49 protein-coding genes, 3 pseudogenes, 1 riboswitch and 1 other annotated feature (1 of these 54 running past the window's edge) are annotated in these 57,533 nt (G+C 62.0%); of the genes and pseudogenes, 23 read left to right on the top strand and 29 right to left on the bottom strand.

The features are described 5' to 3' along the window. The 4 genes from DFO68_RS11520 to ltrA all read left to right on the top strand — a co-directional run. Window positions 1-1,697 carry the 3' portion of a type I restriction enzyme subunit R domain-containing protein gene (locus DFO68_RS11520; RefSeq protein WP_243726498.1) on the top strand. 292 nt of this gene lie to the left of the window's left edge, so the window shows 1,697 of its 1,989 coding nt (coding positions 293-1,989); its start codon lies off the left edge, out of view; it ends in the stop codon at window positions 1,695-1,697. After that, window positions 1,694-2,086 (top strand): YgjP-like metallopeptidase domain-containing protein, encoded by a 393-nt coding sequence (locus DFO68_RS11515; protein ID WP_243726497.1) that lies wholly within the window; start codon window positions 1,694-1,696, stop codon window positions 2,084-2,086. Before DFO68_RS11520 ends, DFO68_RS11515 begins: the two co-directional genes overlap by 4 nt. A 63-nt stretch (window positions 2,087-2,149) precedes the next feature. Continuing rightward, window positions 2,150-3,403, top strand: coding sequence for an IS256 family transposase (locus DFO68_RS11510; protein WP_133483793.1), 1,254 nt, complete (start codon window positions 2,150-2,152; stop codon window positions 3,401-3,403). 609 nt (window positions 3,404-4,012) lie between these two features. After that, the gene (ltrA, locus tag DFO68_RS11505; protein ID WP_031218315.1) at window positions 4,013-5,320 is read left to right on the top strand and encodes a group II intron reverse transcriptase/maturase; all 1,308 of its coding nucleotides are present in this window, start codon (window positions 4,013-4,015) and stop codon (window positions 5,318-5,320) included. Window positions 5,321-5,583: 263 nt separating this feature from the next. On the opposite strand, the gene DFO68_RS11500 is transcribed toward ltrA, so the two are convergent. The 7 genes from DFO68_RS11500 to DFO68_RS11470 form a co-directional block, all read right to left on the bottom strand. Further along, entirely contained in the window at window positions 5,584-6,162 is a 579-nt protein-coding gene (locus DFO68_RS11500) for an SCO family protein (RefSeq protein ID WP_133483792.1), read from the bottom strand. Between the two features lie 10 nt (window positions 6,163-6,172). Then, a complete protein-coding gene (locus DFO68_RS11495) occupies window positions 6,173-6,637 on the bottom strand; it encodes a copper chaperone PCu(A)C (protein WP_023007123.1) in 465 nt (154 codons plus the stop codon). Continuing rightward, the gene (locus tag DFO68_RS11490) at window positions 6,615-7,499 is read right to left on the bottom strand and encodes a cytochrome c oxidase assembly protein (protein WP_229359159.1); all 885 of its coding nucleotides are present in this window, start codon (window positions 7,497-7,499) and stop codon (window positions 6,615-6,617) included. Before DFO68_RS11490 ends, DFO68_RS11495 begins: the two co-directional genes overlap by 23 nt. 147 nt (window positions 7,500-7,646) lie before the next feature. After that, window positions 7,647-8,720, bottom strand: a complete 1,074-nt coding sequence (locus DFO68_RS11485; RefSeq protein WP_133483797.1) for a L,D-transpeptidase family protein — start codon at window positions 8,718-8,720, stop codon at window positions 7,647-7,649. 29 nt (window positions 8,721-8,749) lie between these two features. Then, window positions 8,750-10,252: an apolipoprotein N-acyltransferase gene (lnt, locus tag DFO68_RS11480; RefSeq protein ID WP_243726496.1), complete on the bottom strand. Its 1,503-nt coding sequence runs from the start codon at window positions 10,250-10,252 to the stop codon at window positions 8,750-8,752. Between the two features lie 4 nt (window positions 10,253-10,256). Next, window positions 10,257-10,739, bottom strand: coding sequence for a signal peptidase II (gene lspA / locus DFO68_RS11475; protein ID WP_023007119.1), 483 nt, complete (start codon window positions 10,737-10,739; stop codon window positions 10,257-10,259). A 17-nt stretch (window positions 10,740-10,756) separates the two neighbouring features. Continuing rightward, window positions 10,757-12,952, bottom strand: coding sequence for a heavy metal translocating P-type ATPase (locus tag DFO68_RS11470; RefSeq protein ID WP_043525355.1), 2,196 nt, complete (start codon window positions 12,950-12,952; stop codon window positions 10,757-10,759). 84 nt (window positions 12,953-13,036) lie between these two features. Between DFO68_RS11470 and DFO68_RS11465 the strand changes: the two genes are divergently transcribed. Continuing rightward, a complete protein-coding gene (locus tag DFO68_RS11465; protein WP_023007117.1) occupies window positions 13,037-13,495 on the top strand; it encodes a MerR family transcriptional regulator in 459 nt (152 codons plus the stop codon). A 21-nt stretch (window positions 13,496-13,516) separates the two neighbouring features. Here the strand turns inward: DFO68_RS11465 and DFO68_RS11460 are convergent, their stop codons facing one another. The 4 genes from DFO68_RS11460 to DFO68_RS11445 form a co-directional block, all read right to left on the bottom strand. Continuing rightward, the gene (locus DFO68_RS11460; protein ID WP_133483791.1) at window positions 13,517-14,299 is read right to left on the bottom strand and encodes a ZIP family metal transporter; all 783 of its coding nucleotides are present in this window, start codon (window positions 14,297-14,299) and stop codon (window positions 13,517-13,519) included. Between the two features lie 107 nt (window positions 14,300-14,406). Then, a complete protein-coding gene (locus tag DFO68_RS11455; protein WP_166637559.1) occupies window positions 14,407-15,522 on the bottom strand; it encodes a M23 family metallopeptidase in 1,116 nt (371 codons plus the stop codon). Window positions 15,523-15,662: 140 nt separating this feature from the next. Further along, window positions 15,663-16,340 carry a DsbA family protein gene (locus DFO68_RS11450; RefSeq protein WP_133483789.1) on the bottom strand — a complete coding sequence of 226 codons (678 nt, stop codon included), beginning with the start codon at window positions 16,338-16,340 and terminating at the stop codon, window positions 15,663-15,665. A 101-nt stretch (window positions 16,341-16,441) separates the two neighbouring features. After that, window positions 16,442-17,356 carry a cation diffusion facilitator family transporter gene (locus DFO68_RS11445; RefSeq protein WP_133483788.1) on the bottom strand — a complete coding sequence of 305 codons (915 nt, stop codon included), beginning with the start codon at window positions 17,354-17,356 and terminating at the stop codon, window positions 16,442-16,444. A gap of 152 nt (window positions 17,357-17,508) precedes the next feature. Between DFO68_RS11445 and DFO68_RS11440 the strand changes: the two genes are divergently transcribed. From DFO68_RS11440 to DFO68_RS11430, 3 genes are all read left to right on the top strand, one after another. After that, entirely contained in the window at window positions 17,509-18,945 is a 1,437-nt protein-coding gene (locus tag DFO68_RS11440) for a DegQ family serine endoprotease (protein ID WP_432206839.1), read from the top strand. 949 nt (window positions 18,946-19,894) lie between these two features. Beyond that, window positions 19,895-20,821, top strand: a complete 927-nt coding sequence (locus DFO68_RS11435; protein ID WP_208107412.1) for a multicopper oxidase domain-containing protein — start codon at window positions 19,895-19,897, stop codon at window positions 20,819-20,821. Then, entirely contained in the window at window positions 20,821-21,978 is a 1,158-nt protein-coding gene (locus DFO68_RS11430; protein WP_133483786.1) for a ZIP family metal transporter, read from the top strand. Before DFO68_RS11435 ends, DFO68_RS11430 begins: the two co-directional genes overlap by 1 nt. A 509-nt stretch (window positions 21,979-22,487) precedes the next feature. On the opposite strand, the gene DFO68_RS11425 is transcribed toward DFO68_RS11430, so the two are convergent. The 7 genes and pseudogenes from DFO68_RS11425 to merT all read right to left on the bottom strand — a co-directional run bounded on the left by DFO68_RS11425 (window position 22,488) and on the right by merT (window position 26,719). Continuing rightward, window positions 22,488-23,048, bottom strand: a complete 561-nt coding sequence (locus tag DFO68_RS11425; RefSeq protein WP_133483785.1) for a manganese efflux pump MntP — start codon at window positions 23,046-23,048, stop codon at window positions 22,488-22,490. Between the two features lie 4 nt (window positions 23,049-23,052). Then, a riboswitch (yybP-ykoY riboswitch) is annotated at window positions 23,053-23,216 on the bottom strand. A 112-nt stretch (window positions 23,217-23,328) separates the two neighbouring features. Next, the gene (locus DFO68_RS15515; RefSeq protein ID WP_166637557.1) at window positions 23,329-23,526 is read right to left on the bottom strand and encodes a hypothetical protein; all 198 of its coding nucleotides are present in this window, start codon (window positions 23,524-23,526) and stop codon (window positions 23,329-23,331) included. A gap of 164 nt (window positions 23,527-23,690) precedes the next feature. Beyond that, a pseudogene (locus tag DFO68_RS11415) lies at window positions 23,691-24,063 on the bottom strand (transposase); the annotation flags it as partial. Next, window positions 23,721-23,837: a sequence feature (AL1L pseudoknot), on the bottom strand. (Overlaps the previous pseudogene by 117 nt.) A 117-nt stretch (window positions 24,064-24,180) precedes the next feature. Beyond that, entirely contained in the window at window positions 24,181-25,830 is a 1,650-nt protein-coding gene (gene merA, locus DFO68_RS11410) for a mercury(II) reductase (protein ID WP_081712102.1), read from the bottom strand. After that, a complete protein-coding gene (gene merF, locus DFO68_RS11405; RefSeq protein WP_023007332.1) occupies window positions 25,823-26,032 on the bottom strand; it encodes a mercury resistance system transport protein MerF in 210 nt (69 codons plus the stop codon). Before merF ends, merA begins: the two co-directional genes overlap by 8 nt. A 44-nt stretch (window positions 26,033-26,076) precedes the next feature. After that, window positions 26,077-26,355 (bottom strand): mercury resistance system periplasmic binding protein MerP, encoded by a 279-nt coding sequence (merP, locus tag DFO68_RS11400; protein ID WP_023007333.1) that lies wholly within the window; start codon window positions 26,353-26,355, stop codon window positions 26,077-26,079. A 13-nt stretch (window positions 26,356-26,368) separates the two neighbouring features. Then, the gene (merT, locus tag DFO68_RS11395; RefSeq protein ID WP_023007334.1) at window positions 26,369-26,719 is read right to left on the bottom strand and encodes a mercuric ion transporter MerT; all 351 of its coding nucleotides are present in this window, start codon (window positions 26,717-26,719) and stop codon (window positions 26,369-26,371) included. A gap of 106 nt (window positions 26,720-26,825) precedes the next feature. On the opposite strand from merT, the gene merR reads away from it, so the two are divergent. Beyond that, window positions 26,826-27,245, top strand: a complete 420-nt coding sequence (merR, locus tag DFO68_RS11390; RefSeq protein WP_432206838.1) for an Hg(II)-responsive transcriptional regulator — start codon at window positions 26,826-26,828, stop codon at window positions 27,243-27,245. Here merR and DFO68_RS11385 read toward each other — a convergent pair. The 4 genes from DFO68_RS11385 to DFO68_RS11370 form a co-directional block, all read right to left on the bottom strand. Next, entirely contained in the window at window positions 27,214-27,846 is a 633-nt protein-coding gene (locus tag DFO68_RS11385; protein ID WP_229359162.1) for a class I SAM-dependent methyltransferase, read from the bottom strand. The genes merR and DFO68_RS11385 overlap by 32 nt on opposite strands. A 55-nt stretch (window positions 27,847-27,901) precedes the next feature. Next, window positions 27,902-29,554, bottom strand: a complete 1,653-nt coding sequence (locus tag DFO68_RS11380; RefSeq protein ID WP_023007337.1) for a multicopper oxidase family protein — start codon at window positions 29,552-29,554, stop codon at window positions 27,902-27,904. A gap of 38 nt (window positions 29,555-29,592) precedes the next feature. Next, window positions 29,593-31,992 (bottom strand): heavy metal translocating P-type ATPase, encoded by a 2,400-nt coding sequence (locus tag DFO68_RS11375; protein WP_133483784.1) that lies wholly within the window; start codon window positions 31,990-31,992, stop codon window positions 29,593-29,595. Between the two features lie 100 nt (window positions 31,993-32,092). Further along, complete coding sequence (locus DFO68_RS11370) at window positions 32,093-32,815, bottom strand: cytochrome c biogenesis CcdA family protein (protein WP_133483783.1); 723 nt, start codon at window positions 32,813-32,815, stop codon at window positions 32,093-32,095. A 250-nt stretch (window positions 32,816-33,065) separates the two neighbouring features. Between DFO68_RS11370 and DFO68_RS11365 the strand changes: the two genes are divergently transcribed. The 5 genes and pseudogenes from DFO68_RS11365 to DFO68_RS16005 all read left to right on the top strand — a co-directional run. Continuing rightward, complete coding sequence (locus tag DFO68_RS11365; RefSeq protein ID WP_023007340.1) at window positions 33,066-33,698, top strand: peroxiredoxin; 633 nt, start codon at window positions 33,066-33,068, stop codon at window positions 33,696-33,698. An 82-nt stretch (window positions 33,699-33,780) separates the two neighbouring features. Then, window positions 33,781-34,188: a heavy metal-responsive transcriptional regulator gene (locus tag DFO68_RS11360; RefSeq protein WP_087720525.1), complete on the top strand. Its 408-nt coding sequence runs from the start codon at window positions 33,781-33,783 to the stop codon at window positions 34,186-34,188. Between the two features lie 88 nt (window positions 34,189-34,276). Continuing rightward, window positions 34,277-36,766, top strand: a complete 2,490-nt coding sequence (locus DFO68_RS11355) for a heavy metal translocating P-type ATPase (RefSeq protein ID WP_133483782.1) — start codon at window positions 34,277-34,279, stop codon at window positions 36,764-36,766. Window positions 36,767-36,792: 26 nt separating this feature from the next. After that, complete coding sequence (locus DFO68_RS15510) at window positions 36,793-36,933, top strand: hypothetical protein (RefSeq protein WP_166637558.1); 141 nt, start codon at window positions 36,793-36,795, stop codon at window positions 36,931-36,933. Continuing rightward, window positions 36,933-37,154: pseudogene (locus DFO68_RS16005) on the top strand (transposase); the annotation flags it as partial. The gene DFO68_RS15510 and the pseudogene DFO68_RS16005, both read left to right, overlap by 1 nt. Before the next feature lie 224 nt (window positions 37,155-37,378). Here DFO68_RS16005 and DFO68_RS11340 read toward each other — a convergent pair. Genes DFO68_RS11340 through DFO68_RS11330 form a run of 3 tightly spaced genes read right to left on the bottom strand, consistent with a single transcriptional unit; the run spans window position 37,379 to window position 41,801 of the window. Then, complete coding sequence (locus tag DFO68_RS11340) at window positions 37,379-37,909, bottom strand: hypothetical protein (RefSeq protein WP_133483781.1); 531 nt, start codon at window positions 37,907-37,909, stop codon at window positions 37,379-37,381. Next, window positions 37,909-39,903, bottom strand: a complete 1,995-nt coding sequence (locus DFO68_RS11335) for a hypothetical protein (RefSeq protein ID WP_133483780.1) — start codon at window positions 39,901-39,903, stop codon at window positions 37,909-37,911. Before DFO68_RS11335 ends, DFO68_RS11340 begins: the two co-directional genes overlap by 1 nt. After that, window positions 39,900-41,801 carry a hypothetical protein gene (locus DFO68_RS11330; RefSeq protein WP_133483779.1) on the bottom strand — a complete coding sequence of 634 codons (1,902 nt, stop codon included), beginning with the start codon at window positions 41,799-41,801 and terminating at the stop codon, window positions 39,900-39,902. Before DFO68_RS11330 ends, DFO68_RS11335 begins: the two co-directional genes overlap by 4 nt. Before the next feature lie 372 nt (window positions 41,802-42,173). On the opposite strand from DFO68_RS11330, the pseudogene DFO68_RS11325 reads away from it, so the two are divergent. From DFO68_RS11325 to DFO68_RS11315, 3 genes and pseudogenes are all read left to right on the top strand, one after another. Continuing rightward, window positions 42,174-43,064 (top strand): annotated as a pseudogene (locus DFO68_RS11325) (helix-hairpin-helix domain-containing protein); the annotation flags it as partial. Then, complete coding sequence (locus tag DFO68_RS11320) at window positions 43,061-43,330, top strand: YheU family protein (protein WP_133483777.1); 270 nt, start codon at window positions 43,061-43,063, stop codon at window positions 43,328-43,330. The pseudogene DFO68_RS11325 and the gene DFO68_RS11320, both read left to right, overlap by 4 nt. Window positions 43,331-43,529: 199 nt before the next feature. Then, a complete protein-coding gene (locus DFO68_RS11315) occupies window positions 43,530-45,434 on the top strand; it encodes a PhoX family protein (protein WP_133483776.1) in 1,905 nt (634 codons plus the stop codon). A 138-nt stretch (window positions 45,435-45,572) separates the two neighbouring features. On the opposite strand, the gene mnmC is transcribed toward DFO68_RS11315, so the two are convergent. Next, on the bottom strand, window positions 45,573-47,609 hold the full coding sequence (gene mnmC, locus DFO68_RS11310) for a bifunctional tRNA (5-methylaminomethyl-2-thiouridine)(34)-methyltransferase MnmD/FAD-dependent 5-carboxymethylaminomethyl-2-thiouridine(34) oxidoreductase MnmC (RefSeq protein WP_432206840.1): 2,037 nt from the start codon (window positions 47,607-47,609) through the stop codon (window positions 45,573-45,575). Next, entirely contained in the window at window positions 47,606-47,905 is a 300-nt protein-coding gene (locus DFO68_RS11305) for a YciI family protein (protein ID WP_133483774.1), read from the bottom strand. The genes mnmC and DFO68_RS11305 overlap by 4 nt, the downstream gene beginning before the upstream one ends. A 120-nt stretch (window positions 47,906-48,025) precedes the next feature. Here DFO68_RS11305 and DFO68_RS11300 point away from each other — a divergent pair, with 120 nt between their 5' ends. Together DFO68_RS11300 and DFO68_RS11295 are read left to right on the top strand one after the other, a co-directional pair. After that, a complete protein-coding gene (locus tag DFO68_RS11300; RefSeq protein WP_133483773.1) occupies window positions 48,026-48,934 on the top strand; it encodes a PHP domain-containing protein in 909 nt (302 codons plus the stop codon). Between the two features lie 64 nt (window positions 48,935-48,998). Continuing rightward, on the top strand, window positions 48,999-49,622 hold the full coding sequence (locus DFO68_RS11295) for an L-threonylcarbamoyladenylate synthase (RefSeq protein ID WP_133483772.1): 624 nt from the start codon (window positions 48,999-49,001) through the stop codon (window positions 49,620-49,622). A gap of 18 nt (window positions 49,623-49,640) precedes the next feature. Here the strand turns inward: DFO68_RS11295 and DFO68_RS11290 are convergent, their stop codons facing one another. Further along, window positions 49,641-50,576 (bottom strand): ion transporter, encoded by a 936-nt coding sequence (locus DFO68_RS11290; protein WP_133483771.1) that lies wholly within the window; start codon window positions 50,574-50,576, stop codon window positions 49,641-49,643. Window positions 50,577-50,620: 44 nt separating this feature from the next. Beyond that, complete coding sequence (locus tag DFO68_RS11285; protein ID WP_133483770.1) at window positions 50,621-51,505, bottom strand: CYTH domain-containing protein; 885 nt, start codon at window positions 51,503-51,505, stop codon at window positions 50,621-50,623. Window positions 51,506-51,772: 267 nt separating this feature from the next. On the opposite strand from DFO68_RS11285, the gene argA reads away from it, so the two are divergent. The 4 genes from argA (at window position 51,773) to glrR (ending at window position 57,429) form a co-directional block, all read left to right on the top strand. Beyond that, complete coding sequence (gene argA, locus DFO68_RS11280; RefSeq protein ID WP_133483769.1) at window positions 51,773-53,086, top strand: amino-acid N-acetyltransferase; 1,314 nt, start codon at window positions 51,773-51,775, stop codon at window positions 53,084-53,086. Window positions 53,087-53,944: 858 nt separating this feature from the next. Further along, window positions 53,945-55,450 carry an ATP-binding protein gene (locus DFO68_RS11275; RefSeq protein ID WP_133483768.1) on the top strand — a complete coding sequence of 502 codons (1,506 nt, stop codon included), beginning with the start codon at window positions 53,945-53,947 and terminating at the stop codon, window positions 55,448-55,450. Further along, entirely contained in the window at window positions 55,447-56,019 is a 573-nt protein-coding gene (locus DFO68_RS11270) for a hypothetical protein (protein ID WP_133483767.1), read from the top strand. Before DFO68_RS11275 ends, DFO68_RS11270 begins: the two co-directional genes overlap by 4 nt. 15 nt (window positions 56,020-56,034) lie before the next feature. Beyond that, window positions 56,035-57,429 (top strand): two-component system response regulator GlrR, encoded by a 1,395-nt coding sequence (glrR, locus tag DFO68_RS11265; RefSeq protein ID WP_133483766.1) that lies wholly within the window; start codon window positions 56,035-56,037, stop codon window positions 57,427-57,429. The last annotated feature ends 104 nt before the right edge of the window (window positions 57,430-57,533 follow it).

The raw sequence follows: 57,533 nt of genomic DNA, 5'->3' as shown, positions 1-57,533 counted from the left end.
TCGAGGACCTGTTCCGCGACCACAGCAAGGAGGAGCTGGAGGCGATCAAGAAGAAGTACGCCACCAAGGGGCAGATCTTCGAGGCGCCGCAGCTGATCCAGGAGAAGGCCCAGGACATCCTGCGCCACTACGTCACCCATATCCTGCCCAACGGCTACAAGGCCCAGCTGGTGGCCTACAGCCGCCGGGCGGCCCTGCGCTACTTCGAGGCCCTGGAGGCGGCCCGCGCCGAGCTGTTGGAAGAGGCGCTGGCGCTCTCCCCCGAGGACAAGGCCCTGGACGACACTCAGCTGCTGACGCGCCCGCCCCGGGTCAAGGCGGCGATCCAGGCCTGGCGCTATCGCGACGTTTTGCGCCAGCTGGAGTTCGCGGCGGTGTTCAGCAGTGGTAACAACGATGATCCTGATTATGCCCGTTGGAGCGACCGCGGCGCGGTGGAGAGCCATATCAAGCGCTTCAAGAAGCCACTGCCGCCGCTGGACGGGACGCCTCCCAAGGACCCCGCCAAGCACGACCCGCTGGCCTTCCTGATCGTCAAGAGCATGCTGCTCACCGGCTTCGACGCCCCCATCGAGGGGGTGATGTACCTGGACCGCTCCCTGCGCGAGGCGGAGCTGCTGCAGGCCATCGCCCGGGTCAACCGCACCGGCCACGGCAAGAGCCACGGCATCGTGGTGGACTACTTCGGCGTGGCCAACCACCTCAAGGAGGCGCTGGCCGCCTACAGCGAGGAGGACATCGAGGGCGCCCTGCAGAGCCTCAAGGACGAGATCCCGTTGCTGCGCGACCGCCACCTGCGGGTAGTCGATGTGCTGCGCGGCCAGGGGGTGGATGACCTCGACGACACCGAGGAGGCGGTGCAGGCGCTCGCCGACGAACGGGTGCGCGCCGAGTTCGTGGTCAAGCTCAAGGAGTTCAACCGCGGCCTGGACGACGTGCTGCCGCGCCCCGAGGGGCTGGAGTTCGTCAACGACGCCAAGCGGCTGGCCTACATCCATGCCCTGGCCCGCAACCGCTACAGGGACACCCCGGAGCTCGGCCGCGACATCGGCAACAAGGTGCGCAAGCTGATCGATGACTACGTGATCTCGCTGGGCATCGACCCGCGCATCCCGCCGGTGCAGCTCACCGACGCCGAGTTCGACGAGCACCTCGGCCGCCAGGTGGGTGACCGGGCCAAGGCCTCGGAGATGGAGCACGCGGTACGCTCTCACGTCCGCAAGCACCTGGACGAGGACCCGGTGAAGTACGGCCGACTCAGCGAGCGCCTGGAGGAGCTGCTGGAGCAGCTCGATGGCCAGTGGGCCGAGCAGGTAGAAGCCCTCAGGACGCTGATCCAGCAGCTGCGCGATGGCGCCCGGGTGGAGGGGGAGGCGATCCCCGAGATGCCGGCCCACGCCGAGCCCTTCTGGCGAGAGCTGGTGGCCAGCAGCGGCCTTTCCGTGGAGGAGTTGGACGAGGCCAGCGCCCAGAAGCTGCTCGAGGCTACCGAGGAGCTGGTCGGGCTGATCCAGCAGGAGATCGCCATCCCCGACTTCTGGAAGCCCTCCCATATCCCGGACCAGGAGGCGCTGCGCCAACACCTCTTCACCACCCTGATGATCAAGCGGCTCGTGCCCTTCGACCAGGCCAGCGAGGTGGCCCAGCGGCTGCTCGATCTCGCCCGCAGCAATCACGACAAGCTGGTGAACGCATGACCCAACTCGCCGTGGACGACCTGACTCTGGAGGTGCGCGAGAGCTCGCGCCGCAAGACCCTGGAGATCACCGTGGACCGCGACGGCGAGCTGGTCATCGCCGCGCCTCGCGGCACCGACGAGCGGCTCCTGCGCGACTTCGTGCTCGAGAAGCGGCTGTGGATCTACCGGAAACTGGCCGAAAAGGCCGAGCGCCGCCGCCGGCTGCCCCGCAAGGAATGCGTCAATGGCGAGGGCTTCCTCTACCTGGGGCGCAGCTACCGGCTCAAGCGCGTACCCCCAGAGGAGCAGGACGCTCCGCTCAAGCTCGTCGCCGGGCGTTTCCAGCTGCGTGAGGATGCCCTGGCCGACGCCGAGTTAAGCTCAGTTCTTGTGTATGGAGGGCAGTAGAGAGGGTGGCGTATCCTGTTGATTGATCTCGCCAGATCACAACCAACATAGGACGGATACGCCATGAGCAATTCTACTCTCCAAGCCGTGACGCAGCCAGACACCGGCGCTACTGATCCGTTGCATGAGCTGCTGCGCAAAGGGGCCCGAGACCTGATCGCCAAGGCCGTGGAGGCGGAGTTGAGCACGTTTCTGGAGCAATATGCCGACAAGATGCTGGAAGACGGCCGCCGTGCCGTCGTCCGCAACGGCTACCTGCCGGAGCGCACCGTGCAAACCGGTATCGGCGACGTCGAGATCAAGGTGCCCCGCGTCCGTGACCGCAGTGGCGACGGGGTGACCTTCAGCAGCGCGCTGTTGCCGCCCTACCTGAAGCGGGCCCGCAGCATCGAGGAGCTGATCCCCTGGCTCTACCTGAAGGGAGTCTCCACCGGCGACTACCAGGAGGCCCTGTCGGCCCTGCTGGGTGACCAGGCCAAGGGACTGTCGGCCAACACCGTGTCTCGCCTCAAGAAGCAGTGGGAGGACGAGCATGCCGACTGGCAAAAGCGTGACCTGGCAGACCAGCGTTACGTCTACTGGTGGGCAGACGGCGTGTACAGCAACGTGCGCTTGGATGACCGTCTGTGTCTGCTGGTGATCATCGGCGTCACCGAGCAGGGCCGCAAGGAGTTGGTCGTCGTCGAGGATGGGCAGCGTGAGTCAGAGGCCAGCTGGAAAGAGCTGCTCACGGGGCTACGCGAGCGCGGGCTGACGACGGCCCCAAAGCTAGCGGTTGGCGACGGCGCCATGGGCTTCTGGGCGGCGTTGAGCAAGGTCTATCCAGAGACCGAGCACCAGCGCTGCTGGGTCCACAAGACTGCCAACGTATTGAATAAACTGCCTAAATCCGTGCAGCCCAAGGTCAAGGCCGACCTCCATGAGATCTGGATGGCCGAGACCCGCGATGAGGCGCACAAGGCTTTCGATCGCACGGTGAAACGCTTCGAGGCCAAGTACCCCAGAGCCATGGAGTGCCTGGCCAAGGATCGGGAGGAGCTGCTGGCGTTCTATGACTACCCGGCAGAACACTGGGTGCATATCCGCACCACCAACCCGATCGAATCGACCTTCGCCACGGTCCGCCTGCGGAGCAAGCGCAGCCGGAACTGCGGCTCCAGAGCGACGACCCTGGCGATGGTCTTCAAGCTGCTTCAGAGCGCCCAGAAGCGCTGGAAGCGGATCAAGGGGTTCAACAAGCTGGAGCTGGTCGTGAACAACGTCCAGTTCAAGGACGGCGAACCCTTGACCGATCAGTCAGACAGGACTGCCGCCTGACCGGCCATACACAGAATTTGAGTGCGCCAGGCAAAGCCTGGACATCCGGGAAACCGAGAAGGTGGAAAGGATGTCGTGAAACCCAGTGGGTGAAAGTCCCACCCGGCCAAGGCTAGCCACCAGCCGGCAGCGAGTGTTGCGTGGTGTCGGGTAACCGCCGCTGCGAAGCGTACACAGCGAGTGGATAGGCCGTGTGATAGAGCCCCGAAATTGTGGTAGTGGCAGTCGCCGACAGTTTTCAAATGCTGGAAGGCAACACGACCCTGCCGTATGGCTTGGCAGGGAAGGGCCGCCGGGGTCGAAGAGCAGGGCATGTCCATACAGGGGTTTCCCAGGAACCTGGGAGGCCCGTCCTTCTCCTCTGAACGACAAAGGTACAGGCATGGGGCTGCCTGCGGCGAAAGCTCCCGGTCCGGTGCTGTCGTGCCTGACGGTACCGGAAGCAAACAACAGGCACTCAGGGGGTACGGCCAGGCGACCATAAGGAGCCAGCCGGATGGAAGGGCGGGAGTCGGAGTCGCTCATAGTACCGAAGAAGGCGGGGAACCTACTCGACGGGACCCGCTGGAGGGAAGGGGCGGCCAATCATCAGAACTTCACGAGGGCAACATGACAGGTGCACAGGAACCTGAGGTCATGTCCACGAAACAAGTGCGGATAGCAGCGCTGGCAGAGCGCTTCCCGCAGCGTGCCTTCACGTCACTGGCGCATCATATCGACGCCCAGTGGCTGAGGACGGCCTACCTGATGACGCGCCGTGACGGCGCCGTCGGGATCGACGGCCAGACGGCGGACGACTTCGCGCGCGACTTCGAGGCTAACGTCCAGCGTCTGCTGGAAGCGGCCAAGAGCGGTCGCTACCGGGCGCCGCCGGTGCGGCGCGTCAATATTCCCAAGGGAGACGGGCGCTCCACACGGCCGATTGGCATTCCTACCTTCGAAGACAAGGTCCTGCAACGTGCCGTGGTGGCCCTGCTGGAGCCGCTCTATGAGCATGACTTTCACGAGTGCTCGTATGGTTTCCGGCCGGGGCGCTCGGCGCATCAGGCCATCGGAACGGTGAGGAATGGCCTGATGTCGATGGGCGGAGGCTGGGTCATTGATCTGGACATCAAAGCCTTCTTCGACACGATCGACCACCAGCACCTGCGTGCGTTTCTGCAGCAACGAGTGAAGGACGGCGTGATTCTCCGCCTGATCGGCAAGTGGCTCAAGGCCGGGGTATTGGACGCCGGGCAATGGCAGAAGGGCGAGATAGGCAGCCCACAAGGGGGTGTGATTTCCCCCTTGCTGGCGAATGTCTACCTCCACTACGTGCTGGATGAGTGGTTTGAGCAAGACGTCAAACCACGCCTGCGCGGACGAGCATTCTCGGTGCGCTTCGCCGATGATGCCGTGCTCGCCTTCAGCAACGAAGCTGATGCCCGCAAGGTGCTGGAGGTACTGGCCAAGCGCTTTGCGCGCTTCGGCCTTACCCTGCACCCGACCAAGACTCGGCTGGTACGGTTTCGGCCACATCGCGAGCTACGGGCCGAGACCTTCGACTTCCTGGGCTTTACCTATTACTGGGGGAAGTCCCTGCGTGGACGCTGGATCATCAAGCAGAAAACGGCCAAGGACCGGTTCAAGCGAGGCCTGAAGCGAATTTCGCTGTGGTGCCGAGCCAACCGCCACCTGCCCCTGCGTGATCAGCACCGCCAACTCTGTCGAAAGGTTATGGGGCACTATGCGTACTACGGGATAACCCACAACATCGAGTCTCTGCAACGCTTCCAATACAGGGTTCAGACAACCTGGATCAAGTGGCTCAGGAGGCGATCGCAGAGAGGATGGTTCCCGTGGGAGAAGGCAAGGCAACTGTTGCTGACACTCCCGTTACCGCGAGCGAGAATCGTGCACCGAGCGTCCTTCGTGTGAACCTGACGGTTGAGGAGCCGAGTGCGTCAATCGCGCACGCTCGGATCTGTGGGGGGCCGGAACGAGCAATCGTCCGGTCTACCCGACCAATAACTCCTCTCACACATAGCCCTTGCAGCTCTCTGACCCAATTTCCAGGAGTGAAAGGTGATCGAACGTGGTGTTCAGCTGCCTCAAGGCGCAACGACGAACCTTGCACCGTACTCCTAGGTAATCCCCATCCCGATCCTCGACGGAAGATAGGGGCGATGGACGGTGACTACTCAGGCACCGCTGGCAAGCCTTCCAAGGTCGGCAACCACGGCCTCCATGGGGTCGCTGTCGCGGATCAGCAGGCGCGCCTCTCCCTGGGCATTGAAGGCGAAGACAGCGCTGGAGTGCGACACATCATAGTTCCCTTCGCTGTCTTCTTCGCCATACCCGTAGGTCACCCGATAGCGGCGTGTCAGCTTATCGAGTGCCGCTTTATCCCCCGTGAGGCCGATGAACTGGGGGCCGAAGGCGTCGGTGTAGCTATCCAGTGTCTCGGCGTCATCGCGGCGAGGATCCACCGAGACGAAGAGCACCTGGATTTCATCACGCGCGGTTTCATCCATGCGTTGGGTGGCCGCGTCGAGACGCGAAAGGGTGGTCGGACAGACATCGGGGCAATGGGTGAAGCCGAAGAACAGCAGCGTCGTCTTGCCGAGGAACTGATCGGCGCTCACCGTACTCCCGTTCTCGTCGATGAGTTCGAACGCCAGGGAAGGCATCAGCCCCGAGATATCCTTGGTCTGCCAGTCTGGATTGCTGCAGCCTGCAATCCATAGCGTCACGAATAGTGCCATGATGCATTGGCGCATCCTGCTCCCCCTACTGTGCTGTCGGCGCCACGGCGCGGAACGTGACACCCTGTCGCTGATTGCCGGCGAAATGAAGATTCACCTCGACGTCGTCACCAACGACGAGGGGGCGAACCCGCTTCATGAGCATGAGATGGTAGCCACCAGGGGCGAATTCGACCTGCTCCCCCGCCGCCAGCTCCAGTTGGGCGACGGGCTCCATGCGGGTGACGCCATCCTGATTGACACTGCGGTGCATCATGACATTACCGAAAGCGGGGCTATCCGCTCCTGTCAGGGTGACGCCCTTCTCGCTGGTATTGGTGAGGGTGAAGTAGCCTGCCGCGGGCAGGTCCCCGGGCAGGAGCCGCAACCGCGCCTCGCTGACCTCCAGTTCGGCAGCCGCCAGCGTGCCGGTCGTCGCGATCAGCAGGAGGAAAATCGAGCACCAGCGTTTCGCCAGGCGCGGCAGACTAGGGTGTGGCGTGAGAGACATCAGCGGCATCCTCCTTGCGGGCATCACGGAACAGAAAGCTGAGAATGATCAGAACCCCGATGGCACTCATCATCGTGGCCGGTACCCAAGTCAACAGGCCACCGAGGAGCTGGTCAGTCAGAGGGTCCAGCGGCCAGGCGCGCCCGCATACCTCATAGACATCGAAAATGACACTCCGGCTGAAGACGATATAGGCCCCCAGCACGATCTGCGGCGGAATCACCACCAGCAGGATGGCGATGCGCTTGCCGTAACCGAGGCCGCCCTGCTGCGGCGTGCGGCGATCCAAGATCAACCACCAGAACAGCAACCCATCCAGCGCCATGCTCCAGTTCATCACTTGATACAGGTCGGTACTCAGCATCGCATCGAAGTGGACCTCGGGAATCAACCAGAAATAGATCAGCCCGACGAACAGTACGGGAGCGATCAGTGGATGTTGAAGCGTCCGGTATACAGGGCGCAGCAGGCGCGCGACCGGCCTCCATCCTGAAAAGTGCCTGATTCGGGTCGGCAAGCCGTCTGTCAGTACCGGCAGGGGGGCGGCCAGGGCAATCAGGAAGGGGCCGGCGTGATGCAGTACCAGATGCTGTGCCCGATGGGTAAAGAACATGTACTGGGCGAGGTAGTCGTAATGGGTCTGAGTGACGCCATAGATGGTGGCGACACCCAGCAGGTAGGCAAGGACTCGACCTGCGCCTGTGGCCTCGCCTCGCCGTCGGCGCTGCCGGAGGCCACGCAGGTAGAGCACGATGGCCAGCAGGCAGGCCCCCGACCAGGCCAGCGAGAACTCCCACGGCAGCAGGTAGCCCAGAGCAACGTCGAGGTCGATAGCCCGTCCCTCCCCAGAATCGGCATGCAAACGGTGAGACTAGAAGCCCACCGCGCCATGCGGCAAGGTGGGGCTATAAACGCAACGCCAATGGTCATGTAGAGCGCTATAGATCCTGGATCATCCGCGACCGACGTCAGCGTCACGAGACTGACAAGACTCGCCATGTTGTCGTCGTCATGGCCTGCTCAGCGCGATTTCTGCGTAGATACCCTGGTAGTCTGTGTCATGCGTTTTATCCGGATCCGACGCGGGCTCCGGCTTGGGATTCAGGGCTACCATGCGACCGCTGGGGTCATCCAACAGGCCGCGAAGCTGTTCATAATCGAAGCTCCAGCCCTCGGCCTTGTGTTGGTTGAGACGGGTGATGGTCTCTACCAACGTGGACATGCTGTTCCCCTCCCCCTCCAGAGGCGGGAATGCCTGAACCAGCGGTTGCCCTTCATGCCAGCCGATCTTGATGGGCTGGTTGACGATTCGGACCTGGGTGCCGGCGGGCACGCGGTCGAAGATCGACTCGATGTCCCCAGGGAACATGCGAATACAGCCACGACTGGCACGCATGCCGATACCATCCGGCTGGTTGGTCCCATGGATCAAGTAGCCATCGAATCCAAGGATAATGGCATGGTCTCCCAGCGGATTGTCCGGGCCTGGGGGCACCACGCTGGGTGCCTCTTCACCACGTGCCCTGGCTTCACGCTGGACCGACTCGGGTGGGTACCAGGCGGGGTTCTTGATGTTCATGGTGGTCTTGGTCACACCGAGGGGCGTATCGAAGCCCTCGCGACCGATGCCGATAGGATAGGTCTCGACACGTGGCGTCTCGTCGTCATCCACCTCGGGATAATAATAAAGGCGCAGCTCGGCGATGTTGATGACGATGCCAGTGCGCTCTGCAGGGGGCAGGATGAAGCGTCCGGGTATGGTCACCTCGGCACCCTCGCCGGGAATCCAGATGCTCACGTCCGGGTTGGCGCGCACGATCTCCCTGTACCCCAGGTTGTGCCGCCTGGCGATATCGAGCAGGGTATCTTCTCGATCCTCCACCGTTATGCGGTAGGTGTCGCCGATCACATTGCCTTGTTCAGGCAGCGGATAGTGGCCGAGGGGCCAATTGTTTTCCTCCTGGGCCTGAGCAACGCCGATGAACGCAAGCCAGCCTGCCAGCGCTCCCACCAGTGTGCGTGTTCGAAGCTGCCACCATGGAGATTTCCTCGCTGTGCCAGAGTGGGATTCGGATAACGCCATCATTCTCTCCCTTTTCGGCTGGACCCTTATCATCCAGACCGACGTGTGTTGAATCGCCATCCAGGCAGCACCAGTAAGGCGGCCAACAGCCAGGTGGGCCAGCTACCGGTTCGGGTGAACGGCGTGTTTCCCACCATGGGCAGCACCTCACCGCGAAGGCTCGTCGCCTGGAACTGTGGTGCACGGGCCATGACACGGCCCTGAGGATCGACGATGGCGGTCACGCCGTTGCTGGTGGCGCGGATCAGGTACCGGCCGTTCTCCAGCGCACGCAGGCGGGCCATCTGCAGATGCTGCAGGGGGCCGATGGAGCGGCCGAACCAGGTGTCGTTGGAGACCGTCAGCAACAGCTCGGCATCGCGCGCCTGCTCGGCGACACGATCGGCATAGATGATCTCGTAGCAGATGGCGTTACCGATGGTGGTTCCGGCGGCGTGGATCGGCCCCTGAGCCTCGGCCCCGGGGGTCATGGTCGGCATGGGCAGGTCGAAGAAGGCGATGGTGTCGGCGAACAGGCGCTTCAGCGGCAGGTACTCGCCGAAAGGCACCAGACGCACCTTACGATACTGGCCCTCGGCGTTACCCAGGCCGATCACGCCGTTGTAGTTGTCGCCGCCGTCGCGCTGCAGGATGCCGGTGAGTAGGGCGGTGTCGGGCGACAGGTTGGACTGTACCCGCTCCAGTATGGGCCGCGCTTTCTCCTCGAACATCGGCAGGGCCGCCTCCGGCCAGACCATCAGGTCGAGCTCGTCGGGCTGCTTTCGTGCTAACAACGTGTAGATGTTGACCGCCTCGCGCTGGCCTTCGGGCGTCCACTTGATCGACTGAGCCAGGTTGCCCTGCAGCAGGGCGACCCGTAGCGGCTCGCCGGCCGGCGAGGTCCACTGGGACGGCAGGGCCAGGGGAGTCAGCCAGAGAGCGGCGATGGGCGCCGCGGCCCACCAGCGGCGGCGCAGGAGCTCCACGCCCAGGGTGCCTGTCAGGGCGGTGATCAGCGACAGGAAATAGACGCCGCCCACCGGGGCCCAGGCCGCCAGCGGCGAGTCCACTTGGGACGTGCCCAGCAGCAGCCAGGGAAACCCGGTAAACAGCCAGGTGCGCAGCCACTCGCTGAGTACCCAGGCGCCGGCGAAGCTGAGGAAGGCCAGGCGTGGGCCCGTGACGCGGCGATAGAGCCAGAAGGGCACGGCATAGAACAGCGCCAGGCTGGCCACGAACACACCGGTGAGGAAGAGCGCCAGGAGCGCCCCCGTATCGCCATAGTCGTGGATCGCGACGAAGACCCAGGAGGTACCGGAGCCGAACAGGCCCACGCCATAGCACCAACCGCGGAGGGCGGCTTGAGCGGGTGTCAGGGCATGGATGCCGACATAGACCAGGGCCACCGCCACCGGGCCCAGCCACCACAGCGTGAAGGGCGCGGCACTAAGGGTGGTCAACCCTCCGGCGGTCAGGGCCAGCAAACAGCCGAGGACCGGAGAGAGCCGTCCGAAAAGCGTCATGTCCCGGACTGGCGGGTTCTGTGCATCCATGCCGTCACTCGGACAACCTGGGGGAGGGACGTTCATGCAAGGCCGCCATCGCAAAGGTAATGACACCCAGGAACAGGGCGATATCCGCCAGGTTGAAGGCGGGCCAGTGCCACTCTCGCCAGTAGATGTCCAGGTAGTCCACCACATACCCTCGCGCCAGGCGGTCGATGCCATTACCCAGCGCGCCACCCAGCATCAAGCTGTACCCCAGCGCCTCCAGGCGGGGCCTGGGCCTGCACAACAGGAACGTCAGCACGATAGCCGCTATTCCTGTCAGGCAGAGGAAGAGGTAGCGCTGCCAGCCACCTGAATCGGCGAGGAAGCTGAAGGCCGCCCCCGTGTTCCACCAGTGACCCCAGTTGAAGAATGGGGTCAGCGGGATGGTCTGGCCATACGGCATCAGCGCCTGCACCAGTCCCTTGATGACCTGGTCGGCCAGGCCGACCATAACGGCCAGTGCCAACCAGTAGCGGCTCTGCGGCGCCATCGCTATCCGTTTCGTTCTCATGACGTGGCTGCCTGGTAGCGCGGGCTTGCCGAGCCGCTCATGGCGGTCCCTGGTGAGAAGCGATAGCCCAGCAGCCGCATGGCGTTCAGGGTCACCAGCACGGTGGCACCGGTATCCGCCATCACCGCGATCCACATGCCGGTGATGCCCAGCGCCGTGGTCACCAGGAAGATAGCCTTCAGGCCCAGCGCCAGGGCGACGTTGGTCTTGACGTTGCGCAGCGTGGCCCTAGACAGGTCGATCAGCTCGGCGATGCCGGTGACGCGGTTCTTGAGCAGGGCCGCATCCGCCGTTTCCAGTGCCACGTCGGTGCCGCCGCCCATGGCGATGCCGACATCGGCCGCCGCCAGTGCCGGGGCATCGTTGATCCCGTCGCCCACCTTGCCGACCGGCCCGCGTCCGGTGGCCTGCCATTGCTGCACGCGCCGGGCCTTGTCCTCGGGCATCAGCTCGCCATGGGCCTCGATGCCCAGCGAGCCACCGATGGCAGCGGCGGTACGCGCATTGTCACCACTGAGCATGACGGCCTCGACGCCGAGACGTGACAGGGCGGCGAGCCCCTCCCGGGCGTCCTCACGCGGCTCATCGCGAACGGCGATCAGTCCCAGGGGACGCTCGCTCTCGACCAGCAGGGCGAGACTCTTGCCGGCACCCTCCAGCTCGGCGATCCGGACGTTCAGGTCATGATCCAGCGTGACTCGCTCGGCCAGGTGGCGAGGCGTGACCAGGCCCAGCTCGCGCCCCTCGACCCGGCCGGCGACGCCCAAGCCCGACAGGGCGCGGCTCTCGCTGGCCAGGGGAAGCGACAGGCCCTGTTGCTGCGCATGGGCGAGGATGGCCGTGGCGATGGGATGGCTAGAATCACGTTCCATCGCGGCTGCCAGCCTCAGGATCTCGTTTTCGCCCTGGCCGGTGGCCCAGTCCTCCACGTCTGTGACACGGGGAGTGCCGGCGGTGAGGGTGCCGGTCTTGTCCAACGCCACCGTGCGCAGCTTGCCCAGCTGTTCGAGTACCGCGCCGCCCTTGATCAGCAGGCCCCGCCGGGCGCCCGCCGAGAGGCCGGCAGCGATCGCCGCGGGGGTCGAGATCACCAGGGCACAGGGGCAGGCGATCAACAGCAAGGCCAGGGCGCGATAGACCGATTCCGACCAGGCCATGGTCGAGACCAGCGGCGGCACCACCGCCATCAGCAGGGCGAGCCCCACCACCGCCGGCATGTAGTAGAACGCGAAGCGATCGATGAAGCGCGCCACCGGCGCCTTGGCGGCCTGGGCCTCTTCCACCAGGCGGATCACCCGGGCGATGGTGTTGTCCTCGGCGCCGCGGGTTACCTCCACCTCCAGGGCGGCATCGAGGTTGACCGTGCCGGCAAAGACGTCGTCCCCCGGGGCACGCGAGCGGGGCACCGACTCCCCGTTGATCGGTGACTCATCCAGGTCGGATTCGCCGGTCAGAATACGCCCATCGCAGGGCACGCGGTCGCCCGGTCGCACCAGGACTCGCTGCCCAGGCGTGAGCGAGGCGGCCGAGACCTCACGAGTATCCCCATCCTCCATCAGCCTCGCCGTGGACGGCGTCAGGTCCGCCAGGGCCGAGATGCTGCGTCGCGCCCGTGAGGCGGCCACGCCCTCCAGCAGTTCGCCCACGGCGAACAGGAAGACCACCACCGCCGCTTCGGCGGCGGCGTCGATAGCCAGGGCGCCCAGGGCGGCGATGCTCATCAGCATCTCGATGGTGAAGGGGTTGCGCATCTTCAGTGCGCCCCAGGCGCCCTGTGCGATGGGCACCAGACCCACCAGGGTGGCGGCGACGAAGGGCCAGCCTCCCAGTACCGGCCAGGTCATGCGAAGGACCAAGGCCAGAGCCAGCAGGCCCCCCGTGACGAGCACCAGGCGTCCTTTCGCGGTCTGCCACCAGGGCGCTGGGGGGGTATCTGACCCATCCTTCTCGGTATCGGCGGCAAGCCGGTAGCCAAGCTCGTTAAGGATCCGTTCGATCGTCTGGTGAGACGGGGCCGAGTGTGGTTGGGGGTGTACGGTGACCGACCCGGTCACCGAACTGGCCGATACCGCCTCGATGCCCTCCAGGCGGCCCAGCGCGGCTTCGACCTTGCGCTCGCAGCCACCACAGTCCATGCCTTCGACTCGTAGCGTGAAGCCCACTGACGTTGCCGTGGATGTCGAATTTTCCATGGTGACACTCCTGGCGATGGGTTATCTTCTGAAGGATAAACCTTGTAGCAACTATAGATTCAAGCCATTCAGGAGGGCTTCAGGATGGCGGAGACGAGCGATGCAATCGGCATCGGCGAACTGGCCCGGCGTGCCGGCTGCAAGCCCGAAACGGTTCGCTATTACGAGAGCATCGGGCTGGTGAGCGACGCGACACGTACCGAGGGCGGTCAACGCCGCTACGGAGAGGAGGCCGTCAGGCGGCTGACCTTCATTCGCCATGCTCGGGACTTCGGCTTCTCGGTGGAAGCGGTGCGTGAACTGCTGGCCATGTCAGACCAGCCCGACATGCCGTGTCAGGAGGTCGACGCCATTGCCAAGCACCACCTGGAGGAGGTCGAGTCGCGGTTGCAGCGGCTCTCCGCACTGCGTGACGAGCTCAAACGGATGGTCAGCCAGTGTGCCGGGGGGAAGGTCGAAAGCTGCCGGATCATCGAAGTGTTGAGCGATCATCAGCTTTGTATCAGCGACCAGGCCCACGGAGGCGCTCACGACCTGGGGTAGGCGCCTGGAAGGGTCGGCAAGCTAGCCCAGCGAGACATCCAGGAACAGCATGAGTACCAACCCCACCGAGAGCCCCAACGTCGCCTTGTTCTGGTGGCCACTTCGGTGGGTCTCGGGAATGATCTCATGGCTGATGACATAGAGCATGGCGCCGGCGGCGAAGGCCAGCCCCCAGGGGAGCAGCACTTGTGACATGCTGACGACTCCCGCACCTAGCAGGCCACCCAGCGGCTCTACCAGCCCGGTGAGGGAGGCAATGGTCCAGGATCGCCAGCGTGAATAGCCTTCACCCAGCAGTGCCACTGCCACCGCCAGGCCTTCCGGCGCATTCTGCAGGCCGATACCGATGGCAAGGGGAAGTCCCCCTTCGCTTCCCCCTGCTCCAAAAGCCACACCAACCGCCAGACCCTCTGGCAGGTTGTGGATCGTGATGGCAATGATGAACAGCCAGATTCGGCGAAGCGATGCTGCCTGTGGCCCTTCACGCCCCTGCTCGAAATGCTCGTGGGGGAGTCGCTCATTCAGCAGGGCGACCAGCCCCATCCCCATCAGTATCGACGCGCAGGCAATGACGGCAGGCAAGACGCTACCGCCATAGCGCAGTCCAGAGGCTTCCAGGGAGGGAATGATCAGTGAAAAGAAGGACGCCGCCAGCATGACACCGGCGGCGAATCCGAGTGCCAGGTCGCGAATGGCACGATCGGGCGCCTTGCTGATCAGGATAGGTAGCGCTCCGATCGCGGTCATCGAACCGGCGGCAAGACTACCCAAAAACCCCAGCGTGACTGGAGAGACACCTTCCATAGACCCTTCCCCTTTGGAGGGTTGGTACTGCAGGGAATGTTGAGTCACACGACGATAGCCATTACATGGCCACCGCTGCGTCTCATACAACAAGCCAGCCTGGCGGCCTATCGATTATCCAAGGCGACCAGACCAGACGTACCGATGGCTTTTTTCAGACGACCACGAGCCTCGAAGAGCGCGCTTCGATAATCCTGGGGTGTCGGTGACTCCCCCAGAATGATGCGCTGCCCCTCCTCCAGGGGATCGACAGGTCGGTCACCCACTCTCACTTCGTAGTGCAGGTTGGGCCCCGTGGTGAGTCCGGAGGCCCCGACTTCACCCAGCGTGTCGCCGGCATTGATGGCGTCCCCGACCGACAGGCCGGAGGCGAAGCGACTGAGATGCGTATAGCGACTGAGAGTGCCCCTCTCGTGCTCTACCTCCACGACACGACCATAACCTCCCCGGCGACCGACGAAGGAGACCCGCCCCGGCGCCGTCGCCATGACTGGGGTGCCGCGAGGGGCGGCAAGGTCGACGCCGTCATGACGACGTACCCCACCGTAAACGGGATGGCGTCGATTGCCGAAGGCGGACGTCAGGCGTGCGCCGAGCACCGGGAACCGCTTCGTCTCCACAAGGCTACCGTCCTTGAAGAGCATCACGGTGGCTCTCTGGTCCGTCGGCCATACCATCTCCAGTCGTGCCGACGGGTCAGCCAATCCCATATAGGTCAGACGGGGAGGCCCGACTCGCGTGCTATCCTCTCGGCGATCCTCTTCCCACAGTAACTGCAGGCGCTCCGCGCCCGAGATATCTCGGGCTGTGTCCATGAGTCCGCCTAGCAGCACCTCGAGGTCCATGGCGAAACGCGTGGGTATCCCCTCTGCCGCCAAGGCGGCATAAAGTGACGTTTCGATGTCCACTTCACGGCCCAGAGTCAGGGTGTCGAGACGAGGCGGGACAATCCGCGTCGACGGCCGCTCCCCCAGTGTAACGACGTATTGAATACCCGAGTCACGCTCGATGGCCACCGACACCGGCTGTCCGGTCGTCAGAGAGGTGACAGTGAGACGGTCTCCAGGCCGCAAGCGTCTTGGGTCGAACCTCTCCGCCAGCGATGTCGACGCTTGGGTGCGCGTCTCGGCATTCACGCCAAGCTGCTGCAGCAGTGCGTTCAGGGTATCCCCAGGCGCCACGGTTAGCTCCTGGGCGACGCTCTCGGGTGGCTGAACGGCCAAGGGCGCTGAGCCCCTCTGTGTGAGAGCCTGTGCCCTGGTCGATGCCGGTTCGCTCGGGGATAGCAAGGTGTTCTCTTGCCAATGGGCCTCGGCCAGCAGAGGGCCCAGACCCACCAATCCTAGCAGCAACCAGCGCCGTGTCATGACGCATCGTCCTCGCCAGCGACCTCGGTCACCTCACGATTGACGGCGTCGACCAGTTCCTGCATGCCGAAGGGGTCCAACAGCTCACCATTGACGAAAAAGGTCGGCGTCTGGCGGATCTGGTTGGCCTTGACGTCTTCCTTGTCCTGGTCAATGACCGCTTGTACCTCGGGGGAGTCAAGTTGTTCCTCTGCTGCAGCCCTGTCCAGACCGGCCTCGCTGGCGATATCCAGAATAGCGGCCTCATCGAAGCTGCCATGAGCCGCCCACTGGCTCTGCCGGGCCAGCAACGCCTCCAGCACCGGCTGGAAGACGTCCTGGCGCCTGGCGACTTCCAGCACGCGAATGGCGGTATCGGACAGGTCTCCGTGGAAGGGCGTGTAGCGCACCACCAACCGCACCTGGTCGGGATACTCTTCCTGGATGCGCTTGGTCAGCGGATAGAAGGCACGGCAGGCCTCACAGGCCGGGTCGAAGAACTCCACGATGGTCACCGGCGCTTCTTCCGGCCCCAGAACAGGCGAGTGTGAGCGCACCAGAGAGTTTTCGGCCTGAGCGCCATCCTGGCTGGCCGCCTCGGCGCCCATGCCCAACAACGAGGGTCTCGCTACGATCACGATGAGGGCGGTCAGCATCAACGCGCCAACCAGGATAAACGTCGCTTTTTTGTACATTGACTTCTCCAATTCAAGTGGTTAAACGGAAAGCAAGACCAGAGGACTGCTGAGTGGATCTCAACCGCTGTTGGGTGCCTAAGTCGGCGAATAGTGGCGTGTTATCCATGCCCATAAAGATTGGCTCCCTGATGCGCATGATCAATATGCTCGAATTCCAAGCTGGAGTGGCCAATGTCAAAGCGCGCTTTCAGTTGCGCCTTGATATCCGCCTTGATCGCCTCGAGCTGCTGCCAGCCTGCTTCCGTCGTCACCACGTGGCAATCAAGTGCGGCGGTATTCTCCTGCATTTGCCATAGGTGAACATGATGCACATCCTCAACCCCTTCGACGCTGCGCAGGAGATCAATGACTGATTGACCATCGACATCGGGAGGCGAGCCCAGCATCAGTGTCCGGATAGGGGTACCTATTTCCGTAAAGGCAAGATAGAGAATATAGAGTGCAATACCGATCGTGATCGCGGGGTCTACCCAGCGCATATCGTATAGCAGAATCAGCGAGCCCCCAATGATCACAGCGATGGACGCAAACGCATCAGACAGGTTGTGCAGGAAGAGAGCCCGAATGTTGACACTATGTTTTTGCATCGACCAGGTGAGCAAGGCCGTTAGCGCATCGACAAGAAGAGCGACAATCCCGATGATGACGACTATCCAGCCTTGAATCTCTGGCGGGTCGATCATGCGCATCACGCCTTCATAAATTAGATAAAACCCAACAAGAATGAGAGTAGTGTAGTTGATCAGCGCTGCGACAATCTCGATTCGTCCATAGCCAAACGTCATCTGAGAGTCAGGTGGTCGCCTCGCGATCTTGCGGGCAGCAAAGGCAATGACAAGGGCAGCCATGTCGGAAAAATTATGCAGCGCATCCGCGATCAGCGCGAGGCTTCCCGCCAGGATACCCCCCACTATCTGAGCAACGGTCAATATCCCGTTGGCCCAGATGGCGATGCTCACCCGACGGTCACCAGAGGTGGGGTCAAGGTGGGGATGATCGTGATGATGTCCCATGCGTCATCCTTGTGGTGTCACCTGGAGACCCGGCAGTATAAAACCTATAGCAACTCAAGCTTCAAGCCCGAATTCTAATGAAGACCGAGCCAAGGCTAAGCGTATGGAACTTTGCATAGTGGGCGCTGTACCAGACATGGTTACCATCTCCCATGCCCCGGAAGGAGCCCATTGTGATACCTAAGCCTCACCCGCACACCTGGCTGATGAGCCTAGCTTTACTCTTGATGCTGGCGACGCCAGCCCTCGCCGAACCACGGCTGCCAGACTTCACAGAGTTGGTCGACAAGGCCGCGCCAGCCGTCGTCAACATCTCCACCTCACAGGAGATCGAGAGGTCCATGACATCCTCTCGGCAGTTTGGGGGGCAGGAGGTGCCGGAGATCTTTCGAGAGTTCTTCGGCGACCGCATCCCGATGCCACCCGGCGGTGCGCCCAATCGCAATGAGGAGCCACGTCAGTCACTGGGATCGGGCTTCATCTTCGATGAAGACGGCTACATCATGACCAACGCCCACGTGGTCAAGGACGCCGATAAGATCCTGGTGCGCCTGAATGGCCGGCGTGAGCTCGAGGCTGAGCTGGTCGGTGCTGATGAAAAAACCGACGTGGCGGTCCTCAAAGTCGAGGCGGACAATCTGCCGACCCTGGAGCTCGGTGAGTCCACCGATCTCAAGGTCGGCCAGTGGGTCGCCGCCATCGGCTCCCCCTTCGGCTTCGATCACTCGGTGACGTCCGGGATCATCAGCGCCATCAACCGCACCCTGCCTCAGGACGTCTATGTCCCCTTCATCCAGACCGACGTGGCGATTAATCCGGGTAACTCCGGAGGACCGCTCTTCAACCTGGATGGTGAAGTCGTGGGCATCAACTCCCAGATCTTGACCCGCAGCGGTGGCTACATGGGCCTCTCCTTCGCCATCCCCATCGATGTAGCACTGGATGTCGCCAACCAGCTGCGCGAAGAGGGTTACGTGAGCCGCGGCTGGCTGGGGGTCAGCATCCAGCCGGTGTCCAAGGACCTGGCGGAGTCCTTCGGCATGGAACAGGCCGAGGGTGCCTTGATCGCCGAGCTTGAGCCCGGCAGCCCTGGGGCGGAAGGCGGCCTCAAGGCCGGTGATGTCATCCTTGAGGTGAACGGCCAGGAAGTGGACCACTCCACCACGCTGCCGCGCCTGGTCGGTCAGACGAGTCCGGGGGAAGAGGTCGAGCTCAGGGTGCTGCGCGATGGTCAGCAGGAGACCATCACGGTGGAAGTTGGCGAGTGGCCGGATGCCGGTGCCGATCAGGCCGAGGGCGACCCGGTGCGCCTCGGGATCGTGGTTCAGCCGCTGAGTAGCATGGAGAAGCGCCGGCTTGGCATTGATCACGGGGTGCGCATCGCCAAGGTCGATCCGACCGGCCATGCCGCTGCCGCCGGCATTCGCCCCGGCGATGTGCTGGTCAGCCTGGGCCAGCAACCGATAGAGAGCCCGGAACAGCTGACGGAGTTGCTTACCAACCTGCCGGACGACCAAACGGTGCCGGTTCTTCTCAACCGCGACGGCCGTGCCTATTTCGTGGCCCTGCGAGTGGGCAATGGTGACTGACCGCGACTGAGTAGCGTTCAATACATCAGCACAGCGGCGCCCTGGCGAGTAGGATCGCTGGGGCGCTTCTTCAGAATCTCGTGCATTCTAATGCGCAGCTAGGTGGCCTACTCATTAAAAGAGTACCGCCAACCATCCGGCGGTGTTTTAGTTCAATTTTTTGTGCCCCAATGGCTGATTTCTTGTCAAGCTCCCACGCCACAGGGCACGTTCCTGCAAAGCCATGGTTCAAGCAACATCGAGGCCTTCCCAGGGCCCAATGTAGGCGTGATTTTGCTATGTTGTTGCCGTTTTGATCTCTCCCTTTTTGGTAAAGATCAACCCCAACTATGTGCTGGATGAGTGGTTATAAAAAACCTTAAACCATGACTGATAAGATGCGTACTCTCGGGGCATTTAGCCGATGATGCCGCGCTTTATTTGAACAATGAAGCCGATATCTTCGAGGTGCTTTAGGTACTCCCCAGGCGTTTCTCGCTACGGCTTTACTTTGCATATAACCCAGTTCCGGCCGCGACCGGGCAACATGCGATCCCACCAGCAGTTCCTGTATCGGTTGCGGCTGGTGCGGGTGAAGTGGCTGAGATGCCGTCCTAGCGAGCCTACGCCTCGTGGGCAAAACCGGACCAGCTGTTCCAGCTACTGCTCTTACCTGCTGCGCGGATCATGCAGCCGTGCTGAGCCTTCAGCGAAAGTGAAGTGATGATTGAAGAGCCGAGTGCGCTAATCCGAGCGCGATAAACTACAATGCTTATCAGAAGCATCCTTGTTCACCTTAGAGCGATAAGCGATGACAGGACGGCGTTTCGACCGCCGGGGTTTCCTCAAGGCGGGGGGCTGGGGCCTGATGTCAGCGATAGGCCTGTCGTCGGCCCGCGCAGCCACCGTTTCGGCATCAGTGACGACCTCTTCCTCCCCTGCCGGAAGCCACGGGGCTATGACGGGCAACATGATCACCCAAGGCGAGGTCGACCATGCACGCAATGGCTTCGATCCGACCGCCATGCTCACCGACTGGGATACCGGCAGGGTCAGCCGGCTGGCGAACGGGCAACGGCTGCGCGAGTACACGATCACCGCCATCGACAAGGAGATCGAGATCGCACCAGGGCTCTTCTTCCCGGCCTGGACCTACAATGGTCGGGTGCCGGGGCCGTCGCTGAGGGCCACCGAGGGCGACCGGATACGCATTCGCTTCGTCAACGCCGGCAGCCATGTGCACACTCTGCACTTCCATGGCATCCACTCGGCGCGGATGGATGGCGTGCCAGGCGCCGGCGAGGTAGCACCTGGGGAAGCCTTCACCTACGAGTTCGATGCCGAGCCCTTCGGCTGCCACCTGTATCACTGTCATTCGTTGCCGTTGAAACGCCATATCCACAAGGGTCTGTACGGTGCCTTTATCGTCGACCCGGATCCGCAACGGCATCCCGAGCATGAGCCGGCGGCTCGCTCACGCCTACTGGGCAGTGAGGCGAACGCGCGCTGGCAGGAGTTCGTGATGGTGATGAATGGCTTCGACACCAATTTCGACGAGGAGAACGAGATCTACGCGGTCAACTCGGTGGCGCATGCCTACGTGAATCGGCCCATTCGCCTCGAGCGGGCTCGCCCGGCACGGATATACCTGATTAACGTCACCGAGTTCGATCCAGTGAACTCCCTGCACCTGCATGCCAACTTCTTCGATTACTACGATCATGGCACGACCCTGACGCCGACCCTCAGGACCGTGGATACGGTGATGCAGTGCCAGGCGCAGCGGGGCATCCTGGAATTCTCCTTCGCCGACCACGAGCCGGGGCAGTACATGTTCCATGCCCACCAGAGCGAATTCGTGGAACTCGGCTGGATGAGTCTGTTCGAGGTGGTCTGATGCACCCGCGACTGTGGTTCTCGTTGCTGCTCCCCCCGCTGATGCTCGGCTTGGCGCTCCTGTGGTTCCAGATGACGCAGCCACTCGAATGGCTCGGCGTATCGCCACCGCCGCTCGAGGAACTGACCGTCGAGCGCACCATCATCGACGACGACGGCCTCGCCCTGAAGGTACGCGCGGGGGGATCGGAACCCATGCGCATCGCCCAGGTGCAGGTCGATGGTGCCTACTGGCGCTTCCACCAGGAGCCAGCTGGTGAGCTGTCCAGGGGGCAGGCCGCATGGCTGCAGATCCCCTATCCCTGGGTGGAGGACGAACTGCACGAGGTCACCCTGGTCACCGGCACAGGGGTCACCTTCGGGCACACCATCGAGGTGGCGGAGCCAACCCCACAGCCGAGCATCGAGCAGTTGTCCGGCTATGGCGTGCTCGGCCTCTTTGTGGGGGTCCTGCCGGTGGCGCTGGGCATGTGCCTGTTGCCGGCGCTACAGCATGCCGGCGCGAAGGGGTTCCAGTTCACCTTGGCCCTGACCTTGGGGCTGCTGGCCTTCCTGCTGGTGGACACCCTCGAGGCCGGGCTCGAACTCGCGGCCGAGGCGGCGTCGCTGTTCCAAGGGCCGGCCCTGGTCTGGCTGACGGCGCTGGTCGCCTTCCTGGCGCTGCTGGGGGTGGGGCGGCGCCACGGCCTGCCTCCGGAGGGTCGCATTCTGGCGTGGTATATCGCGCTGGGCATCGGGCTGCACAACCTGGGCGAGGGCCTCGCCATCGGTGGCGCCTTCGCCGCTGGTGCCGGGGCGCTGGGCACCTTCCTGGTGATCGGTTTTACGCTGCATAACCTGACCGAAGGCGTCGCCATCGCTGCTCCCCTGACGCGCCTGTCCATACCTGCCTGGATGTGGGTCGGACTAGTGGCCCTGGCCGGCTTGCCCGCGGTACTCGGCACTTGGCTGGGGGCCTATGCCTTCGCACCGCATTGGTCGGCGCTGTTCCTGGGGCTGGGAGCCGGCGCCATTCTACAGGTCTGCGTCGAAGTCGCAGATTATCTACGGCGAACCGCCGTGGCTGAGGCGATGTCGCCAGTCTCCGGCATTTCAGTGCTGGGTGTCACGGCCGGGGTCGGGATCATGTACGCCACGGCACTGCTCGTGCAGGTGTGACCTCGGGGCCACCTGTCCACTGATCGCCTCATTACACGAGGTTCGATCAACGGGGAGCAGCGACTCCCCAGAAATTGAAGGGTATAAGGAATACCTGGTTGATGTATTTTTTATTGCAAAAAAAAGGGTATCCGGATTAATTGGTTGATAGCTGCTTGGTTTACAAGGTATATCCACAGAGCACCACGGAATAGAGGAGCAAGGGCCTCACCCCGCCGCGAGCCGATGTGCCGTTTCTTTGAGGTGGCTTCCAATCTCATCAATCGCCCTTCTACCTCGCCTGTTATGACGCCCCGACGCCGGCCTCGCTCACCGGGTCATGAACAGCAGCAGAATCAAGTGACCGAGGCGATGGCTTAGCCGATGGACCATGACAAGCAAACCAGCATGACAGCGAAAACCGTGGGAAGCCCCAAAATTCGGAAAAAACGTATTCTAAGCTCCGGTCGATTCTCAGCGTTCTGCGGGCGTAGGTAGTTAGGGTGATCGCTGGGAATGTACTGGTTTTATCAAGCTAAATGCTCATAGAGAACGATCGCACCCACAAAGACTAACACTGTGCCGCCTACAATCTCTGCCCAGCGCCCGACGAGCGTGCCGATAGCCCTTCCAAGCAGCACGCCGACAGTCACCATGGTCATTGTGGCCAAGCCAATGGCCAGCGAAGCGACAAGAATGTTGATCTCAATAAATGCCAAACTCACACCCACTGCTAGAGCATCGATGCTGGTGGCAATGGCGGTGACCATCAGGAGTAACAGGGAATGCTGTTTGGTTTTCTCGGCCTCTTCCTCAGGCACCTTGAAACCGTTGTACATCATGTATAAACCGAGGATTAGCAGCAGCGTGAAGGCAATCCAATGGTCCCAGTTCTCGATAAATTGCGAAGCGGCCTGGCCGACCAGCCAGCCGATGACGGGCGTAGTTGCTTCGACAATTCCGAAGATCATACCCATGCGCAGAGCTTCGGTAATGTGTGGCTTGTCTAGGCTCGATCCTTTACCGACAGCGGCGGCAAAGGCATCTGTAGACATGGCAATAGCGAGCATTACCAGTGAGAACGGATTCATAAACACTTCCAGCCGGGCATAGAGTCCATGGCATCTCCACACGCCCGGCTTTGACGTGGGTATACCGATGGTCTCGCCAACCGAAGGTGTCCGTACCACGGCAAGTTACCGAGTATGTTGATACGGACGCTTCTGAGCGGTTCAGAAGCAGGCTACTCCCCAAAGGGTGCGAACATTATCAGGTCGAGATAAGGCGAATCAAGCGGCGCCACTGTTAGCAGGGCTGCTCAGCGCAGCCCTGTGAACCGCCTTGGCTTTCTCGGAGACCCGTTGGTTTCAGTCAGGCCGCCTTCTTGGCCTGACCCTGCTGCTCATAATACAGATCTTCTCGCTCGGCCGGTGGCATGTTGCCCGGCTCCAGGAGCCGCCGGTGGTTGAACCAGTCGACGGCATATTCAATCGGCCGTTGCAACATCTCGATATTGGAGGTGTTGCATGGGACGATCACCTGGCTGGGGCGCTGAACAGACGGGGGCACCGATGCGTTCGCCTGGCGGTCCGGACGTCAATCTGCGGGATACCAAGCGCGCGTTCTGGAGACGAATTACCAAGAGGCTATCGAGTGAGGAGGCAGCCGTGTAGTTTATCGCAGCCAACAGTCCCGCTGGACGCGGGGCGGTGCACGGTCAGGTTGAGTCTCGTCTCACGGCCTTTATGCTCGTAGTACCTCAATGGGGTAAACAGCAGCATCCGGTAGATCGGCTCGACCATGTACGACGCCCGGTGACCAACGATGAAGTCGAGCATCTCTTGCCGCGGCGATCGAACTCCACCTAGGCAAAATAGGCAGACGCCTCGCGAAGTATCCCGTTGGCTTGCCCCAACTCTCGGTTCTCACGCTCCAGCGCCTCGATTCGCTCACGCTCTGACGTCGTGGTGCCTTCACGGCGACCCGAATCACACTCGGTCTGCCGGGCCAGCTACGCAGCGTTTCCGGTGTCCAGCCGATCTTGGGGGCGATAATACCGATGGCCACCCACTGGCAGGGGTAGTCGGCCTCGTGATCGAAGACCATGCGGACCGCGCGCTCACGGACTTCAGGGGAGTATCGCTTTCATGTGCTTATGGTTCCATTCTCTCAAGGTTTGGAGTCTCCGGGAATCCCGGTACGGTTCGCTCAATCTCAGCCCGTTCACCCGGCACAGCATGACAACTGCGTCACGTCTTTGGTAAAAGTCTGGGCACAGAGCTTGATGCCTTCCACCATGGTGAGGTAGGGGAACAGTTCGTCGCCGATGGCCTGCACCGTCATGCGCGCGCGCAGCGCCAGAACCGCCGTCTGGATCAGCTCGCCGGCTTCGCCGGCCACCGCCTGTACCCCCAGCAACCGCCCCGTGTCGCGTTCGGCCACCAGCTTGATGAACCCACCGGTGTCGAAATTGACCAGCGCACGTGGCACGTTCGCCAGCTCGAGCACGCGGGACTCTACGCTGAAGCCCTGCTCCAGTGCTTCGGCTTCCGTCAGGCCGACGGTGGCCACCTGGGGGTCGGTGAAGATCACCGCCGGCATGGCACTGAGGTCCAGGGTGGCCTCGCCGCCGGTCATGTTGATCGCGGCGCGGCTACCCCCGGCGGCGGCGACGTAGACATACTCCGGCTGATCGGTGCAGTCACCGGCGGCATACAGGCCCGGTACGGTGGTCTGCAGATGCTCATCCACCAGAATCGCGCCACGCGCGGTCTCCACGCCGATGCTCGCCAGGTTCAGGGCCTCGGTGTTGGGTGTGCGGCCACTGGCCACCAGCAATTGCTCCGCCTGCAGGGTCCCGGCGTGGGTCTGCAGGGTGAACAGCTGGCCGTCGTGGCTCACTTCGCTGGCCTGTGTCTGCTTGAGGACCTCGATGCCCTCACGGCGAAACGCCGCTTCCACGGCCTCACCCACCGCCGGGTCTTCCTGGGACAGCACTCGGCTGCGGGCCAGCACAGTGACCCGGCTGCCCAGACGGGCGAAAGCCTGGGCCAGTTCCAGGGCCACCACCGAGGCCCCGATCACGATCAGCCGCTCGGGAAGGGTGTCCAGTTCCAGCGCACTGGTGGACGTGAGATAGGGGGTCTCGGCCAGCCCCGGCACCGGCGGTTCTGTCGGACGAGCGCCGGTGCCGATGAAGGCGCGATCGAAGCGGACGGTCTGCGCGCCGCCCTCATTCAGCTCGACCGTCAGGCTGCGGGCATCGACGAACCGGGCCTCGCCATGCAGGACCGTGATGGCCGGGTGGTCGCGCAGAATCCCCGCGTACTTGGCATCACGCAGTTCCTCGACACGCCCCAGCTGTTGCCTGAGCAGCTGTGCCCGGTCCACCACCGGTGCCTGGGCGCTCAAGCCGGCATCGAAGGGGCTCTCCTTTCGCAGATGCGCAATATGCGCCGCGCGGATCATGATCTTCGAGGGCACACAGCCGGTATTGACACAGGTACCGCCGAGAGTGCCGCGTTCGATCAGGGTGATCCGGGCGCCGCGTTCGGCGGCCTTCAGGGCCGCCGCCATGGCAGCGCCGCCACTGCCGATCACCGCGATGTGCGGGGCGTCTTCATCACGGCCCTTGGAAACCGATGCGCCTGTCGGGGAGGGTGTTTCACTGTTGGCCAGTCGGGCCTGATAGCCAAGTCGGGTCACGGCGAACGTCAACGCCGAGGCCGGTGTGCCCGGATCAACGGCTACCGATGCCGTCCCCTGAGGATAGGAGACCTCCACCGACTGTACGCCGGGCAGCTTCTCCAAGGCTTCCCTGACATGATCCGCACAGCGGTCACAGGTCATGCCACTCACGTTGAGTTCAATCATCACGTTTCTCCGAGTCTTTATGAGTAAAGCCGGCATCCTGCTTCCGCTTGTGGTGTCGCGCGTAGAGAGGCAAGCCGATGACGATGGCCAGGGCCAGGGCAGCGAAGAGCACGTAGTCGAGATAGCCTGTCAGCGCGGCCAGGCCCGCCGTGCCGGACAGAATCAGGACTATTGGCACGGCGCAACACAATCCCATCAGCATGCTGCCAAGCACGACGTTTGAAAATTTCCTCGGACCTTTCACACTTATTCCTTCACCGTCGAGGGATAACCTACATTGGCCGTGGCCTGGAGCAGGGCCTCAACCGTGGTCTTGGCATCATCGAAGGTGACCACGGCCTCACGATCCGGATAGCTCACGTCGATTTGCGAGACGCCGTCCACCTTGTTGAGTGCAGCCTTGACGGTGATCGGACAGGCGGCGCAGGTCATGCCCGGTACTGAGAGCGTCACGGTCTGCAGGGCCGCCATGGCGGGAGAGCTGAGCAGGGCGAGTATCGCGATGAGGGCGAAACGAGCTTTCATGGAGAACCTCCTCTCAATAGAACCAGGGCAAGGTGTAGGGAAAGACCAGCGCAGTCAGTACCAGTAGCGACACAATCCAGAACATGACCTTGTAGCCCGTCCTGACGCGTGGCACGGCACAAAGCTCACCTGGCTGGCACTTTTCCACTGGCCGGAAGATCCGGCGCCAGGCGAAGAACAGTGCCACCAGCGCCATACCGACGAAGAGTGGGCGGTAGGGTTCCAGGGCCGTCAGGTTGCCGATCCAGGCGCCGGAAATCCCCAGCATGATCAGCACCAGCGGGCCGAGGCAGCAGACCGAGGCAAGGAGGGCAGCAAGCCCACCGGCAGCCAGAGGCCCTTTCCCCGTTTTCGATGTAGACATTGCGCTTGCACCTTTCATGACCTTGTTTACTGGGATAAGGTTACATCCGTAGTCAGATACGGAGTCAAGCGTCATGAAGAGACAGGGGGATAGAGTAGCGGGCACTATGACCATTGGTGGCCTGGCCAAGGCGGTTGGCGTCAATGTCGAGACCATCCGGTATTATCAGCGCCGTGGGCTACTCTCAGAGCCCGAACGTCCTGCCGGCAGTATTCGCCGCTATGGCACAGCCGACGTCGCGCGGCTGACCTTCGTCAAAACCGGGCAGCGGCTGGGCTTCAGCCTGGACGAGATTGCCGAGCTGTTGCGATTGGAGGATGGCACTCATTGCCAGGAGGCCAGCACCCTCGCCGAGCATAAACTGCGGGATGTCCGTGAGAAGGTCGCCAGCCTCCAGCGTATCGAGCGGACACTGGACGAACTTGTACAGGCGTGTCATGAACAGGAGGGAAGTATCACCTGCCCGCTGATTGCGTCCTTACATGAGGGCTCGATCACAGGGGAACAGCGGCTCCCCAGAAATTGAAGCCAGCGAACCGCGGAACTTTCGGTAGATAGCCCGTCTCCATTCGCTGGATACGGAAGCCAGCGTGCTCGATGAGCTCGGGGATGGCACGGTTGAGATGGCAGCCCCCCGCCACCTTGCGCCACAGGGGGTTGACGCGATCCTGCCACTGGCGCACGGCCTCATCAGGTGCCGTGCCGTGTTCGCAGAACAGCAGTTGGCCACCCGGCTTGAGCACGCGACGCATCTGCTCCAGCGCCCGGTGCCAGTCCGGAATCGTGCAAAGGGTGTAGGTGAGCACCACGGTATCGACACTGTTGTCGTCGAGAGGAACCTCCTCGCCCGGCAGGTCCAGCCAGCGCACCTCGAACGGTGCGCCGATGACGTTGTGGCGGGCCTTGCGTCGCATGCCTTCGGAAGGCTCGAGCCCCCAGACCAGCTCGACCCGGTCCGGATCGTAGTGGGGAATATTGAGCCCGGACCCCATACCCACCTCCAGAACACGGCCCCGGGCTTGCGGCACCACGGCCGCCCGCTGACGATCGACCACCGTGTTGCCACACGCCAGGTGGAGGAAATGCGGCAGAACACGATTCTCGTAGAAGGACATCTGTATCGTCATCCCGTGTGGTTGCCAGGTGATCGAAATACGGTGTGATCGAAACCAGACCGGTTCGTTATGCCACCACCTTGAAGTAGCGCATCATACCGGCATCCTCATGCTCCATGTTGTGGCAGTGGTACATGTAGAACCCCTCGAAGTCCTTGAAGGTCAGAGCGATGCGCACCCGTTCCTCTGGGAACACCAGCACCGTGTCATGCAATCCCGCGTCGATGATCCCATCGTGCAGGTCCGTCTTGCCGCCCGCCGATATCCGCTCCTGAACCAGGAATTGCAGTCCATGAACGTGCATGGGGTGCGGCATCATGGTGTTGTTGACGAACTCCCAGATCTCCGTCTGCGCCAGCCGGACGATCTCGTCATCTGCCACCGTCGCGCCCTCCATCTGCCGGCCGTTGATCGTGAACCCCTGCATCATGCGCATGCCCAGCTCGAAGCGGCGTACTGGCGTATCGGCCTGAACCGGGGAGGCCGGCAGGTCTTGAGCCAAGCGTTCCGGCAGGGTTTCCGCATCGTTCGCCCGTGCGACGACGGCGAAGGTAACTAGCGAGAGCCGCTCGCTTCCCATCATGTCGCGCATCATGCCTCGATCCATCATCTCGCCCATTCGATCACCCATCATCCCTCGATCCATCATGCCGCCCATTCGATCGCCCATCATGCCCCGGTCCATCATGTCGCCCATTCGCTCGCCCATCATGCCGAGTTGGTACTCCTCGCTCACCAGCTGTACGGACTCTCCCGGCTCGGTGTCGCCAAAATCGACCCACAGATCGATCCGTTGGGCCGGCGCCAGTGTGACCGAGCGGCGCCGCTCGGGCTTGGCGAGCAGGCCACCGTCGGTGCCGATGACGGTCACCGCCCGGCCATCGCTCCAGGCCAGCTTGTAGATGCGCGAGTTGGAGCCGTTGAGCAGGCGCAATCGATATGGCTGCGTGGACACCTCGCGTCGCGCGTCCGGGTGGCCGTTCACCAGTACCCGCTCCCCGCGAAAGCCCTGCATGCGGGTCATCATCGCCCCCATGCCACCATCGTCGATGTACTGAAGCTCATTGCCATTGCTAAAGGTGCGATCCTGCAGGATGAGGACCAGTTCCCGCTCTCCGTCGGGGAGCTCCAAGGCACGCTCGGCGTCGTCGTTGATGATCAGTGGACCGGCAAGGCCGGCGTAACTCTGAAAGCCGACCCGGCCACCGTTGGGGCCGTGAGGATGGGGGTGGTACCAGTACAGACCGGCGCGATCCACGACATCGAAGGCGAGCGTCGTGCTCGTCGCCGGAGCGATCGGCAGGCGCGGCTGACCGTCCATTTCTGGCGGCACGTGCAGCCCATGCCAGTGCACGGTGGTGTCTTCGGGGAGATCGTTGTCGATGCGTACCCGCAAGCGCTGACCACGACGCAGGCGAATCAATGGCCCCGTATAACTCTCACCCACGGGCGTCAGGGTATCTTCAGGCCCGACGATTCGCTCGGCCGTGTAGCGCCAGACGTCGCTGGGCGCACCGGGCAGGATAGCCACCTTGTCCGGGTGGGCTCGCACACGCAGGTCGACGTCGAAGGGCCCCTCCATGGCCGTCGACGCGGACGCCGCCCGCAGAGCGGGGCGATATCCCCCGAGCCATACCCCGGCCCCCACCAGGGTCGACAACGCCGCCACACCGCCGATGCGGCGCAATACGCTACGTCGCTGCAGGTCGACATAAGCCATGATGCTCCCCCTCTTCTATGGTTGTCGGCGGCCCCGGCTCATAGCTTGGCGGCGCGTAGCCTCAGTGCGTTGGCGATGACCGAGACCGAGCTCAGGCTCATCGCGGCGGCGGCGTAGATGGGACTGAGCAGCCAGCCGGTGAACGGAAACAGCACCCCGGCGGCCAGAGGCACCCCCAGGCTGTTGTAGACGAAGGCGAAAAACAGGTTCTGGCGGATATTGCGCATCACCCGGCGACTGAGATGGCGGGAGCGAACAATGCCGGAGAGATCCCCTCTCACCAGGGTCACCCCCGCGCTCTGGATGGCGACATCGGTCCCCGTGCCCATGGCGATACCGACGTCAGCCTCGGCCAGGGCGGGGGCGTCATTGACGCCGTCGCCGGCCATGGCGACCACGCGCCCGGCCTCGCGATGCTCGCGCACGATACGCCCCTTATCTTCCGGCAGTACGTCCGCTTCAATTTCGTCGATACCAAGTTGGCGCGCCACGGCTTCGGCGGTGGTACGGTTGTCGCCGGTGAGCATAACCAGGCGCAGGCCATCCTCTTTGAGCGTCCGGATCGCCTGTGCGGTGGTTTCCTTGATCGGGTCCGCGACACCGATGAGTCCCATGACCTGATCATCGGCCACCAGGAACATCACGGTTTGCCCTTCGGCTTGCAGCGTCTCGGCACGCTGCGTCCATTCCCGCGCCTCCACACCACGTGTTTCGAGCAGCCGGGCATTGCCAAGCGCAAGCTCGCGTCCTTCGACCCGACCGGTGACCCCCATGCCGGTCACCGCCTCGAAATCGCTGGCATCGCTCAGCTCGACATGATGCTCTTGCGCAGCACTGACAATGGCCTCGGCCAACGGATGTTCGCTGCCTCGCTCGAGGCTGCCGGCAAGTTGCAGCAACTGCGTTTCATCGCTGCCGGAAACGGGCTCGAGGGATACGACCCGGGGTTTACCCTCGGTGAGGGTGCCGGTCTTGTCGACGACCAGGGTGTCGACTTTCTCGAAACGTTCCAGTGCCTCGGCATTCTTGATCAACACGCCCGCCCGGGCCCCGCGACCGACCCCAACCTGGATCGACATCGGCGTCGCCAAGCCGAGCGCACAGGGACACGCGATGATCAGCACCGATACCGCGGCGATCACCGCGTAGGCCATCGCCGGCGGTGGCCCCCAGATCCCCCAGGCAATAAATGCCAGGATCGCCACGGTAACCACCGCGGGGACGAAATAGCCGGCGACCACGTCGGCAAGCCGCTGCACGGGCGGCTGCGAACGCTGCGCTTCGGCCACCATCTCCGCGATCTTCGAAAGCACCGTGTCCTCGCCGACCTTGTCGGCGCGCATGACGAAGCTGCCCTGACCATTCACGGTGCCGCCGATGACCGTGTCGCCCTCGCGCTTCTCGACGGGAAGGGACTCCCCGGTCACCATCGACTCGTCCAGCGTGCTGTGGCCCTCGAGCACCTCGCCATCGACCGGCACCTTGTCACCGGGGCGTACCCGTAGACGGTCACCGGTACACAGCTCGTCGAGCGAGACCTCCTCGTCATTGCCCTCGGCATCGATGCGTCGTGCGGTCGGCGGCGCGAGATCGAGGATCGCGCGCAGCGCACTGCCGGTCTTCTCGCGGGCGCGGGCCTCGATCACTTGACCGAGCAGGATCAGCACGACGATCACCGCCGCCGCCTCGAAATACACGCCGACCGAGCCATCGGCGTCACGGAAAGTGGCCGGGAAGACCGCCGGGGCGAGCGTGGCGACGACACTGTAGCCATAGGCCGCCCCCACACCGAGGGCGATCAGCGTGAACATGTTGAGGTTGCGGGAGACGAGAGACCTCCAGCCACGCAGGAAGAATGGCCATCCGGCCCATAGCACCACGGGCGTAGCAAAGATCAGTTCGATCCAGTGCCCGCCGCCGGCGGGCAGCACCTCGTCCAACCCAGGGCCGATGCCGGGCAGCATACTGCCCATGGCGACGAACAGTACCGGCAGCGTCAGCAGGCCGCCCACCCAGAAACGTCGGAACATGTCGAGGAACTCGGCGCTGCGTTCCTCTCCGGAAACGCGGGTGGGCTCGAGTGCCATGCCACACTTGGGGCAGTCGCCGGGCTCATCCTGCCGCACCTCCGGATGCATGGGGCAGGTATACTGGACCCTCGACGGTGGTTGCGGCTTGACGGGTTCCAGCGCCATGCCGCACTTGGGACACTCCCCCGGCTCGTCGCTCTCCACGCCAGAACACATGGGGCAGAAATAATTGGCCTTGCCACTGGGCTTCGACGCAGCCGCCGAGGTGGCGGCAAGCACGACGCCCGGATCCCCGCGAAAGTGCTCGGCGCACTGCTTGCTACAGAAATGGTAACGCTCACCGCGATGCTCGACGCTCTCCGTCGAGGCGGGATCGACGCTCATGCCACAAACGGGGTCTTTTTCCATGACGAACCCTCCATTGTACAAAAGGTTCCTGTTGCGTGGTCGGTGGCCTTTCTCCTCGCTGATATGAACAGGTTACACCTTGCCACCGCCGCCGACCCGACTACCCCAGTGTCGCCAGCGAGGGAAACCAGTCGACCATGATGCTGGAAAGCCGCGTCATGGTGCCCGAGACGATGGCGATGCCCATCAGGATCACGATCGTGCCGGCAACTGGGCGAGCATAGGCGCTCCACCTACCCAGACTTTGCCGATGCAGGGCGAATCGATTGATCAGCAGGGTGCTGGCGAGAAAAGGCAGCGCCAGGCCCGCCGAGTAGGCGCTGAGATAGAGCATGCCGGCCTGGGCACTGGCGGCGCTGGAGGTGGCCATCAGGATGGCGCCCAGGATGGGGCCGATACAGGGCGTCCAGCCGATGGCGAAGGAGACCCCGAACACCGTCGCCGACAGCGGGGAGCCACCCTGGACCTTCGGTGTGAACTGAAGGGTGCGCTGGAACAGCGGCAACCGGAACACACCGGTCATGAACAGGCCCAGCACGATCACCGCCGAGCCGGCGACCCAGTTGAATTCCTGGCGATACCCCCGCATCAGCTGGCCGATACCACTGGCGCCGAGTCCCAACAGGATGAACACGATGCTGAAGCCGAAGACGAAGAAGGCACTGAGGATCAATGCCTCCAGGCGTCTATCGGCCTTGCCGGCACTCCCGCCCGTGACCACCGACAGGTAGGCCGGCAACAGCGGCAAGGTGCAGGGCGAGAAGAAGGAGACCAACCCGCCGGCGAAGGCACCGATCAGACCGATAGAAGAGAGAGATTCCAAGGCGTTACGCTTCCTGGGGGGCAAGGTGCTGGGCGCGAAGCAGCCTGGGGCCAGCCGCCTGCTTCGCATTTGGTTCGGCGGATGATTCTAAAGGTTGTGTCTACCTCAAGGTCAATCACGAATAAATGACTATCGATATAATCTAAAGAGATAACCCACCTTCCTTCGAAAGCCCTTGACCTTAAAGTTGACTTCAAGGTTATCGTGCGTAGTGCATCATCCGACACTTGCCATAGATAAGGATAGCGAGATGACCCTACAGCTAGGGGAGATAGCTCCCGATTTCACGGTCGAATCCACCGAAGGCACGCTTGGCTTTCATCAGTGGCTGGGCAAGGACTGGGCCGTGCTGTTCTCGCACCCCGCCGATTATACGCCAGTCTGCACCACGGAACTGGGCGCATTTGCCAGGCGCAAGGACGAGTTCGCCGCGCGTGGTGTCAAGCTGGTGGGGGTGTCGGTCGACCCCCTCGCTTCTCACCACGACTGGGCGGAGGATATCGAGCAGACCCAGGGCGCGGCCCTGAACTACCCCCTGCTGGCGGACGCGGACCAGGTGGTGGCTCAGTTGTATGGAATGATCCATCCGAAAGCCGACCCCAAGGTGACGGTGCGTACCGTCTTCATTATCGATTCCGACAAGAAAATCCGCCTGACCTTGACCTACCCGCCCAGCACCGGGCGTAACGTCGACGAGATCCTGCGGGTCATCGACTCGCTCCAGCTAACCGACAAGCACAAGGTGGCCACACCCGTCGACTGGCAAAACGGTGACGATGTCATCATCTTGCCGTCGCTCTCGGATGACGACGCTAAAGAACGTTTCCCCGAGGGTTGGAACGCCAAGACGTCCTACCTGCGAGTCGTGCGTCAACCGGACTAACGGAGCCACGGCTCGCGAATCAGGCCGCCTGTCCCAGACGGCCTGTCGGAAGCTCCGATTCACAGTGTCGTGAGGTGAAGCCATGCAAACACTCAGTATCGGCGAGCTTGCCGAACGCAGCGGGGTCGCCAGCCAGGCGATTCGTTTCTACGAGAAAGAGAAACTCATGCCCGCCCCCCAGCGGACGGACGCCAATTATCGGCGTTATCCCCTGGATGCCGTGGCCAGGCTGCAATTCATCGTCCATGCCAAGCAGTGGGGCTTCACGCTCGAGGAAATCCGTGAGCTGTTGATCCTCCAGGATGCCAACGGCGACCGGGCGCAGGCCAAGCGCATCGCCGGAGAGAAACTGCACAAGATCCGCGAGCAAATTCGACATCTCTCGCGGATCGAGGCCGTGTTGTCGAAAACACTCGACGAATGTGCGGGCGAAGGGCCGATGCAGGAAGGCTGCCCGATCGTCGAGGCCATCGCCGAGAAGGCCGAATGAGCGACATCGTCGCCTCCGGCAGTGTAACGCCGGAGTCCCGAAGCGCGCACGCCGGGCCGGCAGGTAACTAAGCCAGGAGACCACAGTAATGACGGAAAACGTCGATATCGAGATTCGGGGTATGTCCTGTGCGTCCTGCGTCGGACGGGTGGAGCGGGCCCTCGGCCAGCAGCCGGGCGTGATTAACGCTCAGGTGAACCTGGCCACCCAGAAGGCGACGATCCAGATGGAGGGAGGCTCCACGACGGCCAGCCTGCTCGACGCTATCGAAACGGCGGGCTATCAGCCGGTGGTGGAGAGCCTCGAGATTCCCGTCACCGGCATGAGCTGCGGATCCTGCGTCTCGCGGATAGAACGAGCGCTCGGCAAGCTGCCCGGCATGGTGGAGGTGAGTGTCAATCTCGCCACCCAGAAGGCCTTCGTCCGTTTCCTGCCGGGGACCGTATCGCTGGCACGCATTCAGCATGCCATCCGCGAGGCGGGCTATGAACCGCAGGAAACCGAGTCGCAGCAGCAGGCGGACGACGAGGATCGCGAGGGACGACAGCTTCTCCACCGGGTCATGCTCGCGGCAGTGCTCACCATCCCGGTGGTCATCATCGCCATGGGAAAAGTGATTCCCGCCTTTGATGCGCTCTTGGCGAGCATGATGCCGCATCGCGGCTGGATGGGCGTCGAGTGGCTGCTGACCACGCCCGTGCAGTTCTATGCCGGGGCACGCTTCTATCGCGGTGGCTATGCCGAACTCCGGCATCTCAACCCGGGCATGAACAGTCTGGTCATGATCGGCTCGAGCGCCGCCTACTTCTATTCGGTCGCCGCCCTGCTGGTGCCCGGCTTTTTCCCGGCTGGTACCGCCGTGAGCTACTTCGAGGCGGCAGCGGTGATCGTGACGCTGATCCTGTTGGGACGCTACTTCGAGCACATCGCCAAAGGCCGCACCTCCGAGGCGATCAAGAAGCTCCTGCAGTTGCAGGCAAAAACCGCCCGCGTCATTCGCGATGGTGAAGCGGTCGAGGTGCCGATCGAGGCCGTCGTGCCCGGTGATCGCATCCTGGCCCGCCCGGGCGAGCGCATCCCGGTGGATGGCATCGTTGAGGAAGGCCATTCCTTCGTCGACGAGTCGATGATCAGTGGCGAACCGGTACCGGTTGCCAAGCAGCAGGATGCCGAAGTCGTCGGCGGCACCATCAACAAGAACGGCGCGCTTACCTTCCGCGCCACGCGGGTCGGTGCCGACACCGTGCTGTCGCAGATCGTCAAGATGGTGGAAGCGGCCCAGGCCGAGAAGCCCCCGATCCAGCAACTGGCCGACAAGATCGCCGGGGTGTTCGTGCCCGCAGTGATCGTCATCGCCCTGATCACTTTCGGGGTGTGGTTCGCCTTCGGGCCGGCCCCGGCGCTGTCCTTCGCCTTCGTTACCACGGTGAGCGTGCTGCTGATCGCCTGCCCCTGCGCGATGGGCCTGGCCACCCCGACCGCGATCATGGTCAGTACCGGCAAGGGGGCCGAGATAGGAGTGCTGTTTCGCAAGGGCGCGGCGCTTGAGACGTTGGCCAAGATGGATACCGTCGTGCTCGACAAGACCGGCACCCTGACTCAGGGGCGACCCGAGCTGACCGACTTCGAAGTGATCGAGGGGCACGAGAACGAGGTGCTTCGCCTTGTCGCGGCGGTGGAAGCCCAGAGCGAACACCCCATCGCCGAGGCCATCGTGCGTGGTGCCCGAGCACGTGGACTCGAGCTGCCGGCCGTCAGCCATTTCAGCGCCGAGCCGGGCTACGGCATCGAAGCCGACGTCGCCGGTCACCGGCTTCACATAGGGGCCGATCGCTACATGAACCGGCTCGGGATTGGGCTCGGCAAGGCGGAAGAGCGCGCCAAGGCGCTTGCCGAGGATGCCAAGAGCCCCCTCTATGCCGCGGTGGACGGCCGACTCGCCGCGGTCATCGCGGTGGCCGATCCGCTCAAGGAGGGCTCGGTCGAAGCCATTTCAGCACTCAAGGCGCAGGGGCTGGAGGTGGCCATGCTCACCGGCGACAACCGTGGTACGGCCGACGCCATCGCTCGTCAAGTTGGCATTCAGCGCGTATTCGCCGAGGTGTTGCCTGACCAGAAGGCGGACGAGATCAAGCGACTACAGGCCGAGGGCGGCAAGGTCGCCTTCGTGGGCGACGGGATCAACGATGCCCCGGCGTTGGCGCAGGCCGACGTGGGCATCGCCATCGGTACCGGGACGGATATCGCCATCGAGGCCGGCGACGTAGTGCTGATGCGTGGCGACCTGAGGGGAATCGTCAATGCCGTGGCGCTCTCCAAGCGTACCCACCGGACCATCATCGGGAATTTCGTCTGGGCCTATGGCTACAACGTGGCGCTGATCCCCGTGGCGGCGGGCGTGCTCTATCCGTTCATCGGCGTATTGCTCAGCCCCATGCTGGCGGCAGCCGCCATGAGCGTCTCCAGCGTCTTCGTGTTGACCAACTCGTTGCGGCTACGCCGCTTCACGCCGGATATCGATGACGCTTCGCCGGTGACGAGCGGTGAACCCCAGACAGGTCAAGTCCACCAGGCCTAAGCAGCGAAAGTCAACAGGAGACCAGGATGATGGGAAGCGAAGCATGCACGTGGGGGATGGCGGGGATGGGGCTCATTTCCATCCTGCTGATTATTGCGTTGGTGCTTGGCGTCGCCGCGCTCGCCAAGTATCTGTTCTTCGGAAAGAAGCGTGACAGGCATCGATAGCCACCATCCCGAAGGGCCAAAAGGAAGTCTGGAGCGATCTGGTCAGGGCAGTGGGAAACTGGCGCGAAGAGACCATGACCTACTTCGAGACGGACATGCCCGTCACCAACGCTTACACGGAGTCCATCAACCGACTGGCCAAGGACAAGAACCGTGAAGGGCGCGGTTACTCCTTCGAGGTGATGCGGGCACGAATGCTCTACACCACGAAGCACAAGAAGAAGAAGGCACCGACTGCGAAGGTCTCTCCTTTCTACAAGAAAACCATCGGTTACGGACTGCCGGACTTCGCAGAGGAACTCAACTACGGAGTCGATCTATCAACCATCTGAGGGTGGTATCAGATTGATGGGGTGAAGGTGCCCCATCAACCATTAAATCCGTATACCCATTATAAATAATTCTACAATATGTGCGGTATTGTTTTCTATCCGAAAAATCCTAACTAATCATTTTTATCTATAGATTTTAGCCTGTTTTCACCTAATATTGCAGCTTGTTCAGAAATAAATTCTTGCTTGGATAGTTGAATGCTTGTTTGCTCAGTGTTTTTTTCGGCGATATACATATAAGACCTATATACCTCGGCAAGAGCGTTACGAAGCAAGTTGTTCTCTTTTTCAAGCTCTTTTATTCGTTCCCTCAACGGGTTATTCGATAGCCCCTTGGGGGGCATAGTTCTATAGGTAATGTTGTTAACCTTTTTAATGGCAGCAAGCAACTGCTCTAAAGCCATCTGGTTGTGATTAGCATATGCTGTATTTCTCGAGTAACCTAGAACCTGAATTTTTTCGTCATGCCAACTATGGACTGCGACTTCCGAAACTTTCCCACTTTTTCCTTTTATGGCCTCTGGGATTTCTTCAATAGACTGAATTTCATTTAACAGCTTAGCTTTTCTAAGGATAGATTTTGTTATTGCCCTTTTGCGTTCTATGACATGCCCTGAGGTTTCCCCTCTTTTAAACATAGCCATTATTGTTCCTCCTGTGCGTTACTGAAATAAAAAAATATATCTTCTCCATCTATCCTATGGAACCTTACTTCTTGCCCTGTATTCTTTTGGTGCTCCTCAATCATATGGTGAACGAGCTCTTCAAGAACTGTTGATACATTAGTTTGTGCTCTAGCATTCGTGACTATTTCTTTAATCGTTTCGTCTGAATTTATTTGTTTATGCAGGTTGGAAGCGATGCGGGCAATTGTCCTTTTGGCTTCTTCTAACCACTCATCAGTGGGTGAAATCTCCGCATAATGAAATGTTTGATCTAGGTGTGCGTGCCCCATAAACCATGAAAGTTCTTCGAGTCCAAGGTCATGTGAGAAGTTAAAGTATAGCACTGCAAATAATCGCCTGAATTGATGAGTTGATGGGTACCATCTTTCTCCATTTTTAGTGGGGGAGTCAATCCAGTCCTGAAAAAAACATATGTAGGAATTTGCTGTGTCAAGACCTAAAGGCGTAAGCGCGCTGTATAAAATTCTCTTAGTGTGACTGTAAGAATGTACTGCCCTCGCTGACAATAGTTGGTTAAATAAATATGCCTCAGTATCTTGAGTAATTTCAGATTTCCATTTCTCAAGCTCACATGATAGAGCTGCAAATTCTAATCCATAGTCATGAATAATATCTGGAATTGGTCGATAAACTTCTTCAAGATCAAAGCGTTCAGAGCTTTTTGGTATTCTTATTTTTAAGTCAAATAAACCATCAATGGGTGAGCAGATAAAGCAGTCTCTACGTAGAGATCGTAGTGATGTGCTTCTTCCAGCTGAAAAGCTAGCAAGAATTATCCACATGGCTGCACAGTAAAGTGATATTGCTTGGGCAAAGGTTAAACCGTCTTTCCATTTATTGAAAGGTTTACCATAATCTAAATTTCGAACTGATACGATGTTAAGATCGATTAGAGAAGATGGTTGATTAGTTGTCGAAAATAACTCATCTTGAAGCTTCTTAAGAAGGTGTGTACTGGTATCCCTTGTATATGAATAGTGAGATATAAGCCTTTTTTCATTGCTCATGAGATTTGAAGCATACTCTCTGAGGCCAGGGCCGAATCTACGAACAAAACTCAAAGAATTTGATAACGAATGCAGCGCAATATCAACTGGGATTAGTTTAGTTTTTTGCGGCTCCAGCATAGTTTTGAACACTGCGTGTCCAGACGAAAATATTGTCATTGCTGAATGACTAAACTTATATTTTTGCGCTCTTTTAGCTACATAAAGAGATTCTATTTGAGATATAGTGTTAGAAATTGTTTTTTCCTTAGGGTCTAAGGAAAAATGCACATTATCAAGTGATGCTTGAAAGTGCTCTCGTTTCTCCCATATGAGTGACCTGAATGGCACGTAGTTTTTAGATAAGTACATTGTTACTTTATGCTTGATGCTTTTGAGTTTTCTCGTAGTGACTGCAAGTCTGGTTTGGATGTACTCCCAGTCCACATCTGATTTTTTCGTGTAACTACCGTGTATGATATTTAGGCACGCATCAAACTCGATTTGCGTGACACTAAATGATAATAAGTAATCTTTTATATCATCAATTGTGATCTCGCTAAGGTTAATAATTAATGGAGAGTTATTTTTATGTCGTAATTCATTTGCATGAAGCACAAGGTTTGTGGCAGTAATTAATATTGCTCGGCCACGTAAAGGGCGAGTTATTCTTCCTATCAAATTTAAGTAAAGAATACTGTTTCGAATATCTTTATTTAGGGTGATGTATCTTGAGTCAGTCAAGTAGACTCCAGGTGCAATAAGCCTATGGAACGATAGGCTATCTGTTTTTCCTGACCTGTCCTCATTGGACAAAGGAAAACCTGTCCTGGCTAGCGTCCAAACATCATCTTTTACACTGTTATTAATCATCCAGCGGGGCTTTGGAAAATCCTCTTGAGCAATGGCTTTATCTTCTTCATTATGATTTAATAATTCTTTAAAAGCACTTTCTTCATTCTTCATTTTTGCTCTCCTTTTGGTTCTTCCTGAATGGCTATGTGTGCTTTTCTGAGCATTTGCTTAAACAAGATCGAGCCTTCAGAAATCTTGGCTATTGCTGTTTGGCATTTTTCTTTAAGCTCATCATCTTTGCCTTTTTTTGCATATTTAAGTGCGATGGCAATATTTTTTTCAGACACTTTGAAATAAACTTTTTTTTCGTCCTCGGTGCCTTTTTCTTTTTTTGACATGGAGTCAAATAAAACTCCTCCCATGTCTGGGTTGTTGAATAAGGCTTCGGCCATATTCTCTAGTCTTTCACTAGATATGCCCAGGGCTTTGGCAATGCTCTTTTCATTGTCAGCGTCAGACGCAAGTATAAGGAGCATGTTCTGAAAAGACCTTATCTTAACCCTATATATTAATTCAGTTAGCTGGGGAGGGATGTATCTATCTAGAGTTGTTTTAACGCTATTCCCTAAGTAAGAAGCGGTTTTTAAAACATCTCCACGTGAAGATATATATAGTAGTATTGCTTTTGATGTTCGGATTTTCTTAAGTGTTGCATCTGGTAGAGAAGGGTGCGATAGCCTTGCTTCTACGCAGATTTTGTTGAACTGGTATTGGAATGCTTCAGGAGTTGGCAGTGTCGCACCATCTTTTGTTAGACATAACCATAGCTCATTTCTGCTTAAGATTTTGCGAATTTTAGCAGTCATTTCAAGAGCCATTCGTAAACAAGCAGCTGCATCTATTTCGTGCGGAGCTAGCCTGTTCAGCTCATCCAGGCTTCCATAAGCTTCCTTCGTTTGAATTTTTCTCGCTCTTGGTTTTAAGGCCCTTAACCGAACTGTTCCTTCATTAGTTACCTGGACATACTCTTTGCCACGGTTGTCGCTGTTTATCTTTACTCTGTATAAAGAATATGGGTTGATTCCTAGTTCTTCCGTTATTATTATTTGCATTGCGGAGGCAGTCTTGGATGTCAAGCCGAGATAGGGGAGGTGTTCAGGTTTCTTTTTTAAGTAAGGTACTTTGGGTAAAGGGGTGTTTACCAGTAGTCGGTCGAAATAAAAATCCAATGCTGCAATCGTGTTCTCAAAATACAAGGGGCGTATTGGATTAAATGGACTAACGCCATTCCTTTTTTTTCCGCCTGGATTGTCTTTTAATAAATGGTGAGGGTGAGGCAAAAATTCGCGACATTCGCTAAGGTTTATTATTTCATCTTTCTTTAGGAATTTTTCATACTCTCCATGGACTACTTTTTGTGCTGAACTTACAAGCCCACTTAAATTTTTAGAAATATCCTTCTGGAGATTGTCTAAGAAGTCATGTGAATTTTTGTGAGGACGTCGTGGCAAATTTGTGTAGATATCTATCTTAGATATTATTGGGTTGTTTGCGCGAATCCTTTGAGTCGCAACACCACGTTTCATGTTTCCGGGCAACTCGGTTTCATTCGGTAGTAGGTTGTGCTCTATAAGGACTCTGAACGAATTTTTTAAATTTTGAAAAAGGCCATATGCAGTATTCCTTTGGTATTTGTCGAGAAGGCTGTCCCTAAATGCTGAAAGCTCACCTCTGATTAAATCTGGATTGTTATACCAGTGTTCGGAAGAAGAATGTATTTGTGGTAGGAATTCAGATAGCGGTAGGCGATGATGTTTAGGGTTCTTCTTAGATGAAATGTGCTCAACGAGACGTTGGGCGATTTCTTTAGTGCAGCATTTTTTTAGGACATTTAAAAAAACATCTCCAGCACGAGGAGAGGTAGACAGTTTTCTCTTTATTTCGTGTGGTATGAGAGTTTTTCGATAGTTGAAATATTCTTCTTCACTATAAATTTTAATTTTAAGAGAATCTGTCGTTTTTATAAGGCCTAGTTTTGATGCCTGCCCAAGCGCGACGTCAAGTTGCATAAGCCTAGCGTGCGCGGTACTGTAAGTATGTGCTTGGCAAATATGCGAGCAAATTAGATAAACTTTTCTTTCGATTGCATTATCATTCTCTGTGGACCGTTCCATTAGATATGGGAGAAACTGGCACATTAATTTAAGCAGGCTTGAGCGGTATGCTTTATTGTGTTCACTCAAGCTGCCGACAATTAGGTCCAGTGTTTTTTTATGCATTATCGTGGACAAAAAGTCTATTTTTTCATCATATGTCATTTTTTTGCCTTAATGAACCTTTCAAATACTGATAATGCAAGAGTTTTCTTTGATACGCAATTGATTAATAGAGGTTTTTTCTCAATGTCTCTAGTTGAACAATCGATGCCATGGCGACACTTTGAAGTCATTCCCCAGGTGATCCGGGTGCTGGAGGAGTACCGTCCGGCCGATGCGCGGGCGATCGTCTTCCCCGAGCACTGTCCGGCCTGTGGGGCGCAGATCGAGCATCTGCAAGGCGAGGTGGTGGCGCGCTGCTCCGGGGGCCTCTCGTGTCCTGCCCAGCGCAAGGAGGCCCTCAAGCACCTGGCCTCTCGCCGGGCGCTGGATATCGATGGTCTGGGCGAGAAACTGATCGACCAACTGGTCGAGCGCGACTGGGTGAAGAGTCCGGCGGATCTCTTCCGGCTCGAGGCCGGGCGTCTCGCCGAGTTGCCGCGCATGGGCCAGAAGTCCGCCGAGAACCTAGTGGCAGCACTCGAGAAGGCCAAGCGCACGACGCTGCCGCGCTTCATCTTCGCGTTGGGCATTCGTGAGGTGGGGGAAGCCACAGCCGTCAACCTCGCGCGCCACTTTGGTACCCTGGAGGCGCTGATGGAGGCTGATATCGAGGCACTGGAGGCCGTGGAAGACGTGGGCCCCGTGGTCGCCGCTCATGTGCATACCTTCTTCCGCCAGCCCCACAACCGCGAGACCATCGACGACCTGATCGCCTGCGGGTTGAGCTGGGAGGACGAGCAGATAGTCGGCGAACGCCCCCAGCCGCTGGTCGGGCAGCGCTGGGTGCTCACCGGCACCCTGGAGAGCATGACCCGCGACGAGGGCAAGGCACGACTCCAGGCCCTGGGCGCCAAGGTGACAGGCAGCGTCTCGCGCAAGACGGCCTGCGTGGTGGCTGGCGAGGCCGCCGGCAGCAAGCTGGACAAGGCCGAGCAGATGGGGGTCGAGATCATCGACGAGACGACCTTCCTGGAGCGCCTGGAGCGCTGGGAGAAGGGGGAGGGCAGCCCATGAACAGCGAACGCTTCATCGAGGTGCCCTTCCGCATGTTGCCGGGTGAGACCCTCGACGCCCTGCTGGAGGCCTTCGTCACCCGTCAGGGCTACGATACCACCGACACGGGCGAGGGCATGGCAGGCTGGGTTGCTGAGCTCAAGGCCCAGCTCGCGCGCAACGAGTTGCTGATCGTCCATGACCTGGAGACCCAGAGCACCGAGGTGATGACGCTTGCCCAGTGGCGGGCCTTCGGCCGCAACCTGGCAGACGACGAGGAGGGCTGAGGGTCTGACCCACCGACATCGTCCGTAGCGAAGCGCGGATCGAAGCCCGGTCGGCTGGATGGCCACCGTCGGACATGCAACTGTCAGCGAGATGTCATCCAAACCAGGGATCATTCTCGGAGTCGATCAATGATGTCGGCCTTCGCCAGTCGGCGAGGGCATTGTTGCTCGACTCCACTTGATGACCAAGGACGCTCCGATGACGCACTCCATTGACACAAACCGCCGCCGTCTTCTCGGCTTCATGGCGGGCGCCCCCCTTCTGCCGCTCGCCGGTGGTCTTGCCAGCCTGGGCGCCAGCGGTTCCACCTTCGCCGCGAGCCAGGCCAGCCTGGCGTCGGTCAACTTCCTGCCCATGCCGGCGCCTTCCCTGAGCAATCCGGCGGCCATGGCGACCACCACCATCGGCTCGGCCATGCAGCTCAAGATGACCGACGGCACCAGCCGTGAGGTCAAGCTGGCCTATCATCCCTTCTTCATTACCGGCGATCGTGTGCCGGACGGCCAGGGTGGCACCGTGGTCGCCGGCGGCTACTACGATATCGATAACCGGCCGATCCTTGACCCCTCGGCCGACAACCGCCAGTTCTTCTCTGACTGCCCGGACGGTACCAGCCTGCTGACAGTCGAGAATGCCCAGGTGGATCGCGTGTACGGCAATCCGGTGTTCGCCGTCGTGCAGTTCGAGTACGTCACCCGCAACGGCGCCGATGAATCGATGTACGGCCAGCTGCCTTCGCCGATCGCGGTGCTGACGCTGGACCAGAACCCGGAGACCGGCCAGTTGACGCTGGTCAAGTACCACAATATCGACACCTCTCCGGTCAACGGCCTGTGGATCACCTGCGGTGCCAGTCTGTCCCCCTGGGGCACCCACCTGTCCAGCGAGGAGTACGAGCCGGATGCCGCCGCGCCCGATGAGACCTTCAAGAGCTTCTGCAAACATCTGTTCGGCGATGAGAGTCGCGGCAATCCCTATCACTATGGCCACCTGCCGGAAGTGACGGTGAACCCCGACGGCAGCGGTACCCTTGTCAAGCACTACAACCTGGGTCGCATCTCTCATGAGCTGGTTCAGGTCATGCCAGACGAGCGCACCGTGCTGATGGGAGATGATGCCACCAACGGCGGTCTATTCATGTTCGTCGCCGATAGGCCGCGGGATCTGTCATCCGGCACTCTGTACGTGGGCAAGTGGACCCAGGTCTCGGGCGAGGGCCCCGGCGCCGGCGACATCGGCTGGATCCGCCTGGGTCACGCCAGCAGTGACGAGATCAAGACGCTGATTGACGATGGCATCCAGGTGGCGGACATCATGGACGTCCGCAGCGAGGATCCCCAGGACGACAGCTTCACCCGCATCCCCTTTAGCGGCAAGCTCAACTGGGTCAAGCTGAAGCCGGGGATGGAAAAGGCCGCCGCCTTCCTCGAGACGCATCGCTATGCGGCTCTGGTGGGGGCTTCGATGGGCTTTACCAAGATGGAGGGCACTACCGTCAATGCTGCCGACAAGAAAGCCTATTCGGCCATGTCCTACATCTACAAGACGATGACCGACGGTAGCAACGAAATCCACGTTGAAGGCCCGGCCGCCGGCGCGGTCTACGAGCACACTCTGCGCGGTGGCCAGCGCGACAGCGATGGCCAGCCCATCGACAGCGAATGGGTGTCGGTGCATATGGCGCCACCGCCCAATCTGGTGGGCGAGGATCTAGCCGAGCCCGACGCCCTGGGCAACACCGCGCATGCCGAGCGCATCGCCAACCCCGACAACATCAAGTACTCCGAGGCGCTGCGCACGCTGTTCATCGGCGAGGACAGCGGCAATCACGTCAATAACTTCCTGTGGGCCTACAATGTCGACAGCGGTGATCTGACGCGCCTGCTGTCCTGTCCCGCCGGCGCTGAGTCCACCGGGCTACAGGCCGTCGATGCAATCAATGGATGGACCTACATCATGAGCAACTTCCAGCATCCAGGCGACTGGGATAGCCCCTTGCACGACCAGGTCCGTGAGACCCTGGACCCCTACGTGCGCGCCAATTACAAGGACCTCTATGGCGCAGCGGTAGGCTACATCACTGGCATGCCCAAGCTCGGCTGATCACCTATCCCTCGCGCCCTCGGCCTGGCACCGGCCGAGGGTGACCTTCTATGTTTATCCCGCCATGGCAAGCCCGCCTGGTGCATCAGGCGGGCTTGCCGTATGTGGTGTGGGCCCAGCACGCGACAGTCTGACCCGTTAGCCGTTCGTCTGGCGCGTGATCAGCTCGCGAATCAGCCGCCGCCCCGGATGCAGGTGGTCGACCAGCGCTCCCTCCAGGGGCATCGGCTCGTCGCAGATCCGTGAGGCGATCACCTCCGCGCACAAGGGCGCGCTGGCCAGCCCCCGGGCGCCATGGGCGGCGCTGATCCACAGCCCGGCATGGTGGCGTCCCGGCGTGTCGGGGACCCGGGTGGCATCCCGGGCCAGCACCGCATAGTCGCGCCGCCAGGTCTTGGCGTCGGGCACTGGGCCGGCATAGGGGGACTTGTCGGGACTGGCGGCGCGCACCGCGGCGCGGCCATCGAGGTGTGCCGGGTCGAGCCGGGCCCCTGCCTCGCGCAGAGCGGCCATGAAGGCCGGCAGGGTGGCCTCGAGCTCGGCCAGGTTGGCCGCGTGGTCGGCCTGGCGGATACCGGTGTCCGTGTCGTGGGGTGAAAAGCTCGCGCCAAAACTGAGTACGCCGTTCAGCGCCGGCGACACATAACCGCCGGCGCAGATCACCCGGCCCAGGGTGGGCGCACCCGGTGGCAGGGGGAGGCAACTGAGCTGGCCGCGCACCGGCTGCAGCGGCAACGCCGCGGTCTGCATGAAGCGGTTGGCCAGCGCAGCAGTGGCCACCACCACCTGGTCGGCCGAAAGGCACTCGCCGTCGGCCAGCATCAGTGACCAGCCCGTCTCGTGCGGCGCAACATCGACGACTTCCGCGCGGCGCAGGGTGATGCCCGACGTGGCGGCGAGTCGTGCGCAGAGTGCTGCCGGCCGCACCCAGCCCGCCCCAAGGTACTCCAGCCCTCCGTGGAAGATCTGTGTGCCGGCCAGCCGCGAGGTCTCGTCCGCGGTCACGCCATGCACCACGCTCTCCGGCAGGGAGTGATGGGCCAAAAACCGGCTCTGCCGCCGGGCCTCCTTCTCGCTCGTCGCCAGCTGCAGCACGCCGCAGTCGTCCCATAGTGTGCGTTCGGGGTCCAGGGCCTCGAGCCAGCGCCGGCTGTACAGGAGGCCGGCCAGATACACCCGGCTCTGGACATTGGTCTCGGCGGCCAGTTTGACGTAGAGCGCGCCTTGACGGTTACCCGAGCCGCCGCTGCCGGGGGTCTCCCGCTCGATCAGGGTCACGGCCACGCCGCGCCGGGCCAAGGCGGCGGCGGTGGCCGCCCCGGCGATGCCAGCACCGATCACCGCGACATGGCGCGCCGGTCGCGGGGGCGGGGGCAGGAACCAGGGGGTGGCGGCGCGTCGGCGATCCACGACGGGCGTGGCGAGCTCCCCGGCCAGCATCTCGCGCTTGCGCCCGAAGCCTGGCACCTTGCGCCAGCGGAAGCCAGCGGCGGCGAGTCCCCGCTTGACCACCCCGGCGCAGGTGAAGGTGGCCAGGGTCGCCCCGGGCCGCGAGCGGGCCGCCATCACCGCGAATAGCTCGGGTCGCCACATCTCAGGGTTCTTCGCCGGGGCGAAGCCATCAAGGAACCAGGTGTCGACTTGGCCGTCAAGCAGCGCCAGCCGCTCGACGCTGTCGCCGAGGTGGAGATCCAGGGTGACCCGGTCATCGAGCCATAGCCGATGCACGCCGGCCACCGGCTCGGGCCACTGACTCATCAGGCGCTCGGCCCGCTCGGCCAGCTCCGGCCAGGCGTCCAGCGCCCGGGCCAGGTCGTTGCGGTCAAGCGGGAACTTCTCGGTGGAGACCAGGTGCAGCCGGGCCTCCGGCGGGGCATGGGCAGCGAAGCAGGCCCAGGCGCAGAGCATGTTGAGCCCGGTGCCGAAGCCGGTCTCGCCGATCACGAAAGGGCGTGACTCACGCCACTCCCGGAAACGGCGCGGCAAGTCATTGGCGGCGATAAACACATGCTCGGTCTCGGCGCGGCCGTCATGACGCGAGAAGTAGACGTCATCGAAGGCAGTGGAATGTGGCACTTCCTCACCAATGTCGTCTCTTCGCCAGTCGAGGCGGGCACGCTCAAGGCCGGCGAGCGCAGGCAGGACGCCGGGGGCAGGGCTTAGGGCAGGGCTCAGGGCAGAATCTTCTTGAACGGCTTCACTGTCACCTTGGCGTAGACGCCGGCGATCATGTAGGGGTCGGCGTCTGCCCATGCCTGGGCGCTTTCCAGGTCATCGAATTCGGCGACCACCAGGCTGCCGGTGAAGCCGGCCTCGCCCGGGTCCTCGCTGTCGATCGCGGGGTAGGGACCGGCCAGCACCAGGCGACCCTCGTCGCGCAGCATCTCGAGACGGGCTAGATGGTCGGGACGGGCGGAAAGCCGCCGCTCCAGGCTGTCGTTCACATCCTCACTGATGATGGCGTAGAGCATCTCGTATCTTCCTCGCTGATGGGCGGCTCGCGCCGCGGGTGCGACCGGGCCCGGCATTGACCGTCACCGGTCGGGCACGCAACATGGACGCTCATTCTGACAAAGTCACCTGCCGGCGTCATGCCCATGCCAGCACTTCCCCTGCGCTTCGAGGGCGAGCCCCTCACCATCGACCTGCACATGCACTCCACGGCCTCCGACGGCGCCTTGCCGCCGGCCGAGGTGGTGGCGCTGTGCCGCGCCCGCGGGCTCACCCACATGGCGCTGACCGATCACGACACCATGGACGGCATCGTCGAGGCGCAGGCAGCGGCACGCCGTGAGGGAATCCGGCTGGTTCCCGGCACCGAGCTCTCGACGCAATGGCGCGGCGTCAACATCCACGTGGTGGGCTTGCTGCCCGAGGGGCCTAGAGGCGACCTGGTGGCGGGCCTTGTGGCCCAGGCCGAGGCCCGCGAGCGGCGGGCCCTGGCGATTGCCGAGCGCATGGAGAAGGTCGGGCTCGCCGATGCTCTGGCCCGCGCCCGTGAGCAGGCCGGCTCGCCGCGCCCGCTGGGCCGCCCGGACTTCGCTCGGGCGCTGGTCGCGGCTGGCCTGGTGCCCGATATGGGCACCGCCTTCGCCAAGCACCTGGGCAACGGTAAGCCCGGCGACATCAAGGCCCACTGGCCCTTTCTCTCCGCGGCGGTGGGCTGGCTCCTCGATGCCGGCGGCGTGGCCGTGCTGGCGCATCCACTGCGCCACGGCCTGACCCGGCGCAAGCGCGGCCAGCTGCTGGACGACTTTGCCGCCGCCGGGGGGCAGGCCGCCGAGCTGGTCAGCGGCTTCCAGAATGCCGACCTGACCCGCGACCTGGCCCGCCAGCTCCAGGATCGCGGCCTCTACGGCTCGGTGGGCAGCGACTTCCACTTCCCTGGCGGTCACCTGGCGCCCGGCAGCATGGGTGCGGTGCCACGCACGGCGACACCGCCGGTGTGGACCCACCCGCGGCTGGCGGCCCTTGTCAGCCTGCCGGCCTCGGCCGCCTGAGTCCGGGGGCGGGATTCGCTATAGTGATAGATACCTTCCACCGGCCACCGAACAGGGAGCTTGCATGAGCCAGTTCTTCCAGATTCACCCCGATAATCCCCAGAAGCGCCTGATCGACCAGGCGATCCAGATCATCCGCAATGGCGGCGTGGTCGCCTACCCGACGGATTCCGGCTATGCCCTGGGCTGCCACCTGGGCGACAAGAAGGCCATCGAGAAGATCAAGTGGGTGCGCTCGCTGGATGACAAGCACAACTTCACCCTGGTGTGTTCCGACCTCTCGCAGATTGGCACTTACGCCAAGGTGGACAACGACGTCTTCCGGTTGCTCAAGGCCCACACGCCTGGACCCTATACCTTCATCCTGGAGGCCACCAGCGAGGTGCCGCGGCTGCTGCTGCACCCCAAGCGCCGCTCCATCGGTGTGCGCGTGCCGGACCATGCCATCACCCGGGCGCTGCTCGCCGCCCTGGGCGAGCCGCTGATGAGCGTTACCCTGATTCCGGTCGGCGAGGCGCTGCCGATGACCGATGCCGAGGAGATTCGCGAGCGCTTTGGCGCCCACCTCGAGCTGATCATCGACGGCGGCGCTTGCCACTTGGAGCCCACCAGCGTGATCGACCTGCGTGACCTGCCGCCGAAGATCCTTCGCGAGGGGCGAGGCGACGTTACTCCCTTCCAGGTTTGATCCCTGCCCGCCGCCGGCTCAGCTTGCCGGCGGTGACCCTGCATCGTCGTTCTTCTTGCCGCTATGGTGGCGGCGCCACCAGGCCTTACGTTGCTCCTCGGGCAGGCGTGGGTCGGGAGTGGTCTCGTCGAGCCAGGTGCCGCACTTCAGGCAGTAGCGGGCACGTTTCTCGTGGCGTTCGTGGCCACAGCCGGGGCAGGCCTCCTCGGAGTAGCGCTCCTCGCGGATCGAGCGGATCACCTGGGCGGAGAAGACCCCGGTGGGCACGGCGATGATCGAATAGCCGGTCAGCATCAGCATCACCGTGATCGCCTGGCCCAGCGGGGTCACCGGCACGATGTCGCCATAGCCCACCGTGGTCAGGCTGACGATGGCCCAGTAGATCGCCATGGGAATGCTGGTGAAGCCGGCTTCCCGGGGCTCGATCAGGTACATCACGGCGGCGAAGATGGTCACCAGCATGAAGATGGTGAAGAAGAACAGCAGGATCTGGTGGCTACTGCGCTTCAAAGCATCCATCAGCAGCCGTCCCTCACCGACGAACTGCATCAAGCGCAGCACCCGGAAGATGCGCAGGGTACGCAGCAGGCGCACCACCACCAGCGTCTGGGTGCCGGGCAGGATCAGCGTCAGCCAGGTGGGCAGGATGGCGATCACGTCGATGATTCCGTAGAAACTCTTCAGGTACAGCCAGGGACGCTCGAGGCAGTAGAGGCGTACCGCCAATTCGAGGGTGAAGGCGAGAGTAAAGGCCCACTCTAGCCAGAAGAACAGGCTAGCGTACTCGGCGCGCAGGCTGGCCACGCTCTCCAGCAGCACCACCAGCACGCTGGCGAGTATCACCACGATCAGGGCGATGTCGAAGCCCTTGGCCAGCGGGGTGTCGGACTCGAAGATGATCTGGAAGACCCGGGTGTGCAGGCCTTCGCCGGCGGGCTTGGGAAGATGGTTCACGGTTTTGTCCTTGTGGTGACGGGCCCGGGCCTGGGGAGGTCCGGTCAGGCCAGGTCGATGTCGCCGGGCACCCGGCGGGCCAGCCGCAGCATCCGACGGCCGAAGGCCGGGGTCAGCCAGCCTTCGCCACCCAGGGCCGCGGCGAGGGCGCGGGCGTCGTCGCGCAATGCACCATCGTCGAGGGCATCATCGCCCAGTTCCGCCAGCTGCTGGAAGGCTCGCCTCGCCTCGCCACGCCAGGCCGGCTGACCGGTATCGGCCAGGGCATCCAGTGCCACCGTGGCGCGATGCAGCCAGGCCGTGGAAGTGGTGCCCTTGGGCAGTGTCCAACGGCCGTCGAGCAGCGCCCCGCCGCGGGCCGCCTTGCTGGTGTCCGAAGGGCGCAGTGCTACCGTGTCGGCCAGCGCCTCGGCCAGCGACCACAACACCGCCGGCTCGCCGGCCTTGAGCTCCAGTTCCAGTTCGCGGATTGCCACCGCCCGATTCCCCGCGCGGATCTCACCCAGGTCCAGGGCAACCTCTAGGGCCACCCCCTCCGCCTCCAGCCACCAGGTCTCGCGCACGAAGTCGGTGGTAAAACATGGCACCAGGCGCTCGAGCAGGCCGAAATCGCGCTCGGCCATGGGCGGCAGCGCGGCTAGCCCCTCGAGATCCAGGCCCGGGCCGGGCACCTGCCACTCCCATTCGCCACGGGTCGAGAGACCGCCGCCGCCCTGGCCACGGGTCTTCAAGGTCTGCAGCAGCCGGTCGTCGGCACGGCGCAGGCGCAGTGCCATGCGTGCCCGCTCCAACTCGCCCTGCGGGGTATCGTAGTAGGTGTTACCCAGGCGCGTAACCGTGGAGGTCAGGCCGGCCAGGCGGGGATGGCGGCGCAGGGCCTCGGGCGCCTCGTCCCCCAGGGCCAGCTTGAGCTCGATCTCGTCTGCCATCGGGGGTGTCACCTCTTTATTAATGTATCTTCGATGAATTTGTCATGGCCATGAGGTTCGGTCACTGGCCATTCCATCCGCTGTAGGCCCATATCGTCAAGGCCATAGAGTGTGGGGCCAGCGATGCGGCCAATGCCGTGGGGGCGTTGGCAGCGATAAGCAGCGTGGTCCAGGCCAGGGGCCAGGGCAAGATCGGTGCCGCCGTTTTCGTCGCTCTGATATAGTGGCGAGGCTTCCCCTTCGTTCACCTGCTGCCGGAGTGCGGCCTTGGATACTCGTTTCCCCTTCGTCGACTGGTTCCGCAATTCCTCTCCCTACATCAATGCCCATCACGGGCGTACCTTCGTGATCCTGATCGAGGGCGAGGCGATGGCCAGCGGGCGAGGGGAGCAGCTGGTCCAGGACCTGACGCTGCTGCACACCCTGGGCGTGCGGCTGGTGGTGGTGTTCGGTATCCGCCCCCAGGTGCGGCGGGCCCTCGACGAGGCGGGCATCGTGCCCCAGCACCACCAGGGCCGCTGGGTCGCCGACGAGACGATCATGGCGTGGGTCGAGCGTATCGCCGCCGAGCAGCGTCTGTGGCTCGAGGCGCGGCTCTCGCCGGGGCTGCCCAACACGCCGCTGCATGGCATCGAGATGACCGTGGTCTCCGGCAACCTGGTGATGGCCAAGCCGCTGGGCGTGCGCGATGGCATCGACTTCGACCACAGTGGCGAGGTGCGTCGGGTCAGGGCACAGGCCATCGAGGGGCTGCTCGAGGGTGGCTCGCTGGTGGTCCTGCCACCGCTGGGTTTCTCCAGTATCGGCGAGGTCTTCGATCTGGATGCCGCCGAGGTGGCCTGCCACGCCGCCACGGCGCTCGGCGCCGACAAGTTGATCCTGCTCGGCGAATCTTGTGGGCTGTTCGATCGCAGCGGACAGCTGCAGCGTCAGCTGACGCCGGACGAGGCTGAGCCGCTGTTTCAGCAGGCCGCCCCGTCCAGTGAACTGGCCCGTCACCTCGGTGCGGCCTGTGCTGCGGCGCGACATGGTGTAGCCCGTACCCACCTGCTCTCCTGGCATGACCATGACGCTCTGCTCGGTGAGCTGTTCACCCGCGACGGCGTGGGCACCATGATCACCGAGCATCGCTACGAGCAGTTACGTAACGCCGAGCTCGGCGACATCGGCGGTCTGCTCGAGCTACTCGAGCCGCTCGAGCGGCGGGGCATGCTGGTGCCGCGCTCCCGGGAGCGGCTGGAGTACGAGATCGACGACTACCTGGTGATCGAACGCGACGGCATGATCATCGGCTGCGCGGCCCTGCATACCTTCGACGAAGCTGCCATGGGCGAGCTTGCCTGTGTGGCGGTCCACGACGATTACCGGGGTGGGGCACGCGGGGCACTACTGCTTGCCGAGATCGAGCGCCGCGCCCGCCGCCTGGGGCTCTCGGCGCTGTTCGCCCTGACCACCCACACCACCCACTGGTTCTTCGAGCATGGCTTTCGCCTCGCCGATATCGAGGCGCTGCCGCCGCTGCGTCGCGATACCTACAACCATGCGCGCAAGTCCAAGATCCTCGTCAAGCCCCTCGCCTGAGAGGCGTGCTGTTGCCGGGCGACATCGACAGGGAGCCGGCGTCGCCACGCGAAGACACGCTAAGCGATTGAAAAATTGCGTTTTCCGTCGCGAGTGATGAATGGTGTCGCCATCGAGCGACACTATCGCCGCCATGACGTCCATCTTCCGGCTATCACTTCGCTTGTTTGTTGCACCACCTCGTTCCTGAGGTTTTCAACCTCCTGATATAAAAGGTGTTACACGGTTTTTGGCACGCCCTTGGCATTATTCGGGGTGAGCAAGCAAGGGGTTACGGTTCATTCGGCTCGAACCGTTCCCCGGTCGCCGACGGCAAGGCGGGATTTCACGACCCCGTGCGCCCGCGCCGCGAAGCGGCCAGTGTCTGCTCCCAGCGATGTGTGACGTAGGTTGCGATGAGACGATACCGCCGCCAGGCAAGGATCGGTATCGAGAGGGCAAGGACGCCCTGGCAGGGATGCCTCTCCCCCGCCGCGGGGGATCGAATCGCGTAGCATCGCCATCGGCCCGCGGCCGAGGCGGTGGTGCCAGGAACGGAGCAGGGCGGCACACCACGCGATGGTGTGTCACCCACATGAGGACGACCAGCCCCTGGTGGCAGATGGCGACTCATGGCTTCGGGGCCTTCCCGGCCCATGGACATTCGGGCAACGGACGGACCAGGTCGTCGGTTGAGCGAGTGCCCAGACCCTTTAGTTCCCTGCGTATTGGGCCGGCTCTGCCGGCCTTTTTTTTGGCGGTTTTAGGCGGGTTGTGCCCGGCGGATGGCGCCGGTTGGCGGGGCGCTCGGCGGAACTCTGGTATCCTGGGAAGAAGACAATGGTGGTTCCCGTTACTCCCCTGCAAAGAACGCTGTCCATGATCTCAGCCGTTACACGCCGTTGGCGGCCACGTTCGCTGTTGCAGCTGGTACTGCTGGCCTTCCTGGTGGTGATGTTGCCGCTGGCGGTGTTGATGATCCAGGCCGGACACGCCCTCTCGCAGCTGTCGCGCCTGGCCGATGTCAGTGCCCGCCAGGCGGTGGAGGAGACCCGGCGTGCCCGTTCGCTGGGCGCCCTGGCGCTGGAAATGGAACGCAGCGCCCGCCAGTATGCCGTGGTCGGGGATGAGAGCCTGCTGGCGATCTTCGCCGAGCGTCTCACGGAGTTCCGTGAGCTGCTGGCCCAGCAGCGCCAGCTGTTGTCCGATGATCCCGATGTGGCGGCGCTGGAGAAGAAGCTCGATGCGCTCGCCGAGCTACCCGACCTGCCGCGCGAGGCATTCAACGACCGGCTCGCCGACTTCCTGCCCTTCGCCCAGCATACCGAGGCGATGCGCCACGCCACCAACCGGCGCATCGATGCGCGCATCGAAGGCATCCGTGCCCGGGCCGAGGCCGTGCAGGTGCGCCTCTGGTGGCAGACCGCGGCGCTGGTCTCGGCGAGCCTGGTGCTGATGCTGCTGGTCACCCGGCTGATCATCCAGCCGATTCGCCAGCTCGAGCGACGCATCCTGGGGATTGGCAGCGTGGGGGGCGATAGGCGGGAAACGCCGCGGCCCCTCAAGGGCCCGGCGGAACTGGTCACCCTGGACAAGCGGCTGGATTGGCTGGCCTTGCGGCTCGAGGAGCTCGAGGCCCAGAAGCAACAGTTTCTGCGCCACATGTCGCATGAACTCAAGACGCCGCTGGCCAGCGTGCGCGAGGGAGCATCGCTGCTCACCGACGGCGTGGCCGGTGAAGTCACGCCGCGCCAGCGTGAGATACTCGAGCTGATCGATGCCAGCGGGCGCGAGCTGCAGCAGCTGATCGAGCAACTGCTCGATTACCACCTGTTCCAGCACCATCGCCAAGCCGATATCGAATGGCTGGACGTCGCCACCGTGGCCAAGGAGGTGCTAGCCAAGCACCGCCTGGCCCTGGATAACAAGCAGATGCGCGTCATTTGCTTCGATGGCCCCCTGTCCTGGGGTCTCGATCGCACCGCCACGGCCCGGGTACTCGACAACCTGATTTCCAATGCCATCGCCTACGGCGAGGATGACGGAGTGCTGGAGATCCGTGCCCGACCGCTGCGCGACCGGCTGGTGATCGAGGTGGCCAACAGTGGCGAACCGATCGCCGTCGAGGATCGCGCGCGGCTCTTCGAGGCCTTCTTCCAGGGCAGTCTGCGTCGCAAGGGGCCGCTCAAGGGCTCCGGCATCGGCCTCTCAGTGGCGGCCGACTGTGCCCGGCTCCAGCAGGGTAGCCTTGAGCTCGTGGACGACCCGCGGCTGGCAGTGTGCTTTCGCCTGACCTTGCCGCGGCAGAGCCCGCTGCCCCAGCCGGATGACGCCCCGCCCATGCTCGCCCTGGCCGCTACCCAGGCAAGGAGTGACATACCATGACCGCGCGCCTGCTGCTGTTGTGTCTGTCCATGGCCTGGCTGGCCGGCTGCCAATACCTGCCCGAACGCCTGCCGCTACCCGACGCCTCCTCGTCCCTGCCGGGCGACGCCGAGGGATCGGCGGCCTGTCATGCTGAGTTGCCGGACTTCGCCAATGCATCCTGCCTTCTTGACGACTGGGTCGCCTTCGGCCTGGCTTCCCAGCGCGGCGACCGCGAATGGCGGCAGGCCACCCTGGCCCGCCTGCAGGGTGATGCCAAGGAGCGACGCCTGGCCCGTGCCGTGCTGCTCGGTTGGGGAAATGCGCAGCAGTGGAGGCGCGCCTCGGAGCTCTACAAGGCCGATCTCCACGCGGCGCCTGCCCGGCTGCAACCGCTGCTGCGCTACTGGCTCAACGAGCTGGAGGGGCGCCGTCGCCTGGCCGGCCAGTTGGCCGAGAGTCGCCACGAGCACCACGCCGCCGTGGAGGAGAATGCACGCCTCTCCGCGCAGCTCGAGGCGATGGCCGAGAAGCTCGATCAGCTCACCGCCATCGAACAGAGCATCAACCTGCGACAGCAGAATGAATGAAACGGGAGAGACGACATGAAGCAGACCGGACGCCAGCCCAATGCCGGGGGGCAGCGCGCGCACATCCTGCTGGTGGATGACGACGTCAGCCTGCTGACACTGCTGGGCATGCGCCTGGAGAGCCGCGGCTACCGTGTCACCACCGCCGAGAGTGGCCGCGAGGCTCTCAAGCGGCTGGACGTCGCCCGCCCCGACCTGGTGCTCTCGGACCTGCGCATGGACGAGATGGACGGCCTGGCGCTGTTCCAGGAACTCCAGCGCCGGGTGCCGGGCCTGCCGGTGATCCTCCTCACTGCCCATGGCTCGATCCCCGATGCGGTGAGCGCCACCCGCCAGGGGGTGTTCGGCTTTCTCACCAAGCCGGTGGACCGCGATGAGCTCTTCGCCACCATCGACGACGCCCTGGCCCAGACCTCTACCCCCGCCACCGAGGGCGACGATCGTTGGCGCGAGGCGATCATCACCCGTAATCCGGAGATGGAGCGCATCCTCGAGCAGGCGCAGATGGTGGCTGCGGCCGACGTCAGCGTGCTGATCACCGGCGCCTCCGGGTCGGGCAAGGAGCTGCTGGCCGAGGCCATCCACAAGGCTAGTCCGCGGGCCGCCAAGCCCTTCGTGGCGATCAACTGCGGGGCACTGCCCGAACAGCTGCTGGAGAGCGAACTGTTCGGCCACGCGCGGGGCGCCTTTACCGGTGCGGTGAGCGAGCATCGCGGCCTTTTCCAGGCGGCCGACGGCGGCACCCTGTTTCTCGACGAGATCGGCGATATGCCACTGGCGCTGCAGGTCAAGCTGCTGCGCGCCCTGCAGGAGCGCCAGATTCGCCCCCTCGGTTCCACCTCATCGATCCCCATCGATGTGCGCATCATCTCGGCCACCCATCGCGATCTGGACCGCGCCATGCACGAGGGCGAGTTCCGCGAGGATCTCTTCTATCGCCTCAACGTGGTCAACCTGCGGCTGCCGCCGCTCAAGGAGCGCGCCGAGGATGTGCCGCTGCTCGCCAAGCACCTGCTCGCCCAGGCCGCCGCCCGGCACAAGCCCTTCGTCAAGGGCTTCTCTCCGGAGGCACTTAACCTGCTGGCCGCCTCGGCCTGGCCCGGCAATGTCCGCCAGCTGGTCAATGTGGTGGAGCAGTGCGTGGCCCTGACCACCTCGCCGATGATCCCGCAGGGCCTGGTGGCCCAGGCGCTGGCTGCCGAGGAGAGTGCTTTGCCGACCTTCAACGACGCCCGGGCCGGCTTCGAGCGCAGCTATCTGGTCAAGGTGCTCAAGATCACCGAGGGCAACGTCACCCAGGCGGCGCGCATCGCCGGGCGCAACCGCACCGATTTCTACAAGCTGCTGGCCCGCCACGAGCTCGAGCCCGGCGCCTTCAAGCCGGCCGCCCGCCAGGCCGATCACCACTAGCCCGGCACCATCGAGTAGGAGGGGGAGTCGCCTCCCCCGTCCTCTCACACCACCGGGCATACGGTTCCGTACCACGGCGGTTCACGAAGAACGATTAAGCCCTC

This window comes from Halomonas ventosae (assembly GCF_004361885.1).
In the GTDB taxonomy this organism is placed as follows: domain Bacteria; phylum Pseudomonadota; class Gammaproteobacteria; order Pseudomonadales; family Halomonadaceae; genus Halomonas; species Halomonas ventosae_C.
Note: the sequence above shows the minus strand (reverse complement) of the source record. Positions and strands in the feature narration are given on the sequence as shown.

Excerpts from the sequence above, each read along its gene's own strand:
- DFO68_RS11355 (WP_133483782.1), top strand. The coding sequence starts at position 34,277 with ATGACGGAAAACGTCGATATCGAGATTCGGGGTATGTCCTGTGCGTCC.
- merP (WP_023007333.1), bottom strand. The coding sequence starts at position 26,355 with ATGAAAGCTCGTTTCGCCCTCATCGCGATACTCGCCCTGCTCAGCTCT.
- merT (WP_023007334.1), bottom strand. The coding sequence starts at position 26,719 with ATGTCTACATCGAAAACGGGGAAAGGGCCTCTGGCTGCCGGTGGGCTT.
- DFO68_RS11335 (WP_133483780.1), bottom strand. The coding sequence starts at position 39,903 with ATGAAGAATGAAGAAAGTGCTTTTAAAGAATTATTAAATCATAATGAA.
- DFO68_RS11340 (WP_133483781.1), bottom strand. The coding sequence starts at position 37,909 with ATGGCTATGTTTAAAAGAGGGGAAACCTCAGGGCATGTCATAGAACGC.
- lspA (WP_023007119.1), bottom strand. The coding sequence starts at position 10,739 with ATGGCGCCGCAGAGCCGCTACTGGTTGGCACTGGCCGTTATGGTCGGC.
- DFO68_RS11360 (WP_087720525.1), top strand. The coding sequence starts at position 33,781 with ATGCAAACACTCAGTATCGGCGAGCTTGCCGAACGCAGCGGGGTCGCC.
- DFO68_RS11285 (WP_133483770.1), bottom strand. The coding sequence starts at position 51,505 with ATGGCAGACGAGATCGAGCTCAAGCTGGCCCTGGGGGACGAGGCGCCC.
- DFO68_RS11320 (WP_133483777.1), top strand. The coding sequence starts at position 43,061 with ATGAACAGCGAACGCTTCATCGAGGTGCCCTTCCGCATGTTGCCGGGT.
- DFO68_RS11495 (WP_023007123.1), bottom strand. The coding sequence starts at position 6,637 with ATGTCTCTCACGCCACACCCTAGTCTGCCGCGCCTGGCGAAACGCTGG.
- DFO68_RS11430 (WP_133483786.1), top strand. The coding sequence starts at position 20,821 with ATGCACCCGCGACTGTGGTTCTCGTTGCTGCTCCCCCCGCTGATGCTC.
- DFO68_RS11305 (WP_133483774.1), bottom strand. The coding sequence starts at position 47,905 with ATGCTCTACGCCATCATCAGTGAGGATGTGAACGACAGCCTGGAGCGG.
- DFO68_RS11375 (WP_133483784.1), bottom strand. The coding sequence starts at position 31,992 with ATGGAAAAAGACCCCGTTTGTGGCATGAGCGTCGATCCCGCCTCGACG.
- DFO68_RS11465 (WP_023007117.1), top strand. The coding sequence starts at position 13,037 with ATGGCGGAGACGAGCGATGCAATCGGCATCGGCGAACTGGCCCGGCGT.
- merR (WP_432206838.1), top strand. The coding sequence starts at position 26,826 with ATGACCATTGGTGGCCTGGCCAAGGCGGTTGGCGTCAATGTCGAGACC.
- merA (WP_081712102.1), bottom strand. The coding sequence starts at position 25,830 with ATGATTGAACTCAACGTGAGTGGCATGACCTGTGACCGCTGTGCGGAT.
- glrR (WP_133483766.1), top strand. The coding sequence starts at position 56,035 with ATGAAGCAGACCGGACGCCAGCCCAATGCCGGGGGGCAGCGCGCGCAC.
- DFO68_RS11510 (WP_133483793.1), top strand. The coding sequence starts at position 2,150 with ATGAGCAATTCTACTCTCCAAGCCGTGACGCAGCCAGACACCGGCGCT.
- DFO68_RS11500 (WP_133483792.1), bottom strand. The coding sequence starts at position 6,162 with ATGCGCCAATGCATCATGGCACTATTCGTGACGCTATGGATTGCAGGC.
- DFO68_RS11445 (WP_133483788.1), bottom strand. The coding sequence starts at position 17,356 with ATGGGACATCATCACGATCATCCCCACCTTGACCCCACCTCTGGTGAC.
- DFO68_RS11300 (WP_133483773.1), top strand. The coding sequence starts at position 48,026 with ATGCCCATGCCAGCACTTCCCCTGCGCTTCGAGGGCGAGCCCCTCACC.
- DFO68_RS11380 (WP_023007337.1), bottom strand. The coding sequence starts at position 29,554 with ATGGCTTATGTCGACCTGCAGCGACGTAGCGTATTGCGCCGCATCGGC.
- DFO68_RS11450 (WP_133483789.1), bottom strand. The coding sequence starts at position 16,340 with ATGTACAAAAAAGCGACGTTTATCCTGGTTGGCGCGTTGATGCTGACC.
- DFO68_RS11485 (WP_133483797.1), bottom strand. The coding sequence starts at position 8,720 with ATGGCGTTATCCGAATCCCACTCTGGCACAGCGAGGAAATCTCCATGG.
- ltrA (WP_031218315.1), top strand. The coding sequence starts at position 4,013 with ATGACAGGTGCACAGGAACCTGAGGTCATGTCCACGAAACAAGTGCGG.
- DFO68_RS11470 (WP_043525355.1), bottom strand. The coding sequence starts at position 12,952 with ATGGAAAATTCGACATCCACGGCAACGTCAGTGGGCTTCACGCTACGA.
- DFO68_RS11295 (WP_133483772.1), top strand. The coding sequence starts at position 48,999 with ATGAGCCAGTTCTTCCAGATTCACCCCGATAATCCCCAGAAGCGCCTG.
- DFO68_RS11460 (WP_133483791.1), bottom strand. The coding sequence starts at position 14,299 with ATGGAAGGTGTCTCTCCAGTCACGCTGGGGTTTTTGGGTAGTCTTGCC.
- merF (WP_023007332.1), bottom strand. The coding sequence starts at position 26,032 with ATGCTGATGGGATTGTGTTGCGCCGTGCCAATAGTCCTGATTCTGTCC.
- DFO68_RS11440 (WP_432206839.1), top strand. The coding sequence starts at position 17,509 with ATGCCCCGGAAGGAGCCCATTGTGATACCTAAGCCTCACCCGCACACC.
- DFO68_RS11315 (WP_133483776.1), top strand. The coding sequence starts at position 43,530 with ATGACGCACTCCATTGACACAAACCGCCGCCGTCTTCTCGGCTTCATG.
- DFO68_RS11435 (WP_208107412.1), top strand. The coding sequence starts at position 19,895 with ATGATCACCCAAGGCGAGGTCGACCATGCACGCAATGGCTTCGATCCG.
- DFO68_RS11515 (WP_243726497.1), top strand. The coding sequence starts at position 1,694 with ATGACCCAACTCGCCGTGGACGACCTGACTCTGGAGGTGCGCGAGAGC.
- DFO68_RS11365 (WP_023007340.1), top strand. The coding sequence starts at position 33,066 with ATGACCCTACAGCTAGGGGAGATAGCTCCCGATTTCACGGTCGAATCC.
- DFO68_RS15510 (WP_166637558.1), top strand. The coding sequence starts at position 36,793 with ATGATGGGAAGCGAAGCATGCACGTGGGGGATGGCGGGGATGGGGCTC.
- lnt (WP_243726496.1), bottom strand. The coding sequence starts at position 10,252 with ATGGATGCACAGAACCCGCCAGTCCGGGACATGACGCTTTTCGGACGG.
- DFO68_RS11270 (WP_133483767.1), top strand. The coding sequence starts at position 55,447 with ATGACCGCGCGCCTGCTGCTGTTGTGTCTGTCCATGGCCTGGCTGGCC.
- DFO68_RS11275 (WP_133483768.1), top strand. The coding sequence starts at position 53,945 with ATGATCTCAGCCGTTACACGCCGTTGGCGGCCACGTTCGCTGTTGCAG.
- DFO68_RS11385 (WP_229359162.1), bottom strand. The coding sequence starts at position 27,846 with ATGACGATACAGATGTCCTTCTACGAGAATCGTGTTCTGCCGCATTTC.
- DFO68_RS11330 (WP_133483779.1), bottom strand. The coding sequence starts at position 41,801 with ATGCAACTTGACGTCGCGCTTGGGCAGGCATCAAAACTAGGCCTTATA.
- DFO68_RS11425 (WP_133483785.1), bottom strand. The coding sequence starts at position 23,048 with ATGAATCCGTTCTCACTGGTAATGCTCGCTATTGCCATGTCTACAGAT.